Origin of the sequence: Dactylosporangium sp. NPDC051484, from assembly GCF_040689395.1 — a bacterium.
Taxonomy (GTDB): domain Bacteria; phylum Actinomycetota; class Actinomycetes; order Mycobacteriales; family Micromonosporaceae; genus Dactylosporangium.
Window position 1 is genome coordinate 56,492 of record NZ_JBFAZX010000026.1, and the last position, 49,779, is coordinate 106,270.

Annotated in this window: 48 protein-coding genes, 1 tRNA gene and 1 pseudogene (1 of these 50 running past the window's edge); 25 read left to right on the forward strand and 25 right to left on the reverse strand. The window is 70.7% G+C overall.

What is annotated here, in order from left to right:
• Positions 1 to 1,245 carry the 5' portion of a proteasome ATPase gene (arc, locus tag AB0367_RS30465; protein ID WP_366229916.1) on the reverse strand. It extends 522 nt beyond the left edge of the window, so only the first 1,245 of its 1,767 coding nucleotides appear in the window; its start codon is at positions 1,243 to 1,245; the stop codon falls past the left edge of the window.
• Between the two features lie 209 nt (positions 1,246 to 1,454).
• On the opposite strand from arc, the gene AB0367_RS30470 reads away from it, so the two are divergent.
• A complete protein-coding gene (locus tag AB0367_RS30470) occupies positions 1,455 to 1,742 on the forward strand; it encodes a ferredoxin (RefSeq protein ID WP_366229962.1) in 288 nt (95 codons plus the stop codon).
• A 1-nt stretch (position 1,743) separates the two neighbouring features.
• Here AB0367_RS30470 and AB0367_RS30475 read toward each other — a convergent pair whose 3' ends face one another.
• From AB0367_RS30475 to AB0367_RS30485, 3 genes are read right to left on the reverse strand one after another with little or no spacing between them, the layout of a single operon-like run.
• The gene (locus tag AB0367_RS30475) at positions 1,744 to 2,313 is read right to left on the reverse strand and encodes a hypothetical protein (protein WP_366229917.1); all 570 of its coding nucleotides are present in this window, start codon (positions 2,311 to 2,313) and stop codon (positions 1,744 to 1,746) included.
• Positions 2,291 to 3,241 carry a tRNA (adenine-N1)-methyltransferase gene (locus tag AB0367_RS30480; protein ID WP_366229918.1) on the reverse strand — a complete coding sequence of 317 codons (951 nt, stop codon included), beginning with the start codon at positions 3,239 to 3,241 and terminating at the stop codon, positions 2,291 to 2,293. The genes AB0367_RS30475 and AB0367_RS30480 overlap by 23 nt, the downstream gene beginning before the upstream one ends.
• Positions 3,238 to 4,446, reverse strand: coding sequence for a site-2 protease family protein (locus tag AB0367_RS30485; protein ID WP_366229919.1), 1,209 nt, complete (start codon positions 4,444 to 4,446; stop codon positions 3,238 to 3,240). Before AB0367_RS30485 ends, AB0367_RS30480 begins: the two co-directional genes overlap by 4 nt.
• A 70-nt stretch (positions 4,447 to 4,516) precedes the next feature.
• Here AB0367_RS30485 and AB0367_RS30490 point away from each other — a divergent pair, with 70 nt between their 5' ends.
• The 9 genes from AB0367_RS30490 to AB0367_RS30530 all read left to right on the forward strand — a co-directional run bounded on the left by AB0367_RS30490 (position 4,517) and on the right by AB0367_RS30530 (position 16,151).
• Positions 4,517 to 5,374, forward strand: a complete 858-nt coding sequence (locus tag AB0367_RS30490) for a RecB family exonuclease (protein WP_366229920.1) — start codon at positions 4,517 to 4,519, stop codon at positions 5,372 to 5,374.
• A 533-nt stretch (positions 5,375 to 5,907) separates the two neighbouring features.
• Positions 5,908 to 6,603 (forward strand): hypothetical protein, encoded by a 696-nt coding sequence (locus AB0367_RS30495; RefSeq protein WP_366229921.1) that lies wholly within the window; start codon positions 5,908 to 5,910, stop codon positions 6,601 to 6,603.
• Positions 6,600 to 6,956: a transcriptional regulator gene (locus AB0367_RS30500; protein WP_366229922.1), complete on the forward strand. Its 357-nt coding sequence runs from the start codon at positions 6,600 to 6,602 to the stop codon at positions 6,954 to 6,956. Before AB0367_RS30495 ends, AB0367_RS30500 begins: the two co-directional genes overlap by 4 nt.
• A gap of 334 nt (positions 6,957 to 7,290) precedes the next feature.
• Positions 7,291 to 8,499 carry a sensor histidine kinase gene (locus tag AB0367_RS30505; protein ID WP_366229923.1) on the forward strand — a complete coding sequence of 403 codons (1,209 nt, stop codon included), beginning with the start codon at positions 7,291 to 7,293 and terminating at the stop codon, positions 8,497 to 8,499.
• Entirely contained in the window at positions 8,496 to 9,170 is a 675-nt protein-coding gene (locus AB0367_RS30510) for a response regulator transcription factor (RefSeq protein ID WP_366229924.1), read from the forward strand. The genes AB0367_RS30505 and AB0367_RS30510 overlap by 4 nt, the downstream gene beginning before the upstream one ends.
• A gap of 92 nt (positions 9,171 to 9,262) precedes the next feature.
• Positions 9,263 to 10,042, forward strand: coding sequence for an ABC transporter ATP-binding protein (locus tag AB0367_RS30515; RefSeq protein WP_366229925.1), 780 nt, complete (start codon positions 9,263 to 9,265; stop codon positions 10,040 to 10,042).
• A 5-nt stretch (positions 10,043 to 10,047) separates the two neighbouring features.
• A complete protein-coding gene (locus AB0367_RS30520; protein WP_366229926.1) occupies positions 10,048 to 12,600 on the forward strand; it encodes an FtsX-like permease family protein in 2,553 nt (850 codons plus the stop codon).
• Between the two features lie 227 nt (positions 12,601 to 12,827).
• Complete coding sequence (locus AB0367_RS30525) at positions 12,828 to 13,595, forward strand: ABC transporter ATP-binding protein (RefSeq protein ID WP_366229927.1); 768 nt, start codon at positions 12,828 to 12,830, stop codon at positions 13,593 to 13,595.
• Positions 13,596 to 13,601: 6 nt separating this feature from the next.
• Positions 13,602 to 16,151, forward strand: coding sequence for an FtsX-like permease family protein (locus AB0367_RS30530; RefSeq protein ID WP_366229928.1), 2,550 nt, complete (start codon positions 13,602 to 13,604; stop codon positions 16,149 to 16,151).
• 69 nt (positions 16,152 to 16,220) lie between these two features.
• Here AB0367_RS30530 and AB0367_RS30535 read toward each other — a convergent pair whose 3' ends face one another.
• Entirely contained in the window at positions 16,221 to 16,868 is a 648-nt protein-coding gene (locus AB0367_RS30535; protein WP_366229963.1) for an HAD family phosphatase, read from the reverse strand.
• Positions 16,869 to 16,966: 98 nt separating this feature from the next.
• The gene (locus AB0367_RS30540) at positions 16,967 to 17,947 is read right to left on the reverse strand and encodes a 2-dehydropantoate 2-reductase N-terminal domain-containing protein (protein ID WP_366229929.1); all 981 of its coding nucleotides are present in this window, start codon (positions 17,945 to 17,947) and stop codon (positions 16,967 to 16,969) included.
• Positions 17,948 to 18,098: 151 nt separating this feature from the next.
• On the opposite strand from AB0367_RS30540, the gene AB0367_RS30545 reads away from it, so the two are divergent.
• Positions 18,099 to 18,485: a hypothetical protein gene (locus tag AB0367_RS30545; RefSeq protein WP_366229930.1), complete on the forward strand. Its 387-nt coding sequence runs from the start codon at positions 18,099 to 18,101 to the stop codon at positions 18,483 to 18,485.
• Positions 18,486 to 18,737: 252 nt separating this feature from the next.
• On the opposite strand, the gene AB0367_RS30550 is transcribed toward AB0367_RS30545, so the two are convergent.
• Both AB0367_RS30550 and AB0367_RS30555 read right to left on the reverse strand, forming a co-directional pair.
• Positions 18,738 to 19,700, reverse strand: a complete 963-nt coding sequence (locus AB0367_RS30550; protein ID WP_366229931.1) for a M56 family metallopeptidase — start codon at positions 19,698 to 19,700, stop codon at positions 18,738 to 18,740.
• Positions 19,697 to 20,068, reverse strand: a complete 372-nt coding sequence (locus tag AB0367_RS30555; RefSeq protein WP_366229932.1) for a BlaI/MecI/CopY family transcriptional regulator — start codon at positions 20,066 to 20,068, stop codon at positions 19,697 to 19,699. The genes AB0367_RS30550 and AB0367_RS30555 overlap by 4 nt, the downstream gene beginning before the upstream one ends.
• Positions 20,069 to 20,193: 125 nt before the next feature.
• On the opposite strand from AB0367_RS30555, the gene AB0367_RS30560 reads away from it, so the two are divergent.
• Complete coding sequence (locus tag AB0367_RS30560) at positions 20,194 to 21,408, forward strand: pyridoxal phosphate-dependent aminotransferase (RefSeq protein ID WP_366229933.1); 1,215 nt, start codon at positions 20,194 to 20,196, stop codon at positions 21,406 to 21,408.
• 102 nt (positions 21,409 to 21,510) lie between these two features.
• Here the strand turns inward: AB0367_RS30560 and AB0367_RS30565 are convergent, their stop codons facing one another.
• Complete coding sequence (locus tag AB0367_RS30565) at positions 21,511 to 22,062, reverse strand: hypothetical protein (RefSeq protein WP_366229934.1); 552 nt, start codon at positions 22,060 to 22,062, stop codon at positions 21,511 to 21,513.
• Positions 22,055 to 22,591 (reverse strand): SigE family RNA polymerase sigma factor, encoded by a 537-nt coding sequence (locus tag AB0367_RS30570; RefSeq protein ID WP_366229935.1) that lies wholly within the window; start codon positions 22,589 to 22,591, stop codon positions 22,055 to 22,057. The genes AB0367_RS30565 and AB0367_RS30570 overlap by 8 nt, the downstream gene beginning before the upstream one ends.
• Before the next feature lie 212 nt (positions 22,592 to 22,803).
• Between AB0367_RS30570 and AB0367_RS30575 the strand changes: the two genes are divergently transcribed.
• Positions 22,804 to 23,004, forward strand: a complete 201-nt coding sequence (locus AB0367_RS30575) for a hypothetical protein (protein WP_366229936.1) — start codon at positions 22,804 to 22,806, stop codon at positions 23,002 to 23,004.
• A 67-nt stretch (positions 23,005 to 23,071) separates the two neighbouring features.
• On the opposite strand, the gene metH is transcribed toward AB0367_RS30575, so the two are convergent.
• Complete coding sequence (gene metH, locus AB0367_RS30580; RefSeq protein WP_366229937.1) at positions 23,072 to 26,593, reverse strand: methionine synthase; 3,522 nt, start codon at positions 26,591 to 26,593, stop codon at positions 23,072 to 23,074.
• Between the two features lie 10 nt (positions 26,594 to 26,603).
• A complete protein-coding gene (locus AB0367_RS30585; protein ID WP_366229938.1) occupies positions 26,604 to 28,256 on the reverse strand; it encodes a hypothetical protein in 1,653 nt (550 codons plus the stop codon).
• A gap of 147 nt (positions 28,257 to 28,403) precedes the next feature.
• Between AB0367_RS30585 and AB0367_RS30590 the strand changes: the two genes are divergently transcribed.
• Positions 28,404 to 29,285: a PAC2 family protein gene (locus tag AB0367_RS30590; RefSeq protein ID WP_366229939.1), complete on the forward strand. Its 882-nt coding sequence runs from the start codon at positions 28,404 to 28,406 to the stop codon at positions 29,283 to 29,285.
• 284 nt (positions 29,286 to 29,569) lie between these two features.
• On the opposite strand, the gene AB0367_RS30595 is transcribed toward AB0367_RS30590, so the two are convergent.
• Positions 29,570 to 29,911 (reverse strand): hypothetical protein, encoded by a 342-nt coding sequence (locus tag AB0367_RS30595; RefSeq protein ID WP_366229940.1) that lies wholly within the window; start codon positions 29,909 to 29,911, stop codon positions 29,570 to 29,572.
• Between the two features lie 265 nt (positions 29,912 to 30,176).
• Between AB0367_RS30595 and AB0367_RS30600 the strand changes: the two genes are divergently transcribed.
• Positions 30,177 to 30,971, forward strand: coding sequence for a GntR family transcriptional regulator (locus AB0367_RS30600; protein WP_366229941.1), 795 nt, complete (start codon positions 30,177 to 30,179; stop codon positions 30,969 to 30,971).
• On the opposite strand, the gene AB0367_RS30605 is transcribed toward AB0367_RS30600, so the two are convergent.
• A complete protein-coding gene (locus AB0367_RS30605; protein ID WP_366229942.1) occupies positions 30,968 to 31,429 on the reverse strand; it encodes an ester cyclase in 462 nt (153 codons plus the stop codon). The genes AB0367_RS30600 and AB0367_RS30605 overlap by 4 nt on opposite strands.
• Before the next feature lie 90 nt (positions 31,430 to 31,519).
• Here AB0367_RS30605 and AB0367_RS30610 point away from each other — a divergent pair, with 90 nt between their 5' ends.
• Together AB0367_RS30610 and AB0367_RS30615 are read left to right on the forward strand one after the other, a co-directional pair.
• Entirely contained in the window at positions 31,520 to 32,635 is a 1,116-nt protein-coding gene (locus tag AB0367_RS30610; RefSeq protein WP_366229943.1) for a LuxR C-terminal-related transcriptional regulator, read from the forward strand.
• A 58-nt stretch (positions 32,636 to 32,693) separates the two neighbouring features.
• Positions 32,694 to 33,191 (forward strand): GNAT family N-acetyltransferase, encoded by a 498-nt coding sequence (locus tag AB0367_RS30615; RefSeq protein ID WP_366229944.1) that lies wholly within the window; start codon positions 32,694 to 32,696, stop codon positions 33,189 to 33,191.
• Positions 33,192 to 33,360: 169 nt separating this feature from the next.
• Here AB0367_RS30615 and mshC read toward each other — a convergent pair whose 3' ends face one another.
• Positions 33,361 to 34,611 carry a cysteine--1-D-myo-inosityl 2-amino-2-deoxy-alpha-D-glucopyranoside ligase gene (mshC, locus tag AB0367_RS30620; protein WP_366229945.1) on the reverse strand — a complete coding sequence of 417 codons (1,251 nt, stop codon included), beginning with the start codon at positions 34,609 to 34,611 and terminating at the stop codon, positions 33,361 to 33,363.
• Positions 34,612 to 34,820: 209 nt separating this feature from the next.
• Between mshC and AB0367_RS30625 the strand changes: the two genes are divergently transcribed.
• A complete protein-coding gene (locus AB0367_RS30625) occupies positions 34,821 to 35,195 on the forward strand; it encodes a VOC family protein (RefSeq protein WP_366229946.1) in 375 nt (124 codons plus the stop codon).
• Here AB0367_RS30625 and AB0367_RS30630 read toward each other — a convergent pair.
• From AB0367_RS30630 to AB0367_RS30645, 4 genes are all read right to left on the reverse strand, one after another.
• Positions 35,192 to 35,995 carry an SCO1664 family protein gene (locus tag AB0367_RS30630; protein ID WP_366229947.1) on the reverse strand — a complete coding sequence of 268 codons (804 nt, stop codon included), beginning with the start codon at positions 35,993 to 35,995 and terminating at the stop codon, positions 35,192 to 35,194. The two genes, AB0367_RS30625 and AB0367_RS30630, sit on opposite strands and share 4 nt — an antisense overlap.
• A 6-nt stretch (positions 35,996 to 36,001) precedes the next feature.
• Positions 36,002 to 36,565, reverse strand: a complete 564-nt coding sequence (locus AB0367_RS30635; protein WP_366229948.1) for a DUF3090 domain-containing protein — start codon at positions 36,563 to 36,565, stop codon at positions 36,002 to 36,004.
• Positions 36,566 to 36,757: 192 nt separating this feature from the next.
• Entirely contained in the window at positions 36,758 to 37,462 is a 705-nt protein-coding gene (locus tag AB0367_RS30640) for an MSMEG_4193 family putative phosphomutase (protein WP_366229949.1), read from the reverse strand.
• Positions 37,463 to 37,464: 2 nt separating this feature from the next.
• Positions 37,465 to 38,508, reverse strand: a complete 1,044-nt coding sequence (locus AB0367_RS30645) for an LLM class F420-dependent oxidoreductase (protein ID WP_366229950.1) — start codon at positions 38,506 to 38,508, stop codon at positions 37,465 to 37,467.
• 105 nt (positions 38,509 to 38,613) lie between these two features.
• Between AB0367_RS30645 and AB0367_RS30650 the strand changes: the two genes are divergently transcribed.
• Genes AB0367_RS30650 through AB0367_RS30660 form a run of 3 tightly spaced genes read left to right on the forward strand, consistent with a single transcriptional unit; the run spans position 38,614 to position 40,841 of the window.
• A complete protein-coding gene (locus AB0367_RS30650) occupies positions 38,614 to 39,585 on the forward strand; it encodes an aldo/keto reductase (RefSeq protein WP_366229951.1) in 972 nt (323 codons plus the stop codon).
• Between the two features lie 26 nt (positions 39,586 to 39,611).
• Positions 39,612 to 40,637 (forward strand): hypothetical protein, encoded by a 1,026-nt coding sequence (locus AB0367_RS30655; RefSeq protein WP_366229952.1) that lies wholly within the window; start codon positions 39,612 to 39,614, stop codon positions 40,635 to 40,637.
• Positions 40,638 to 40,649: 12 nt separating this feature from the next.
• The gene (locus AB0367_RS30660; protein WP_344616882.1) at positions 40,650 to 40,841 is read left to right on the forward strand and encodes a DUF5703 family protein; all 192 of its coding nucleotides are present in this window, start codon (positions 40,650 to 40,652) and stop codon (positions 40,839 to 40,841) included.
• 566 nt (positions 40,842 to 41,407) lie between these two features.
• Here AB0367_RS30660 and AB0367_RS30665 read toward each other — a convergent pair.
• Together AB0367_RS30665 and AB0367_RS30670 are read right to left on the reverse strand one after the other, a co-directional pair.
• On the reverse strand, positions 41,408 to 42,124 hold the full coding sequence (locus AB0367_RS30665) for a hypothetical protein (protein ID WP_366229953.1): 717 nt from the start codon (positions 42,122 to 42,124) through the stop codon (positions 41,408 to 41,410).
• A 39-nt stretch (positions 42,125 to 42,163) separates the two neighbouring features.
• Positions 42,164 to 43,465 carry a M20/M25/M40 family metallo-hydrolase gene (locus AB0367_RS30670; protein ID WP_366229954.1) on the reverse strand — a complete coding sequence of 434 codons (1,302 nt, stop codon included), beginning with the start codon at positions 43,463 to 43,465 and terminating at the stop codon, positions 42,164 to 42,166.
• Positions 43,466 to 43,734: 269 nt separating this feature from the next.
• Between AB0367_RS30670 and AB0367_RS30675 the strand changes: the two genes are divergently transcribed.
• On the forward strand, positions 43,735 to 44,331 hold the full coding sequence (locus tag AB0367_RS30675; protein ID WP_366229955.1) for a hemerythrin domain-containing protein: 597 nt from the start codon (positions 43,735 to 43,737) through the stop codon (positions 44,329 to 44,331).
• Between the two features lie 280 nt (positions 44,332 to 44,611).
• A tRNA-Leu gene (locus AB0367_RS30680) sits at positions 44,612 to 44,695 on the forward strand.
• A 39-nt stretch (positions 44,696 to 44,734) separates the two neighbouring features.
• On the opposite strand, the gene AB0367_RS30685 is transcribed toward AB0367_RS30680, so the two are convergent.
• The 3 genes from AB0367_RS30685 to AB0367_RS30695 form a co-directional block, all read right to left on the reverse strand.
• The gene (locus AB0367_RS30685; protein WP_366229956.1) at positions 44,735 to 46,132 is read right to left on the reverse strand and encodes a recombinase family protein; all 1,398 of its coding nucleotides are present in this window, start codon (positions 46,130 to 46,132) and stop codon (positions 44,735 to 44,737) included.
• A gap of 212 nt (positions 46,133 to 46,344) precedes the next feature.
• Complete coding sequence (locus AB0367_RS30690; RefSeq protein WP_366229957.1) at positions 46,345 to 46,617, reverse strand: hypothetical protein; 273 nt, start codon at positions 46,615 to 46,617, stop codon at positions 46,345 to 46,347.
• A gap of 230 nt (positions 46,618 to 46,847) precedes the next feature.
• Positions 46,848 to 47,210, reverse strand: coding sequence for a hypothetical protein (locus AB0367_RS30695; RefSeq protein WP_366229958.1), 363 nt, complete (start codon positions 47,208 to 47,210; stop codon positions 46,848 to 46,850).
• Between the two features lie 118 nt (positions 47,211 to 47,328).
• Here AB0367_RS30695 and AB0367_RS30700 point away from each other — a divergent pair, with 118 nt between their 5' ends.
• The gene (locus AB0367_RS30700; protein WP_366229959.1) at positions 47,329 to 48,165 is read left to right on the forward strand and encodes a hypothetical protein; all 837 of its coding nucleotides are present in this window, start codon (positions 47,329 to 47,331) and stop codon (positions 48,163 to 48,165) included.
• Between the two features lie 367 nt (positions 48,166 to 48,532).
• A complete protein-coding gene (locus AB0367_RS30705) occupies positions 48,533 to 49,333 on the forward strand; it encodes a hypothetical protein (protein ID WP_366229960.1) in 801 nt (266 codons plus the stop codon).
• Positions 49,334 to 49,422: 89 nt separating this feature from the next.
• On the opposite strand, the pseudogene AB0367_RS30710 reads toward AB0367_RS30705, so the two are convergent.
• Positions 49,423 to 49,695: pseudogene (locus AB0367_RS30710) on the reverse strand (TIGR02391 family protein); the annotation flags it as partial.
• Positions 49,696 to 49,779 lie beyond the last annotated feature (84 nt).

Genomic DNA, 49,779 nt, shown 5'->3' on the forward strand with positions numbered 1-49,779 from the left:
GATCTTGATCTTCACGTCGAGCCGGCCCGGGCGCAGGATCGCCGGGTCGATCATGTCTTCCCGGTTGGACGCGCCTATGACGATGACGTTCTCCAGCCCCTCCACGCCGTCAATCTCGCTGAGCAGCTGCGGGACGATCGTGTTCTCCACGTCGGAGGAGACGCCGGAGCCGCGGGTGCGGAACACGGAGTCCATCTCGTCGAAGAACACGATGACCGGCGTGCCCTCGCTGGCCTTCTCACGGGCCCGCTGGAAGATCAGCCGGATGTGCCGCTCGGTCTCGCCGACATACTTGTTGAGCAGCTCCGGACCCTTGATGTTGAGGAAGTAGCTGGTCCGCTTCTCCTCACCACGCGCCTCGGCGATCTTCTTCGCCAGCGAGTTGGCCACCGCCTTGGCGATGAGGGTCTTGCCACACCCGGGCGGGCCATAGAGCAATACGCCCTTGGGCGGGCGCAGCTTGTGCTCTCGGAACAGGTCGGCGTGCAGGAAGGGCAGCTCCACGGCGTCGCGGATCTGCTCGATCTGCGGAGACAGGCCACCGATGTCGGCGTAGTCGACGTCGGGCACCTCCTCCAGGACCAGCTCCTCGACCTCGCTCTTCGGGATGCGCTCATACGCATACGCCGAGCGCGGCTCGATCATGAGCGAGTCGCCGGCGCGCAGCGGCGCGTCGGCGAGCGTGTGCGCCAGGTGGACGATCCGTTCCTCGTCGGCGTGCGAGATGACGAGAGCGCGGTCGCCGCCCTCGAGGACCTCCTTCAACATGACGACCTCGCCGGCCCGCTCGAACCCGAGCGCGTCGACGATGTTGAGGGCGTCGTTGAGCAGGACCTCCTGGCCTCGGCGCAGCTCCTCGGTCTCGATCGCCGGGGAGACTGCCACACGCAGCTTGCGCCCTCCTGTGAAGACGTCGACAGTGCCGTCGTCGTGGAGGGCGAGGAAGACGCCGTAACCGCTTGGCGGCTGCGCCAGGCGGTCCACCTCTTCCTTCAGCGTCACGATCTGGGCCCGGGCCTCCTTGAGGGTGGCCACGAGCCGCTCATTGTTTTCGGTCAGCCGGGCAATCTGCGCCTGCGCTGCGGCAAGCCGCTCCTCGAGCTGTCGCACGTGTCGCGGAGTCTCCGTCAGCTTGCGCCGCACCAGGGCGAGTTCCTCCTGAAGAAACGCGACCTGCGTGGAGAGATCGTGGGCGTCCTTCTCCCATCGTGCGGCGCGCGTCTCCGCGTCGTCGCTGCGTGCCACGTCCCACCTCCCCGGGGGCTTTGAACGTTGTGCTCTAACACTAACTGCTCTTCGCCGGTTCGGGCCCCCTCGAACACGCGCGCCATAGGGTGTTTACAAATCCGGGACACCTCCAGCACCCGGTCCGGCACCCCTTCCGGGCCCCTGCGGCGTGTGTCACGGCCCGCTGCACGGTTCGCGGGACGTCGGGTAGCGTCATGGCTGTGAGCGTGGAGACTTCCGAGGACACCCTGCAGGTGTGGGTCGACCAGGACCTGTGCACCGGCGACGGCCTGTGCGTGCAATACGCGCCGGAGGTTTTCGAGTTCGACCTCGACGGTCTGGCTTACGTCAAGGGCCCGGACGGCGAGCTGCGGCTGGCGCCCGGCAGCCGGGTCGATGTGCCCGCCAACCTGCGGCTCGAGGTCATCGACGCGGCCAAGGAGTGCCCCGGCGACTGCATCCACGTGCACCGCCGGTCCGACGACGCGCCAGTCGCCGGCCCCAACGCCGGGTGACCTACAGCATCGGCTTGCCGACCAGTGAGCTGACCAGGCGCGCGAACTCCTCCAGCCGGGCGATCTGACCCGCACCGCCGTCGTCGAGCGTCTTGCCGAAGCGCAGCGCGTCGTGGCGGATCACCGAGCCGGCCTCCTCGGCCGCCACGTTGGCCTCGTCGAGCGACGTGAGCAGCAGATACACGTCCACGCTGTCGACCCGGTGGGTGCCGTTGGGGTTGCGGCTGATCCGCCGCCGGCAGCCGACCTCGGTCACCGCGGACAGGGCCACCACCCGCAGTGACGAGGTCATCGAGCCCGGCGGTGCCTCCTCCGGCGGGATGTCCTCGCCGTGCCAGAGGATCAGCCGGTTGCCGTCGCAGACCACGACCTCCTGCCACACGCCGTTGACCTCGTTGACGAACCGTTCGAGGGTGAAGCCCAGAACGCTCTGACCTCGCAGTACACCGGCCATGGCATCCAACGCGATGTCCGGATCGCGCAGGTATGCCCGGGCCGCCGCCTCGAGGTCCGGATACGGCGACCAGTCGGGAAAGACTGCGGGTAGGTCACTGAAGCTCGGTCGGCTCATGCCCTTCGGCCTCCTCCTCTGCCCGGGCGGCCGCGGCGGCCGCCAACCGCCGAGCCGCATACGCCTCGGCACCCTTGCTCGGCTTGCGCCGGCGCGGCGGTGCGGTCACCCCCGGAGCGAGCTTCCGGGCGCTGACCAGGAACGCCGTGTGCGCGATCATGCGGTGATCGGGCCGCACGGCCAGGCCCTCCACATGCCAGTCGCGCACGAGACTCTCCCACGCTCGAGGCTCGGTGTAGCCACCATCCTCGCGCAAGGCCTCCACCAACTCCGACAACTGGGGCGTTGTCGCCACATATCCGATGAACACCCCGCCGGGGATCAGCGCCCGCGAGACGAGCGGCAGGATCTCCCACGGCGTGAGCATGTCGAGGATTATCCGATCAAAACCGGCGTCCTCACAGCCGGCCACGTCCCCGACCCGCAGCGTCCAGCCCGGCACCGGGCCGCCGAGGAACGCCTCCACGTTGCGCCGGGCGACCTCGGCGAAGTCCTCCCGCATCTCGTAGGAGGTCACGGTCCCCTCGGAGCCGACGGCGCGCAGCAGCGAGCAGGTCAGCGCGCCCGAGCCGGCGCCGGCCTCCAGCACCCGGGCGCCGGGGAAGATGTCGCCCATCGCCACGATCTGGGCCGCGTCCTTGGGGTAGATCACCTGGGCGCCGCGCGGCATGGACAGCACGTAGTCGGACAGCAGCGGGCGCAGTGCCAGGTAGGCGGTGCCGCCGGTGGAGGTGACCACGCTGCCGTCGGGCGCGCCGATGAGCTCGTCGTGGGCGAGCCGCCCGCGGTGGGTGTGGAACTCCTTGCCCGCCTCCAGCACGATGGTGTGCATCCGCCCCTTCGGGTCGGTGAGCTGGACCCGGTCGCCGGGGCGGAAGGGGCCCCTCCGGATGGCGGACGGGGTTTGGACGGGGCTTTCCACGCTCACGTGCTGTTCCTCCGGACGGTCGGCCTGCGCGGCCGCCGGGTCGGGGCCACCAGGGAGACGAGATCGGCGCCGCGCAGGACGCCGTGCACATCCTCCCCGGTGACCACGAGGTAGTCGCCGCCCGGGTCGTCGTTGATCGCCATCAGCAGGTCGGGGCCGCGAAGGTCGCCGGCGAGCACGTGATCGCGGTCGATGCGGCGGGTCACGTCGCCGATCGGCACCCAGGGCCGCCGCTCGGCCGGCACCGCGCGTGCCGAGGCACCGTGCACGAACCCGACCAGGCTACCCCCGCCGTCGACCACGGCCACGACGGGCGCGCGCTCGGCGGCCATCGACGCGATGCGGTCGGCCTCCGACAGCGGTGTGTCGGCGGTCACCGCGACGACCGGCCGGGCCAGCTCGCGGGCGCTGAACGGGGGCAGGCTGGCGGTCGCCTTGGCGTGCCGGATCGCCTGCCCGGCCCCGACCCACATGGTGAGGGCGACGAGCAGGGTGAAGAGGATGCCGAAATACCCGTGCACGAGCCGGAAGTGCCACAGCAGCAGCGCGACCCCGGCGGTCGCCAGCGCCAGCACCCGCCCGGCCCACCCGGCGACCTGCCGCCCGACGTTGGCGTCGCCGCTGAGCTGCCACACCAGCGCCTGTAGCGCCCGCCCGCCGTCCAGCGGCAGCCCCGGCAGCGCGTTGAACAGCGCGACCACGATGTTGGACAGCGCCAGCTGGAACGCGAACGTGGCGGCGATGCCGCCGGGCGGCAGCACCACCGCGGCGCCGGCCGCGACCAGCCCGATCGCCAGCGACACCACCGGACCCGCCAGGGACACGTACAGCTCCACGCCCGGGCGCGGCGCCTCGCGCTCCATCTCGGTGTACCCACCGAGCATCTCCAGCGTGATGCCGCGCACACCGATGCCGCTGCGCCGGCTCGTCACGGCGTGCCCGAGCTCGTGCAGCAGCACCGAGATCAGCAGGCACACGACGAACCCGAACCCGACCGCCAGCCCCGTGGTGAACGAAAGCCCCAACCGGCTCGCCATGTATTGGCCATACGTGAGCGTGATGAGCCCCGCCAGCAGCAGCCACGACGGCGCCAGGTAGATCGGGACGCCGGCCAGCCGGCCCAGCGGGATGCCCGCGCCGCGCTCCCGGGGCTGCGGGCGGGCAGCCGGCGAGGCCGGCGCGGATGCCGTGCGGTGTTCGTCCATCGCACCAGATGCTACGGGCTCGCGGGTTCGAAACACGTTTTCGTCATACCCCCCGTCTAACCTCTTGGGCATGACGGTGCCCGTTACCTCCGCCCTGCCAACCCTGTCGCCGTCGCGCGCCGCGGACTTCAAGACCTGCCCCCTGCTCTACCGCTTCCGCAGCATCGACCGCCTGCCCGAGCGCCCGACCGCCGACCAGGCCCGCGGCACCCTGGTCCACGCCGTGCTCGAGGCGCTCTTCGACGCCCCGGCCGGCGAGCGCACCCCGCAGCACGCCGCCGACCTCGTCGCGCCGCAGTGGCAGCGCCTGGTCGAGCAGGAGCCGGAGCTGGCGGACATCTTCGCCGGCACCCCCCTCACCCCCGACGAGTTCCTGTCCGGCGCCGGCGACCTGCTGTCGGGCTACTTCGCCGTCGAGGACCCCAATCGCCTGGAGCCCTCCGACCGCGAGGCGTATGTCGAGGCCGAGGTCGACGGCCGCCTGGTCATCCGCGGCATCATCGACCGCCTGGACGTCTCCCCCGCCGGCGACCTGCGCGTGGTCGACTACAAGACCGGCGGCGCCCCCCGCGAGGCCTTCGAGGCCCGGGCGATGTTCCAGCTCAAGTTCTACGCTCTGGTCCTGTGGCGCACCCGCGGCGTCGTGCCGAGGGTCCTGCGCCTCATGTATCTGCGCGACCGGGAGGTCTGCGACTTCGCCCCCGACGCCGACGACCTGGCCCGCTTCGAGCGCACCCTGCTCGCCCTGTGGCAGGCCATCGACCTGGCCACCCAGACCCGCGACTTCCGACCCAAGCCGAGCCGCCTGTGCGGCTGGTGCGCCCACCAGGCCCTCTGCCCGGCGTATGACGGCACGCCCCCACCCTTCCCGCAGACCGCCCCGGCCCCGAGCGAGGACCCGGCGGAGCTGGTCGTGGAGCGCGACTGACGGCCCGCATCGCATGCCGTTCCTCCCGTGAGCGCCTGGTCTGGGTCGGTCGCCGCGCAGCCTCATCGAGCCAGACCGGGCGAAACGGCCGGGCCTGGCGGCCCTCCCTGCCATGCCCGCGGTGCCAAGAACCCGCGGCGGCCCCCACCGAGGCCTGCGGCCGCAGCGACCGGGCAGCCACAGAAAATCCGACATATCACGCTTTAGCATGATCATCAGCTGGACCTTCGGCGCTGGCCGCGCCTGCGACGTGCGTCGACCGGGCCGACGCACGTCGCAGGCGGACCTTGCCAGGCTCGGTCGGCACAACATCTCCGCGATCATGCGGCACCCATCGGCCGAGCGCCCGGTTCGTCATGATCACGGAGTGAAACCGCACAAGAACCAGCACGTTCACTCCGGGAGCACGGAAAACCCGCCGAGGCCCGGGCGCAGCCGACATGCTCGACGCCCTCCGTGCTTTGCCGCAACCGGCCACGCGCCAACCAGTATCGCCACTAGCGCCAATTGGTTTGTTGTGGAAACCTGTCTGTATGACTCCCGATGCGGTTCCCGCCGGCGGCGATCCACGCCGGCTGCTGGCTGAGGCGCGCGAGCTCGCGCGCCGGGTCCGTCTTGCCCAGCGGGTGACGTGGCTGCCCCTGCTGGTGCTGGCCCTGGTGACGTTCGGAGCGGTCCCGGTGTACAGCTTCGGCCACCGGGTCGTCAGCGACTGCCGGGCGTTGAGCGACGGTGAGGTGTGCAAGGTCTGGTTCCAGGCCGTGTCGTTCTACTGGTGGGCGGCGCTGGTGCTGGCGTACGTGGTGATCGCCGGCGGATACCTGCGGGTGGCCCGGGCTCGGGGACTGGGCGCCCGGATGCTGCCGTACGTGCTCACCGGCGTCGCGCTCGTCGTCGTGTCCGCTGCCGTCACGGCGGCTTTGCGCCTCCTCGACCCACTGCCGTACCCCGGCGGCCCGTCCGCCTTCGTCGTGTTCCTGTTGCACCTGCTCGATCCGACCGGCGCCATCGGGTTGGCCCTGCTGGTGCTGGCCTGGCTGGAGCGGCGCGTCGCGCTGCTGCTGTTCGCCCTCGGATACCTGGCGGTGGTGCTGCCGCCGCCGATCGCCGCCGGGTGGGGCACCAGCTCCTGGTGGGGACCCTCGACACAGATGGAGATCAGCGGCGGCCTGTTGCTGCTGGGCAGCGCCGGATTCGCGCTGGCGCAACGACTGCGGCGGACCCGGTGAGCGGACCGCTCGACGGCCCGGCGCCGGACGAGACCGAATCCCCGCATCCGGTCACCGGGCTCGACGACGTGGTGCACCAGCGGGTCCGGCTCGGCATCCTCACCATCGCGCACGAGGCCCGCCGGGTGGAGTTCGGCTACCTGCGCACCCAGCTGGGACTGACCGCCGGCAACCTCTCCCAGCACCTCAGCGTCCTGGAGACAGCCGGCCTCATCGAGGTCGAGAAGGGCTACGCCGGCAAACGCGGCCGGACGTGGATCACCCTCACCGCGGCGGGCAACGCGGCGCTCGCCGAAGAGATCGCGCGACTCAAGCAGCTCATCGCCCGCGTCGAGACGACGAACGCGCAGTAGCGAGACGCTCCCCACCCGGCTCTGGCGGCGACCAGCGGCTCCACGCTGCCGGCCGGGCTGAGCGGTGCGCCCGACCCGCAGCGCATCGGCATGTTCGGCACCTCGAAAGGCGGGACCGCGACCATGTGTAAGAAGTGGCTGCCATGACAGCCACTTCGTACACACAACCTGCGTTCCCAGAGATGCCAGCGACGGGCCGCATGGCGCGGGCGGACGCGACACCCGGGTCCGCTGGAGGGTCCTCCTTGCGGAGTCCGGACTCATCCCTGAGGAGGAGAGCGGCTCGGACGCGGCGACGAATGGGGCGCTCCACGCAGCCGATACCGTCGACAGCGTGCGCAGGATCAGGGAGTTGCTCGGCCGGCGGGGACACCCGCTCGCTCAGGACATCGCGTTCGCGATCCTGTTGATGCTGCTCAGCGCCGGGCTCGAGAGCCTGGCGCGCGCCGCGGTCGGGGTCAGCGACCTGCCGACGCAGCTGGTGTACGAGTCGCTGGGGCTGGCGGCGGTCGCGATCCGGCGGCGGTGGCTCTGGGTCGCCGTGCTCTGGACCGGGGTGCACGCCGTCGTGCCGTTCGTGACCGGGCTACGGGTCGTCGAGGGCGGGCTCGGGATCATCGTGCTGACGTACACGGCGGCGGTGTACCTGCCGGTGCGGCGCGGCTTCGCGGCCGCGGCGGTGATGTGGGTGCCGGGGATGGCGCTGGCCCTCGTGCTGGGGCGGCCCGGCGCCACCGCCTTCTACCCCGACGTGAGGGTCTTCGTGGTGTTCAACGCGATGAGCGCGCTGGTGTGCTTCACCGTGGGGCGCACCGTGGCGACGCGCCGGGCGTACATCGCGGCGCTGGAGGATCGGGCCCGCACCGCCGAGACCAGCCAGCGGGCGCAGACGGAGAAGGCCGTGGCCGAGGAGCGCCGGCGCATCGCGCGCGAGCTGCACGACGTGGTCGCGCACCACGTGAGCGTGATGGGCGTGCTGGCGACCGGGTCGCGGCGGATGCTGGCCCGGGACCCGGCCGCGGCCGACGAGGCGCTCGCCACGATCGAGGAGACCGGGCGCACGGCGCTGCGGGAGATGCGGCGGCTGCTCAGCGTGCTGCGGACCGAGGCGGAGCCGGCCGGGGAACTGGCGCCGCAGCCGGGGCTGGCGGGCATCGAGGGGCTGGTGGAGCAGATCCGCGAGGCCGGCCTGCCCGCGGTGCTACGGGTCGACGGCGAGCCGGGGCCGCTGGATCCCGGCGTGTCGCTGACGCTGTACCGCATCGTGCAGGAGGCCCTCACCAACGCGCTCAAGCACGCCGGGGCGGCGAAGGTCGAGGTGCGGCTGACGTTTCGGACCACGGACGTGACGGTCGAGATCTGCGACACCGGGCGCGGGCCGCAGCTGGGCACCGCGGCCGTCGGGCACGGGCTGCTGGGCATGCGCGAGCGCGTGATGCTCTACGGCGGGACCCTGCGCACCGGCCCGCGCCCCGGGGGCGGATACCGTGTGCACGCGAGGATCCCCATCGAGGTGCCGGCAGAGAGGCAGTTGACGAGTTGACCCAGGCGCGTCCCATCCGGCTGCTGCTCGTCGACGATCAGCCCCTGCTGCGCACCGGGTTTCGCATGGTGCTCGGCGGCGAGCCCGACCTCGACATCGTGGCCGAGGCCGGCGACGGGGTCGAGGCCGTGGAACTGGCCCGCCGGCTGCTGCCCGACGTGGTGCTCATGGACATCCGGATGCCGCGCATGGACGGCGTCGCGGCCACCCGCGCGATCGTCGACGCGAAGCTGCCCGTGCGGGTGCTCATCCTGACCACGTTCGACCTGGACGAGTACGTCGTCGGGGCGCTGCGGGCCGGGGCCAGCGGGTTCCTGGCCAAGGACGTGCCCGCCGATGACCTGGTCATCGCGATCCGGACCGTGGCGGCGGGCGAGGCGGTCGTCGCGCCGCGGATTCTCAAGCGGCTGCTGGACAAGTTCGCCGACTCGCTGCCCGATCCCGACGCGGCGCCGCCGCGGGACCTGCGCGTGCTGACCGACCGCGAGCGCGAGGTGCTGGTGCAGCTGGCCAAGGGCCTGTCCAACGCCGAGATCGCCCGGGCGCTGTCGGTGAGCGAGACCACCGTCAAGACCCACGTCGGTCACGTGCTGACGAAGCTGGGGCTGCGCGACCGGGTCCAGGCCGTCGTCCTCGCGTACGAGACAGGACTGGTCCGCCCCGGCTCCTGACTTCGTTCTCGGGGACGAGGGACAGGGTGACAGGCGCCCTTAGCGTGAAGTGGACAAGACGAGAGCTACCACTGCACGAGGGGGAACTGAGCGTGACCACGACTGTCACGACGGGGGACGGGGTCGCCGCCCGCGCGGTCGACGTGTGGAAGGTGTACGGCAGCGGCGAGGCTCAGGTCATCGCGCTGCACGGGGTGAGTGTCGAGCTCGAGCGGGGCCACTTCACAGCGATCATGGGGCCGTCCGGGTCCGGTAAGTCGACGCTGATGCACACGCTCGCGGGTCTGGACTCCGTCACCCGCGGGGAGATCTTCGTCGGCGACACCCGGCTGACCGGGATGTCCGACGGGGCGCTGACGAACCTGCGGCGGACCAAGGTCGGGTTCATCTTCCAGCAGTTCAACCTGCTGCCGACGCTGACGGCGGAAGAGAACATCCTGCTGCCGCTGTCGATCGCGGGTCGCAAGGCCGATCCCGCGTGGTACGACACCGTCATCAAGACGGTCGGGCTCAGCGACCGGCTCGGGCACCGGCCCAGCCAGCTCTCCGGTGGCCAGCAGCAGCGCGTCGCGTGCGCGCGGGCACTGGTGTCACGGCCGGAGGTCATCTTCGCCGACGAGCCGACCGGCAACCTCGACTCGCGCTCGGGCGCGGAGGTGCTGTCGTTCCTGCGCAACTCGGTCCGCGAGTTCGGGCAGACGATCGTGATGGTGACGCACGACCCGAACGCGGCCTCGTATGCCGACCGGGTGATCTTCCTCGCCGACGGGCGCATCGTGGACGAACTGCGCGAACCGACCGCCGAAGCGGTGCTCGACAAGCTCAAGAACCTCGACAAGGTGCCCGGCGACCTGGCCGGCGAGGTGGCCTGACCGCCATGCTGAGGGCAACCCTGAAGAGCCTCCTGGCGCGCAAGCTGCGGCTGACGCTGTCGACCCTGGCGGTCGTGCTGTCGGTCATGTTCGTGTCCGGCTCGCTCGTGCTCACCGACACGCTCGGGCGCACGTTCGACAACCTGTTCGCCAACATCTACACGTACACCGACGTGCAGATCTCGGCGAAATCCCAGCTCCAGCAGCAGGGCGGCGGCCCCAGCAACAACACGCCGTTCCCGGACTCGACCGTGGACCGGGTCGCGAAGATCGACGGCGTGGCGAAGGCCACCGGCGAGGTGTTCCTCAACGGGGCGATGCCGGTCGGGCGTAACAACAAGATCGTGATCAACCAGTCCGGGCAGCAGTTCGGCGCGAACTGGGTCGGCGAGAACCAGCTCGTCAAGCTCGCCGAGGGCCGGGCGCCGTCGGGCGACGACGAGGTCGTCATCAACAAGGGCCTGTCGAAGTCGGCGAACTACAAGCTCGGCGACTCGATGGACGTCATCACCCGCGACCAGCAGCGGGGCACGTACAAGATCGTCGGACTGATGCAGTACACCGGCGGGCGCGACTCGATGGCCGGCGAGAGCACGATCTTCTTCACCACCGCCAAGGCGCAGGCGTCGATGCTCGGCGCCGAGAACGCGTTCAACGCCATCGACGTCAGGGCCGCCCCGGGGGTCAGCGACGAGCAGCTGCGCGACACCATCAAGGCGCAGCTGGGCGACGGCTTCGTGGTGCAGACCGGCAAGGACCTGTCCGAAGAGTCCAGCCAGGCCATCAAGAGCGTGCTGAAGTACTTCAACTACGTGCTGCTGGGCTTCGGCGCCGTGGCCCTGCTCGTCGGCGTGTTCCTGATCCTCAACACGTTCTCGATCATCGTGGCCCAGCGCACGAAGGAGCTGGCGCTGCTGCGGGCGATGGGCGCCGCGCGGGGCCAGGTCCTCCGCTCGGTACTGCTGGAGGCCGTGATCATCGGCGTGGTGGGCTCGGTGTTCGGCTTCCTGGTCGGCCTCGGCCTCGGCGCCGCCGGCGCGTTCCTGTTCGTCGGCCTCGCCGACGGCGCCCAGGTCGCCAGCCTCGGGTTCCCGGTCTCGGCGATCGTCGCGTCGTTCGTGATCGGCATCGGCGTCACGATGGTCGCGGCGCTCATGCCGGCGATCAAGGCGTCCCGCGTCGCGCCCATCGCCGCGATGCGCGAGTCGGCCACGCCCGACCGGCCGCTGACCCGCCTGACGGTGACCGGCGCGGTCATCACCGCGGCCGCGATCGGCGCGCTGGTCTGGGGCCTGGCCGGGGCCGGCGACGCGACCCTGTCGCTGGTCTTCGGCGGGGTGCTCGGCATCCTCATCGGCGTGGCGCTGCTGACGCCGATCGTGAGCCGGCCGCTGGTCGCCGGGCTCGGGTCGCTGTTCTCCTGGACGGTGCCGGGCAAGCTGGGCCGGCGCAACTCCGCGCGCAACCCGCGCCGCACGGCGATCACCGCCGGCGCGGTGATGATCGGCATCGCGATCGTCACGGCGATCAGCACGATCTTCACCTCGCTGTCCACGGCGCTCGGCGACACGGTCGCCAAGGACCTGCAGGCCGATCTCGTCGTGCTCGGCCAGCAGACCAGCGAGATCCCGCCCGTGGTGACCCCGCAGGAGCTGGAGCGCATCACCGCGCTGCCGGAGGCGAAGACGGTGGCCGCGGTCACCGCCGACGCCGTGGAGATCGACGGCAAGCCGAACTACGTGCTGTCGTACCTCGATCCGGCGGCGGGCGTGTCGGTGCTCAAGCTGAAGGCCGACCAGGGCCGCATCGACCGGCTGGAGCAGGGCGAGTTCATCGTGGACAAGAAGACCGCCGAGGAGCGCAAGCTCAAGCTCGGCGACGCCATCAGCGTCACGTTCGCCAAGGGCCCGCAGAAGACGCTGAAGCTCGTCGGCATCACCGCCGAGTCGGCGACCGGCGGCGGCATCGTCATCAACTACGCCGACGCGCGGGCGGGCTTCGCCTTCCCGCAGCCGTGGCAGGTGTTCGTCGCCGTGAAGGATGGCGCGTCCGTGACCACGATGAAGGCCACGGTCAACGACATCCTCAAGGACAACCCGCAGGTCCAGGCGTACACGAAGGACGAGTACGTCAAATCCAGCCAGCAGAGCTTCGACATCGCGCTCGTCATCGTGCAGGTGCTGCTGCTGATCGCCCTGGCCATCTCGGTCCTCGGCGTCATCAACACCCTGCTGCTGTCGGTCATCGAGCGCACCCGCGAGCTGGGCATGCTCCGCGCGGTGGGGCTGCGCCGCGGCCAGACCTGGCTCATGGTCACCACGGAGTCGGTCGTCATCACCGTCTTCGGCACCGTGCTGGGCCTGGCGGTCGGCGTGGGGCTGGGCGCGGCGATCGTGACGGCGCTCAAGGACGTCCTGGGCTTCGGCGCGGTCACCTTGCCGTGGGGCCTGATGATCGCCTACTTCCTCGCCTCGATGGTCGTCGGCGGCGTGGCCGGGCTCATCCCGTCCATCCGCGCCGTGCGGCTCAACGTGCTGGGCGCCATCTCCTACGAGTGATACCCGTCGCTGCGCGGCGGTCACGGGCCGCGGTCGCCTCCGGGCGGCCGCGGTCCTGTTCGGGCTGGGTGTTCGAGCAGGCGGTGCCGGCCGGGTCGGGGTTGACCCTGAGAGCGGCTCAGGGACGCTCCCCCAGCCCAATATCCGTGGGCGGCTACCCCCACGGGCGGACGTTTTCCGGCCTTCGGGCCCTGACGATGAGTGCACACCATTCACCAGGGGGAATCATGACTGTATCGGTTGCGACGCGCACCGAGGTGGCCGCGCGGGCGGTCGACGTGTGGAAGGTCTACGGCTCGGGCGAGGCGCAGGTCAACGCGCTGGCCGGGGTGTCGGTGGAGCTGGAGAAGGGTCGCTTCACGGCGATCATGGGCCCGTCCGGCTCGGGCAAGTCGACGCTGATGCACTGCCTCGCGGGGCTGGACGCCGTGACCCGGGGCCAGGTCTACGTCGGCGACACGAAGATCACCGACCTGTCGGACCGGGGGCTGACGAACCTGCGCCGCGCCAAGGTCGGGTTCATCTTCCAGCAGTTCAACCTGCTGCCGACGCTGACCGCCGAGGAGAACATCCTGCTCCCGCTGTCGATCGGCGGGCGCAAGGCGGATCCCGCGTGGTACAACAAGGTCATCGACACGGTCGGCCTGCGCGACCGGCTCGGGCACCGGCCCAGCCAGCTCTCCGGCGGCCAGCAGCAGCGCGTCGCGTGCGCCCGGGCCCTTGTGTCCCGGCCCGAGGTCATCTTCGCCGACGAGCCGACCGGCAACCTCGACTCGCGCTCGGGCGCCGAGGTGCTGTCGTTCCTGCGCAACTCGGTGCGCGACTTCGGCCAGACGATCGTCATGGTCACCCACGACCCGAACGCGGCCTCGTACGCCGACCGAGTGGTGTTCCTCGCCGACGGCCACATCGTCGACGAGCTCTACGCGCCGACCGCCGACGCGGTGCTGGACCGCCTGAAGCGCCTGGACACGCACGCGGACAAGGCGGTCTGAGTTCCGATGCTGAAGGCAACGCTCAAGAGCCTGCTGTCGCGCAAGCTGCGGCTGGTCCTGTCCGGGCTGGCGGTCGTGCTCGGCGTCATGTTCGTGTCGGGCGCGTTCGTGCTCACCGACACCATGGGCCGCTCGTTCGACAGCCTGTTCTCCTCCGTGTACGCGGGCACCGACGTCGCGGTGACGCACCAGCCGAAGGTCGCCGGCGGCGAGATCGACGGCCCGCAGCACACCACCAACATCCCCGCCGACGTCGTCGACAAGGTCAAGGCGGTGCCCGGCGTGGCGAGCGTGTCCGCGCAGGCGGCCGCGGACGGCGCCCGGGTCATCGGCAAGGACGGCAAGGTCGTCACCACGTTCGGCCCGCCACGGCTGGGCCAGAACTGGACCGGCACCAGCGACCTGCTGCAGCTGCGCGAGGGGCGCGGGCCGAACGCCGACGACGAGATCGCGGTCAACGTGACCACGGCCAAGAACGCCGGGCTCAAGGTCGGCGACGAGGTCGGGGTGCTCACCCTGCAGCCGAAGCGCACGTTCAAGCTGGTCGGCATCTTCGGGTACAGCGGCGACCGGGACTCCCTCGGCGGCGCCCTGGAGGTCGCGTTCACCACGCCGGTCGCCCAGGAGCTGATGCTCGGCGAGAAGAACGTGTACAGCAGCATCAGCGTCAACACGACCCCGGGCGTGACGCACGACGAGGTGCGCGACCGCATCGCCACGGCGCTCGGCGCGGACTACAAGGTGCAGACCAACGCGCAGCTGCAGGCGGCCACGACCCAGGACTTCAAGAAGGGCCTCGGCTTCTTCAACAACATCCTCATCGGCTTCGCGGGCGTGGCGCTGTTCGTCGGCACGTTCCTCATCCTCAACACGTTCTCGATCATCGTGGCCCAGCGGACCCGGGAGCTGGCGCTGATGCGGGCGCTCGGCGGCAGCCGCGGCCAGACGCTCGGCTCGGTGCTCATCGAGGCCGTCGCCATCGGCCTGCTCGCCTCCGTGTTCGGCCTGGCCGCCGGCATCGGCGTCGGGGCCCTGCTGGCGTGGGTCTTCGGCAACGTCTCCGGCGTGACGCTCGCCTCCGTCGGCGTGCCGGCCTCGGCCGTGATCAGCGCGTTCGTGGTGGGCCTGCTGGTGACGGTGGTGGCGGCGGTGCTGCCGGCGCTGCGCGCCAGCCGCATCCCGCCGATCGCCGCGCTGCAGGAGGTGGCCACGCCCGACCGGCCGCTGACGAAGCTCACGGTCAGCGGCGCGATCATCGGCGCGGCCGGCGGCACCCTGCTGGGCCTGGGCCTGGCCGGCAAGGGCAGCGGCAGCACCACGCTGATGCTGATCCTCGGCGGCGTGCTCGTCACGTTCGTCGGCGTCGCGCTGCTCACGCCGCTGCTGGCCCGCCCGGTGGTCGGCCTGCTCGGCCGGCTGTTCTCCTGGTCGGTCCCGGGCAAGCTGGGAAGGCTCAACTCCGGGCGCAACCCGCGCCGCACCGCGATCACCGCGGCCGCGCTGATGGTCGGCCTCGCGCTCATCACCGGCGTCAACGTCATCGTCGCCTCGGTCAAGCAGAGCCTGAACGCGCAGGCGGACACGCAGGTGACCGTCGATCTGATCATCTCCGGCGACGGGGACCAGAACGGCCCGGCGACGTTCGACCCGGCCGTGATGACCTCGACGGCGAAGAACCCGGGGGTGGCCAGCACGGCCAGCGGGTACTGGGAGTTCGGCAAGATCGGCGACGAGCGCGGTTCGGTCACGGCGGTGCCCGACGCGGTGGCGTGGGCGGACATGTTCAAGATCAAGGCCGAGCAGGGCACGCTGCGGTGGACCGGCAAGGACCAGGCGATCGTCGACCCGGTCACGGCCAAGGAGCGCCACCTCGCCGTCGGGCAGACGGTGGCCATGCAGTTCAGCCGTGGCGACGTGCACCACGTGACGATCGTGGGCCTCTACAGCAAGAACGACATCATGCGGGGCCTGGTCGTCTCCCCCGACCTCATCCCGGACTTCCGCATCCAGCAGCCGGCGTGGGGGTTCGTGAAGGTCTCCCCCGGCACGTCCGTCGACGAGGTCCAGCGGCAGGTCGACACCCTGCTCAAGGACAACCCCGAGGTGTCCGTGGCCAACCGGGCCCAGTACGTCGCGGCGCAGTCGGCGCAGTTCGACCAGCTGCTCACCATGATCCAGGTGCTGCTGGCGCTGGCGATCCTCATCGCGGTCCTCGGCATCGTCAACACCCTGGCGCTGTCGGTGCTGGAGCGCACCCGGGAGCTGGGCCTGCTGCGGGCGATCGGCATGCGCCGGGCGCAGACGATGCGGATGGTCACCGTCGAGGCGGTCGTCATCTCGGTCTTCGGCGCGCTGCTCGGCCTGGCCGTCGGTGCTGGCATGGGCGCGGCGGTGGTGCGGGCCCTGAAGAGCGACGGCATCACCGAGCTGGCGTTCCCGTGGTCGCAGATGGCGACGTACCTGGTGCTCGCCGCGCTCGTCGGCGTCATCGCCGCGGTGCTGCCGTCGATCCGCGCCGCGCGGGTCAACGTGCTGCGGGCCATCGCGCACGACTGATCACTGATCGGGCGTTCCGGTCGGGGGAACGGCGCCCGCGGTCCTTCGCGGACCGCGGGCGCCCGCGAGTCAGACGACGAGCTTGCGCAGGTAGTCGACATCGACGTCCAGCAACGATCCGGCCAGCGTCACGCCCTCGGGGTCGAGCTCGACCTCGCACGGCACGGCGAGCACGGCGCACCCCGCAGCCCGCGCGCTGCGGATACCGTTGGGCGAGTCCTCGATCGCCACGCAGTCGCGCGCCTCGGCCCCGACCAGCCGCGCGGCGGTCAGGTAGGGCATCGGGTGCGGCTTGGTCTGGTCCACCTCATCGCCCGCCACGACGGCGTCGAAGTTCTCGGCGCCGATGGTCAGCAGCGCCACGTCGACCAGGTGCCGATGGGTGGCGGTGACGAGCGCGAGCGGCACTCCCTCGGCGCGCAGCGCGGCGAGCAGCTCGCGGGCCCCCGGCCGCCACGGCACCCCGGCGCGCAGCAGCGCCTTGACCCGCTCCTCGAGCCACCCGACGCTGTAGTCCATGGACTCACGGGTGAACGGCAGCCCGAGGTCGGCGTGCAGAATGCGCATCGAGTCGGCCATGTTGGTGCCGATCATGCCGCGCCGCGCCTGCGCGGACAGCGGCCGGCCGTGGTGGGCGGCGAGCTCGGTGAGGCCCACCTCCCAGACCTTCTCGCTGTCCACGAGGGTCCCGTCCATGTCGAAGAGCACCGCTTGCATCCCCACGCGCTAAATCCTGCCAAGCCCGCGAGTCGTAACCGGCGCGGAGCCATCATTGCGTGCGCAAGCTCACGGACGCTTCCCGGAAATCGGACATTTCACGATGCTTGGGTGCGTGACCGTTCACGCTCGATCGCGGCGAGGAACTCGGCCGGGGTCATGCCGCCCGGGGCCGCGCGGCGGTGCGCGGCCTGCACGACCAGGCGGCGGGCCGTCTCGTTGGCCGGGACCGGCAGCCCGTGCAGCCGCCCCAGGAGCACGATCTCGCCGTTGAGGTAGTCGGCCTCGACGCTGCCGGTGCCGCGGGCCAGGCTCTGCCAGGTCGAACTGCCACCCCGATCCTGCCCGGCGACGACCCGCCACCGCAGGGTGTCCCCGCGCCGCTCGGCGTCCTCCTCGGCGGTGGCGTACGCGATACCGGCGGCCCGCAGCACCGCCTCGCCCTCGGCCCGGACCGGCGCGATCGCCTCGTCGAGCCCGTCGACCAGCCCGCACAGCGCCTCGACGGCGTTGCCGAGGTTCAGCAGCAGCTTGGCGTACTTGCGGCGCATGACGTCGTCGCTGACCTCACAGTGGAACCCGGCCCGCACGAAGGCTCCCGCGATCTCGTGACTCGTCCGGTCCGTCCCGCCCGGTATGCGCCCGATGTCCAGGATCCCCGGCACCGGCGCGCACTGGGCCACGACGACGCCCGGCGCGAGGTGCGTGGCCGGGAGCATGACGCACACGCCGTACACGTCGGCGAACAGCCGCAGCGCCGCCCGCTCGTTGGCCACCCCGTTCTGCAGGCAGACGATCGGCAGCCCACGGGGCAGCCGCTCCAGCACGTCGTGGGTGTCGTTGGTCTTGACCGCCAGCACCGCGACGTCGCCGTCGCGCCAGTCGACCTCTTCCGGCCCCGCGCAGGCCGGGAGCCGATGGACGGAGTCCCCGTCCGCCTCCCGCAGCAGCAGCCCGTCGCGCCGGATCGCCTCGAGGTGCGCACCGCGCGCGACCACCACGACGTCCACGCCGGCCCCGGCGAGCCGCCCGGCGACCACGCCACCGACCGCACCGGCCCCAATGATCACCAATCGCACCCGCCGACGTTATCCACTCCGCGGGATTCGCGCTACATACGACCTGACCTCGTAGCCGATCCCTGGCTGGCACGAATCGGGGAGGCTCATCTACGAAGGTGACTAGTAGTGTGCTCCGCATCGGAACCTGACCCCTGAGAGGACGAACGACATGAGCGAGTACGGCGAGTTCGCGACCGGGCACGAGTCGAGCGAGCTCGAGCAGCTGCACCAGGCCGCCGGCAGCGAACAGGACTTCCAGTCGCAGTTCGGCGTGTTCGCGCAGGAGCACTCGGCGTCCGAGTCCACCGACTTCGAGACGGGCCGGCACGTCGAGTTCACCGGCGCGGACGGCAGCCACTACGAGTCGACGGACTTCACCAGCTACTCCCACGACTCCACGGTGTCCGACTCGGTGTTCGCCGCACAGGGCAGCGAGTCGGCCCACAGCGCGCAGTTCTCCGAGCTCGACGCGCTGCGGGCCAAGCTGGAGTCGGGCTTCGCGCAGGGCACCCAGATCAGCGGCGGCGGGCCCGGCCTGTCGATCACCTCAAACTGACCGGGTCACTACGAGCCAACCTAGTAGTAAGATGGGTACCGCCGCGCCGGGATGGCACCTCCCCTTGGTCACAGCCCGGCGCGGCGTTTCATTGCGCGCATACGGCGTCCACCAACGTTCGCCGGGTTTGCTGCGCATCGATCTTGCACTTGTGGTGCCCGACAAACCCGGCATTCACGGAGCGTCTCGGCACCACAAGTGCAAGATCAACAAGGGTGACCCCGGTCAGCGGTGCTAGCGGGGCGTGGGCCGTCACAGCCCGGCGAACGAGGCCCAGGCGACGGTGCGCTCGACCACGGCGAGCGCCATCGGGGTGACCGGCAGCAGGCCGCAGGTGGCGGCGATCGCGGTCCGGGCCGGTGCCCCCAGCGGGGCCGGTGGGGCGAGCAGCCGGTGCAGGCGCTCCAGGGCGTCACCGCCGTGCATCGCCAGCGGGGCGTCACCCGCTCGGCCGGAAGTGGCCGGGCCGGCCATCGCGACCAGGGCGCGGGCCAGGTCGATCCGCGCGGCGCTGCGCGCGGCGGTGTCGTCGGCGCACAGCTCGACCAGGCGGTCGACCTGTTGGCGGCCCAGCCGGAAGCAGCGTGCCCACGGGAAGGCCTGGGCGAGCATCCGCATCCAGCGGGTCGCCGCGTAGTGCCGGCCGGCGTGGTGGCCGCGCTCGTGGGCCAGGACGGCGGACAGCTCCGTGGCGGCGAGCCGGTCGATCGCGGCCGTGGTGACGACGATGTCGGCGTGGCGGCCGGGCAGCAGCGGGCCCGGGACGAGGTACGCGGCCGGCTCGGGGTGCGCCACGACCGTCGCGCCGGGCAGCGGGGACGGGCCGGTGGTCAGGCGGACGAGCAGGCGCAGGCGGCTGCGGGTCGTGCGGTGCGCGGCATAGAGGCGCCCGGCGCTGTACAACATGCGGGCGCCGATGAGCAGCAGGGCGGCGAGGCCCGCGAACGCGGCGAGCCGGGCGGTGCCGTTGTGCCGGCCCAGCAGCGCGTCCAGGCACACGTGCCAGACGCCGTCGACCAGGTCGTGGGCGCAGTCCCAGTACAGCAGCAGGCTCAGGCCGGCGAGCAGCCCGGACAGCAGGATCGCCGCGGACAGGGCCAGCCACGCGGCCACGCCGAGGCGGGGCGAGCGGACCACCCAGCCGGCGGCGGCCAGCCGCGGCGCGCCGAGCAGGGCGAGCGCGGCGGCGAAGGCGACCAGCAGCAGCGGGCTCATCGTCCGGCGATCCGCCGCTCGTAGCCGGCCAGCGCCTCGCGCAGCGCGGCGGCCTCGTCCAGGGTCATCCGGCCGACGAAGCGCGTCAGCGCCTCGAGGCGGTCGCCGCTGTCGACGAGGACGTCGTGCATGGTGCGTGCCACGTACTCGTCGCGGGTCAGCGCCACCGAGTAGCGGTAGGCGCGCCCGTCGGGCTCGCGGGTGAGCCAGCCCTTGCGGTACAGCGTGTCCAGCACCGTCATCACCGTGGTGTACGCCAGGTCGCGGTGCCACGTCAGCTCCGACATCGCCTCACGCACCGTGGTCGGCCGCTCACGCCGCCACAGCAGCTCCATCAGGGCCGCTTCCAGATCGCCGAAACCCTGCACCGCGCCTCCCCGCCGTTACTGACGCGAATCGTACCGGCGGCGGGCCAGCGGGCCGGCAGCGAGAGAAGCCACATCGTGGGAAGTGGTTACCGCGCGACTGGGCGGCGGGTCGTAAGGTGCCTGACATGCAGGTGACGCAGTCCGCGAAGCTGGCCAACGTCTGTTACGACATCCGCGGACCGGTCATGGCCGCCGCGAAACGCATGGAGGCCGACGGCCACCACATTCTGAAGCTCAACATCGGCAACCCGGCACCGTTCGGGTTCGAGGCGCCGGAGGAGATCCTCCAGGACGTCATCCTCAACCTGCCGGTCGCGCACGGCTACGGCGACTCGAAGGGCCTGCTGTCGGCCCGCCGGGCCGTGGTGCAGTACTACCAGCAGAAGGAGGTCTACGGCGTCGACATCGAGGACGTGTATCTCGGCAACGGCGTCTCCGAACTCATCGTCATGTCGCTGCAGGCGCTGCTGGACAACGGCGACGAGGTGCTCATCCCCTCGCCGGACTACCCGCTGTGGACCGCGTCGGTGTCGCTGAGCGGCGGCCGGCCCGTGCACTACCTGTGCGACGAGAGCAACGAGTGGATGCCCGACGTCGAGGACATCGCCGCGAAGGTGACGCCGCGGACGAAGGCCATCGTCGTCATCAACCCCAACAACCCGACCGGGGCGGTGTACTCCCGGCAGCTGCTCGAGCGCATCGCCGAGGTCGCCCGCCGGCACGACCTGCTGATCTTCTCCGACGAGATCTACGACAAGATCCTCTTCGACGACGCCGAGCACGTCTCGACCGCCGCGGTCGCGCCCGACCTGCTGACGATCACGTTCAACGGGCTGTCCAAGGCCTACCGGGTGGCCGGCTTCCGCACCGGCTGGATGGTGCTGGCCGGCCCGAAGGCGCACGCGACGAGCTACATCGAGGGCCTCGACATACTGGCCAACATGCGACTGTGCCCCAACGTGCCGACGCAGCACGCGGTGCAGACCGCCCTCGGCGGCTACCAGAGCATCAACGACCTGATCCTGCCGGGCGGCAGGCTGCTGGAGCAGCGCGACGTGGCCTGGAAGATGCTCAACGACATCCCGGGCGTCTCGTGCGTGAAGCCGCAGGGGGCGCTGTACATGTTCCCCCGGATCGACCCCGAGGTGCACCCGATCAAGGACGACCTGCGCTTCGCGCTCGACCTGCTCAAGGCCGAGAAGGTGCTGGTCGTGCAGGGCACCGGCTTCAACTGGCACCAGCCGGACCACTTCCGGATCGTCACGCTGCCACGGGTCGCCGACCTCGAGGACGCGGTGACACGCCTCGGCCGCTTCCTGTCGACCTACGTGCAGGACTGACATCCACAGCGGGCCGCGGGGACACTCCCCGCGGCCCCCGTTCCTCCCGAGTCTCCGTCACCGTGCCGGGCGTAACCGAGCGGGCTGACGCGACGTCCGGCCTCACCGGATGTGACAGATGACTTGGACGCCGCTGAGCCCACTAGCTGGAACGGTGACGGGCGCGTCTGCTCGACAGCGGGAATACCCAGCGCTGGGCGACCTGCTGGTGACGACGCCTGATGAATTTTCAATAATGAGGCTTGGGGGAACGACGCCCAGCGGATCGCCGGTAACAATGTATTGACCTGGCGAGACCGTAATGCTGAATCGGCCATCGCTGGCCGCCTCTGCGGCGGTCACGGTGCCATCGGCCGCCTGGAACTCCACCGTGCCGGCAAGACCGCCCGACGGAGTTCCTACCGGCCCTCCGACCGTCAACAGCACTCCTGTCACGACTGCGCCGTCGCTCGGCGCGGATGGCACGGTCGGTTGCTGCTTGAACAGCACGGATCCTCCCACCGCGCTCAATGCGAGCAGCATGGCGGCACCGATGACGAAGCGGTTTCGCCGGGCTCGCTTCCGCCGCGACCGTACAAGCTCCGCGAAGGCGGGTTGATGTGTCGGTTGCTGCCGCACCGCTTCCGCCGCCAGCAGCTTCGTGATGTCAGACATGGGGGGCCTCCTCTCTCAGCAACCTGGCGAGCGCACCGCGGGCTCGGCTCAGGCGGGACTTCACGGTTCCTGGGGCCACGTTCAGCGCTTCGGCAACCTCGACGACGCTGAGACCCAGAAGGTGGTGCAGGACAACCACCTGCCGTTGCCCAACAGGCAGCCCACGCAGCGCTTGAGCCACGTCGACCCGATCCGGGTTCGGCGGAAGCTCGTGGGTTGCCGGACCATGCCGGAATAGCGCCCGCATCGCGTTACGCGCCTTCCGCCGCCGGTTTGACACCAGCCTGAACGCAACGGCACGGACCCACGCTTCAGGAGATTCAAGACGAGACACGTGTTGCCACCTGCCGAGTAGCCTGACGAAAGCCTCCTGAACGCATTCCTCTGCCTCCGCCCGGCTCCCGGCGACGAGCGCCACCACCCCGACGAGCCGGCCGTAGCAGGCCGAGTAAAGATCGGAGACAGCATTCTGCGTGCCTGCTGAACGGCTCATACTTACTTCACCCCCGACAGGGCCGACTGGTTCCATCGGCCCTCGCGCCCACGGCGGTTCTTGCACCGGTGACCACTCACAGCGGTGGCACCCTCACCGGTGCCAGGTTCTTGTGATGGACCACCGTGTCAAGTTGGAGCGCCCGCTGGACGAATGACCTTGACAAGGTGGTCCATCACTTAAGAGATGAGGTTCCCGGCGCTTCGTGCAGCGGGCATCGAGCAAGAGCGGCGCAACGACGTAACGGCATGTATGTGCTGCGGCATACGTACGCGTCGGTGCTGCGGGACGCGGGCGAGAGCATCAAGGCGCTCTCGCTGTACCTCGGTCACGCCGGCCCGGGGTTCACCCCGCGTACGTACACCCGCCTGTTGCCGGCCAGCGAGGACCGGACCCGGCGGGCGATCGACCGCGCGTTCGGTTTCACCGCTGACCCGGTTGACGCCTAGAGACGGCCTGATGACGATTTCAGGCCGTCTCCGAGGACGTTTCAGCAGCTCAGCATGCCTGCGCGCGCTACTTGGCGTTGAAGTAGGACGCGTCCGGGTGGTGGACGATGATCGCGTCCGTGGCCTGCTCCGGGACGAGCTGGAACTCCTCCGACAGGGACACGCCGATGCGGTCCGGGCGCAGCAGTTCGACCGTCTTCGCGCGGTCCTCCAGGTCGGGGCAGGCCGGGTAGCCGAAGCTGTACCGGCAGCCGCGGAAGTCGGTGCGCAGCAGGCCGTCGAGGTCCTCGGGGTCCTCGCCGGCCATGGGGCGGCCGTCGGGCAGGACAAGCTCCTCGCGGACCCGCTTGTGCCAGTACTCCGCCAGCGCCTCGGTCAGCTGTACCGACAGGCCGTGCACCTCGAGGTAGTCCCGGTAGGCGTTCTCGGCGAACAGTTTCGCGGTGTAGTCGGAGACCGGCTGGCCGACCGTGACCAGCTGCATCCCGATCACGTCGAGCTGGCCGGGCCCGGCGGCATCGCGCGGCTTGAAGAAGTCGGCGATGCACAGGCGGCGGTCGCGGCGCTGGCGCGGGAAGGAGAACCGGGCCCGCTCGCTGTGGCCGTTCTCGTCCAGCACGACCAGGTCGTTGCCCTCGGAGTAGCAGGGGAAGTAGCCGTAGACGACCGCGGCCTCGAGCACCCGGTCCGAGGCGAGGCGGTCCAGCCAGTACCGCAGCCTGGGCCGCCCCTCGGTCTCCACCAGCTCCTCATACGTCGGTCCGGTGCCGCCCCGGGCGCCGCGCAGGCCCCACTGGCCCAGGAACGTGGCCCGCTCGTCGAGCAGGGCCGCGTAGTCGCCCAGCGGGATGCCCTTGACGACCCGAGTGCCGAAGAACGGCGCGGTCGGCACAGGCACGTCGAAGTCGATGTCGGAGCGCACCGAGGCGTCGTCGAGCGACGGCAGGTCCTCGCGGACCTCGACGGTGCGGGCGCGCCGCTCGCGACGGGCGGCCAGGGCAGCCTCGCGCTCGGCGTCGATCACCGGCGCGCCGCCGCGCTTGGCGGTCATCACGCGGTCCATCAGGGCGAGGCCCTCGAAGGCGTCGCGGGCGTAGTGCACGTCGCCCTGATACAGCGCCCGCAGGTCGTCCTCGACGTAGGCGCGGGTCAGCGCGGCGCCGCCGAGCAGCACCGGCCAGCGCTGCGCCACGCCGCGGGCGTTCATCTCCTCCAGGTTCTCCTTCATGATCACCGTGGACTTGACGAGCAGGCCGGACATGCCGATCGCGTCGGCCTGGCGGGTCTCGGCGGCCTCGATGATCGCCGAGATCGGCTGCTTGATGCCGATGTTGACGACCTCGTACCCATTGTTGGACAGGATGATGTCGACGAGGTTCTTGCCGATGTCGTGGACGTCGCCCTTGACCGTGGCCAGCACGATGCGGCCCTTGCCGGCGTCATCGGCGGACTTCTCCATGTGCGGTTCGAGGTAGGCGACCGCGGCCTTCATCACCTCGGCGGACTGCAGCACGAACGGCAGCTGCATCTGGCCCGAGCCGAACAGCTCGCCGACGGTCTTCATGCCCTCCAGCAGCACGTCGTTGATGATGCTCAGCGCCGGCATGCCGGTCAGCGCCTCGTCGAGGTCGGCCTCAAGGCCCGCCCGCTCGCCGTCGATGATGCGCCGCTTGAGCCGCTCGTCCAGCGGCAGCGCGGCGAGCTCCTCCGCGCGGGAGGCACGGGCCGAGGCGACGTCGACGCCCTCGAACAGCGAGATGAACGTCTGCAGCGGGTCGTAGCCCTCGCGCCGGCGGTCGTAGACCAGGTCCAGCGCGATCTCGCGCTGCTCGTCGGGGATTCGGCTCATCGGCAGGATCTTCGAGGCGTGCACGATCGCGCTGGTCAGGCCGGCCTGCTGGCACTCGTGCAGGAAGACCGAGTTGAGCACCTGCCGGGCCGCCGGGTTGATGCCGAACGAGACGTTGGAGACGCCCAGGGTGAAGTTGATCCCCGGGTACAGCCGGGAGATCTCCCGAATCGCGTCGATCGTCTCGATGCCGTCGCGGCGGACCTCCTCCTGACCCGTCGTGATCGGGAAGGTCAGGCAGTCCACGAGGATGTCCTCGATCGCCATGCCCCACTTCGTGGTCAGGTCGTCGATGAGGCGGCTCGCGACGCGGACCTTCCACTCGGCGGTGCGCGCCTGCCCCTCCTCGTCGATGGTCAGCGCCACCACCGCCGCGCCGTGCTCCTGGACCAGCGGCATCATCCGGGCGAACCGGGAGCCGGGGCCGTCGCCGTCCTCGAAGTTGACCGAGTTGACGATGCAGCGCCCGCCGAGCATCTCCAGGCCGGCCGAGATGACCTCGGGCTCGGTCGAGTCCAGCATGATCGGCAGCGTGGAGGCGGTGGCGAAGCGCCCGGCCAGCTCCCGCATGTCCTGCGCGCCGTCGCGACCGACGTAGTCGACGTTGAGGTCGAGCATGTGCGAGCCGTCGCGGGCCTGCTGCCGGGCGATCTCCACGCAGGTCTGGTAGTCACCGGCGAGCATCGCCTCCCGGAACGCCTTCGAGCCGTTGGCGTTGGTGCGCTCGCCGACCATGAGCACACTGGCGTCCTGGTGGAAGGGCACGTGGTGGTAGATGCTGGCGATGCCGGGCTCGACCTGCGGGACGCGGGCCACCGGGGCCTGCCGGCCGAGGCGCTGCGCGACGGCGCTGATGTGGGCCGGCGTGGTGCCGCAGCAGCCGCCGACGAGCCCCGCACCGTATTCCAGGACGAAGCGCTGCAGCGCCTCCGCCAGCTCCTGCGGGGTCAGCGGATAGTAGGCCCCGTTCGCGGTCAGCTGCGGCAGTCCCGCGTTGGGCATCACGGAGACCGGCACCTTCGCATGCTGGGCGAGGTAGCGCAGGTGCTCGCTCATCTCGGCGGGACCGGTGGCGCAGTTGAGCCCGATGAGATCGATGCCCAGCGGCTCCAGCGCGGTGAGCGCCGCACCGATCTCCGAGCCCAGCAGCATCGTGCCGGTCGTCTCGACCGTGACGTGCGTGATGATCGGCACGACCCGGCCGGCTGCGGACATGGCGCGCTGGGCGCCGATGATGGCGGACTTCGTCTGCAGCAGATCCTGGCAGGTCTCGATGATCAGCGCGTCGGCGCCGCCGTCGATGAGGCCCGCGGCGTTGTCGAAGTAGGCGTCGCGCAGCATGGCGAACGGCGCGTGCCCGAGCGTCGGCAGCTTCGTGCCGGGGCCGATCGAGCCGAGCACAAACCGGGGCCGATCCGGCGTGCTGTGCGCGTCGGCCGCCTCCCGGGCCAGCCGCGCGCCGGCCTCCGACAGCTCGCGGATCCGCGACTCGATGCCATACTCGCCGAGGTTGGCCAGGTTGGCGCCGAACGTGTTCGTCTCCACGGCGTCGGAACCGGCCGCGAAGTACTGCTCGTGCACATCCCGGACGACGTCCGGGCGCGTCGCGTTGAGGACCTCGTTGCAGCCCTCATGTCCCTCGAAGTCCTCGAGGGTGAGATCGGCCGCCTGCAGCATGGTGCCCATCGCGCCGTCGGCGAGGAGCACCCGTTCAGCGAGCGTCTTCAGTAGATCCGCCATATCCCAAAGGCTATCTGGAGCCGGGGCTGGCCTCTGCCCCGGGCAGCCGCGATTCCCGCCACGTATCGGACCCGATCTCCCGCTGGCTGGGAAGCTCGCTGGTCACGTCGGCACTTTGGCCGCTCGGCGCGCCCGCCGGCACCTCCTGCGCATCGGGGACCGGCACGGCCAGGACCTCCTCGTGCGGTACCCGCCAGAACACCACGGCGGTGCAGGCGAGCCCCGCCGCCATGATCACCAACGGGGTCACCGAGCCGGTCGGCGGGTGCCATCTGCCGGCGAGGGGGTTGAACCAGCCGAGGCCCGCGCCCCGCGGCATACCGCGCTGCCAGCGCACCATCGCAAACACCAGGAGCACGAGGTGTACCGGCAGCAGGAACATCACGAACGTGCGGGCCAGGCTGCGCACGTGCGCCGCGTCCAGCAGCCGCCGCTCCAGCGTCCACGCCGCCAGCAGCGGCAGGCCGGCCAGCAGCGGCAGCATGTACCGCCCGGCGGTGATGAACCCGGTCTGGTTGGCCTGGCTGACCTGCAGGACGCCGGGCAGCGCCACGCCGCCGAGCAGGATGACCAGATACCGCCAGCGCACCGTCCAGTCGCCGAAGATCCCGCCGTAGAAGACCAGGCCGCCGACGAGCATCGCCCAGATCGCGTAGACCGGCTGCCACATCACGACGTCGAACCAGCCGGCGACGCCGATCATGCCCTCGATGTAGACCCACCAGCTGTCGATGTAGATCGACACCGCCTGGCCGAAGCGGTAGTGCCACAGCCCGGGCGGCGGCGGTACGAGCTCGCCGGTCTTCATCCCGACGATCCAGGCCACCGACAGCACGGCGGCAAGAATCACACCGCCGGTCCACAGCTTGACCCGCGGCAGCCTCCAGTACTCGCGTAGCCACTTCCGGCGCACCGGAATCGCGAGAGCGAAGAACGCGAACGCGAACCACGCCGGGCCCGCCGAACGGAGCGTGAGCAGCAGCACAGCGCTGATGCCCAGCAGTGTGACCAGCGGTTTCTTGGCGACCAGGTCGGGCGGCTCCAGCAGCAGCGGTATGCCCGCCGCGAAGAACGCGATCCCGGCCGCGATCTCCACCGAATTGGGATTCACGCCGCCGGCCAGGTGGGCCAGCATGGGAGTGGCCACCGCCAGCAGCGCCACGGCGCCGAGCCCGAAGCGCGACCAGCGCAGCAGTGACACGAACGCTGAGGCCAGCAGCGCCGCGCACAGCGCCGCACTGATCAGCCGGGCCGTGACCAGGCCGCCCCAGTTGGGCCACCAGCGCAGCGCCGGGCCCACCACCAGGTAATACAGGGGGTTGTAGCGCCCGGCGCTGGTGCTCACCTCACCGATCGGGCCGCCCTTGAGCCCCGCCGCGCAGGCCGCGGACACCTTCGGTTTCGGGCCGAAACACATCGCGTGGGCGTCCATGCCGACCGGTACCCGCTGGTAGGCGCCCATGCCCGGGCGCCCGAACGCGTCGGGCACGACGGCCGGGCGGGCGAAGATCTGTCCCGGGTCGAGCGAGGCGACCCCGGCCGCCCGAATGGTGTGCTGCACCTCGTCCGCGGGCCCGTCGAACGGCGCGGCGAAGCACCACGCGCCGAACACCAGGAAGAAGGCAGTGAAGGCCACCAGCCAGGACCTGCGCCCGTTTCGCATGCCCGGATGTTATCGAGAGATTTTATGAGCTTTTCTACCAAGCATGACAGATCACCCCATACCGGTCGCCCACCGTATCCACTGCGATCTGGTGCGTACCCGCGCGGCCCGCAAGCCATCTCGCGCCCCTCCACGTAGGCTTGGACCGTGACCGAGTTCGACGGCCTGCCCGTGCTGCGCTCCCCTGTCGCGATTGCCGCGTTCGAAGGGTGGAACGACGCTGCCGATGCGTCGACCGCCGTCGTCGAGCATCTTGAGCAGGAGTGGGGCGCCGAGACGATCGCCTCGCTCGACCCGGAGGACTTCTACGACTTCCAGGTCAACCGGCCGACGGTGCTGATGTCCGAGGGCGATACGAGGCGCATCGAGTGGCCGACGACCCGCTTCTCGGTGGCAAGCCCCCCCGACTCCGAGCGCGACATCGTGCTCATCCGCGGCATCGAGCCGAGCATGCGCTGGCGCACCTTCTGCGAGGAGGTCCTCGAGGTGTGCCACAGCCTGGAGGTCAACCGGATCGTGCTGCTGGGCGCGCTGCTCGCCGACGTGCCGTATACCCGCCCGCTGCCGGTCAGCGGGTCCGCCCCGCCCACCTCCTCGCCCGAGGCGGCGGAGCGGCTGGGCCTCATCCCGTCCCGCTACGAGGGCCCGACCGGCATCGTGGGCGTGCTGGGCGACGCGTGCGCACGCGCCGACCTCGAGGCGGTGTCATTCTGGGTGCACGTGCCGCACTACGCGAACAACCCGCCGTGCCCGAAGGCCACCCTGGCCCTACTGCACCGCGTCGAGGAGATCCTGGACCTGCCCGTCCCCACCGGCGACCTGGCCAAGCAGTCGGCGGAGTGGGAGGAGCGGCTCAAGCAGGCCGCCGAGCAGGACGCCGAGCTGGCCGAATACGTCCGCGAGCTTGAGGAGCGCTCGGGCGACGCGGGCCTGCAGCCACTGACCGGCGACGAGATCGCCCAGGAGTTCGAGAAGTACCTCCGCCGCCGCGGCGGCCAGGCCGGCCCCTCCGCAACGGGCGCCTGGTAGCCACCACGCCAAACGGGGTGCCATACACCGGGCACCGTTGGACAGCAGACCGCCGGCACAGGAGACGGCGACGGGCGCGCCAGGCGAGCAACGGCTCTCGGCGCGTCCGCGCCACAGCCGCCTGCAGGAGACCGCGCGGGTCGCGCGTAGCGCCCGCAGCAAAGCGCGCCAGGACGCAGGGCCGCGCAGCGCAGACAGGAGTGCCCGCAAAGTGCCCGCGAAGCGGGGCATGGGGGTCCGGGGTGGGAGCCCCCCGGCAGCGCCCGCGCGAAGCGCGCGCCAAGCTAAGAGCGACCGCACATGGGCTGGTAGCGGCAGCCCGCGAGCAACGTTTCCATGATCATGCGCCTGGCGTCCGCGATGCGCGGGGCTCTCCATGATCCACGGGTGCCGTGCCGGCAGTCCTGGATGGCAGAAAAATTGTGGGTGACGGTGGCCGGTGGTGTTGACGTCGCCAATTCCGCCGCATCGCCGCCCGCCGCGGCGGCAAACGCGCCATGACCGCCGCCGCACACACCCTCCTCCACGCCGCCTGGCACGTCCTGACCACCAACACCCCCTACCACGACCTCGGCAGCGACTACTTTTCGACTCATCACGGAGTGAACGTGCTGCTTCTTGTGCATTTTCACTCCGTGATCATGGCGCACATGCTGGCTGGTCGACGCAGATCGCAGGCGCGGCCAGCGCCGCCCGAACTCGGCTCGCGATGCCGAGCGCCCAATTGACGGTCGCTAAGGCCCTGCACCGCAGGGGGCAGCGCAGCGAAGGCAAAGTGCCCGCGAAGCGGGCATGGGGGCTCCGGGGTGGGAACCCCCCGGCAGCGCCCGCGCGAAGCGCGCGCCAGACTGGTAATTGCGTAGACCTTCCTAGGAGACTAGGTTTCGTTGTATGACGATCAATCCGGGGGCTGCCGAGTTTCCGCACCGGCAGATCGGGGCCCAGCTGCGGGCGCAGATCCAGCGTGGGGATTGGGCGCCCGGGGAGCGGCTGCCCTCCATCCCCGCGCTCGCGGCGCAGTTCGGGGTGGCCAAGCAGACCGTGCAGCGCACCATCGACCAACTGCGCATCGAGGGACTGCTCATCACGCGGCCGGGGTCGGGGACGTTCGTGCGCGGAACCAAGCGGCGGATGAACCGGCTCTCCCGCGGGCGATACGGCGCGCAGCGCGGATACCACGCGGAGCTCGCCGCGCGGTACCGGCAGCATCTGATGATCGTCGCGCAGATGCCGGCGCCGGCCGACGTGGCCGAGGCGTTCGGGCTGGACGCCGGGGCGCCGCTGCTCGTGCGGCGGCACCTCGTGCGTACCGGTGACGCCCCGGTCGAGGTCGGGGCGTCCTGGTTCCGGCCCAACGACGTGCGCGGCACGTCGATCGAGCGTCCGGATGTGTTCGACCGGCCGCTGTACCAGGAGGTCGAGGAGGAGCTCGGGCGCCGCTACACCAGCGCCCGCGATCAGGTCAGCGCCCGGCTGCCCACCCGCGAGGAGGCGGAACTGCTGCAGATCCGCCCCGACACGCCGGTGCTGGTGCTGCTCCACGTCGCCTACGACGAAGACCACAAGCCGATCGAGGTCGCCCAGGCGGCGTGGCCGGGTCCGATGACCGCCCTGACCGAGGAGTACCGCATTCCGGCCCCGCGCCCCGGCCTCCCCGACGACGAACCGGGCCTGACCCTCGGTTAGCCCGCCGGCGGCTCGTCGATCAGGCCCAGTTGCTGCAGGTGGCTGACGTCGTCGCGCACGCCCCAGTGGTCGGTGACGCGGCCATCGGCGTCGAAGCGCATCCAGTGCATCTGACGGAACCGGAAGGTGCGGCCCGTCGGCGCGTTGCCCAGGAACGGGCCCAGGTGGGTGCCGGAGTACCAGTTGCGCATCACCACCACGTCGCCCGCGCCGGTCAGCTCCTCGATCTCGGTGCGGCAGTCAGGGAACGCGGTGCGCAGCATGCTGACCAGCCCTACGATCGCCCCGGTGCCGTTGCGTAGCGCTTCGGGCGCCGTGTGGTTGACCAGGGCGGGGGTGAAGTGCTCGTCGATGAGGTCGGTCCGGCCCCGGTCGATGATCTCCTCGTAGATGCGGCGCATGTTGCGCTTGTTGCGCTCGACGGTATCGGTGTCCCGCGTCATCGGTGCAGTCGTCATGGCGGCAACGGTAGGGACGCGGCCGAATCTCGGGCCATCCCCGGAATTCGGGGGGACGCCGCCGCGGCCGGGACGGCTACATTCGATCTCATGCGGACGACTGCCTTGGACAGGACACGGCGGGCCGTGCTGCGCCTGTCGCACCTGGGGCTCGACCTGAGGGCATACCGCACGCAGCTCGACGCCGTCCTGCGCGCCGAGATCGGCTGGGACCTGGCCGCCTGGTCGACCACCGACCCGGCGACCCTGCTGTTCACCAGTTGCGTGCTCGTCGGCCGCGACGAGGACCACGCGCTGGAGCAGCGGCTGTTCGACCTGGAGTTCGGCGAGCCGGACGTGAACACGTTCGCGGCGCTCTTCGCCGACGGCACCGTCGCGGCCAGCCTGCACGAGACGACCGGCGGCGACCTGACGCGCTCGCCGCGCTGGCGGCAGCTGCTGTCCGGCCTCGGCGTGACCGACGAGCTCCGGGCCGTCTTCACCGACCGGAACGAGTGCTGGGGCACGTTCGTCGGATACCGGCTGGGCGGCGCTCCGTTCACCCGCGCCGACACGCAGTTGCTCGCCGCGCTCGGGCCGATCGCCGGCGACGGGCTGCGCCGCTGCCTGCTGCAGGCCGCGGCGGGTGCCGCGCCGGGGCTGCCCGAGCCGCCGGGTGTCCTCGTCGTCGACACCGCCGGCGCCGTCATCTCCACCAGCGCCGCCGCCGAGCGCTGGCTGGCGGAGATGGACAGCCCGGGGGCGCTGCCCAGCGCGGTGCGTTCCGTGGCCGCCATGGCCCGGGCGGCCGGATCGGGTGACGGGGGCGTCACGCCCGCACAGGGTCGCCTGCCCCGCCGCGGCGGTAGCTGGCTGCTGCTGCACGCGTCCGTGCTCAGCGGAGACGCCGGACACGTCGCCGTCGTCATCGAACCGGCCCGCCAGACGCACCTCGCCGACGTGCTGGTGCGGGCCTACGCGCTCACCGGCCGGGAACGGGAGGTCACCGAGCTGGTGCTGCACGGGCGCTCCAACGCCCAGATCGCGCGGGCGCTGGGCATCGGCGTGCACACCGTCGGCGACCACCTGAAGTCGATCATGTCCAAGCTGGCCGTCTCCAGCCGCGCCGACCTGGTCGCCGAGCTGTTCGGACGCCACTACCTGCCGGCCCGCCTCAGCGGGTCGCTGCCCAGCCCGTACGGCTGGTACCTGCCCGCGCAGGCCTGACTCATTGTTGTGCGCCTGGCGCCCCAGGGGGCCCCGCGCGGGTCCGTAGGCTCGCGGGATGGCGTTGCAGATCACGGTCACCGATAGTCCGCAGCGCGTGGATGCTGCCGCGCGGATCTGGGCCGAGACCACGGCCGCGCGGGACGGTGATGAGGACGTGGCGCCGCTTGAGTTGGCTCGTCCGCTGATTCAGGCCGTACTGGACAGTTCACCGCGATCGATGCTCCTCGTGGCTGACGAGGATGGACAGACGATCGGATTCGCGGCGATGCAGCCGTGGGGGCGGGCCCGCGAGGATGCGGCGATCGCGGAGGTCCGGTATGTCGGAGTCAGCCCGCGTGTCTGGGGTACAGGTGCCGGACGGCAGCTGATGGCGGCGGTTCGGGATGCGCTCGCGAAGGCAGGGTACGAGCAGGCGGTACTGACCGTGTACATCGACAACACGCGGGCCGTGCGGCTGTACGAAGGCCTCGGCTGGCGTGTCCAGGGAGCGCCGGCACCGCATCCGCGTAGCGGCAGGCTCGAGCAGCAGTACGTCCTCGACGTGGTGCGCTAGTGCTACCCGATGCCAACCCGGGAACGTTGACCGGCGTGTCACCCGACCCCGGCAAACGTTCCGGCGCTGGGCATCCGGAGCGCCTGCCGCGGACGACTCCGCCGCCGGCCACCGTCCGACGGGTGGCCGGCAGCGAAGAGCCGGTGGGTGCCGAAGGGCTGCTGTCCCGCTAGAGCCTGACGCCGAGCAGGGCGTCGACCGCGTTGGCCATCAGGGCCGGGGCCTCGCGGTCGTCGCCCGCGTCGGCGAGCGTCGCATCGACCCAGGCGTCGACGGCGGCGAGCGCGCCGGGGGCGTCGAGGTCGTCGTTCAGGCGCTCGCGCAGCTGGGCGACGAGCTCGGCGCCCGACGGGCCGATGGCCGCCCGGGCCGCGTCCCGCCAGCGCGACAGCCGCTGCTGGCCGGCCTTGAGCCCGTCGTCGGTCCACTGCCGGTCGTTGCGGTAGTGGTCGGCGAGCAGGGCGAGGCGCACCGCCATCGGGTCGATGCCGTCGGCGCGCAGCCGCGACACGAAGACCAGGTTGCCCCTGCTCTTGGACATCTTCTCGCCGTCGAGGCCGATCATGCCGGCGTGCGCGTAGTGCGTCGCGAACGGGGTCCTGCCCGACAGCGCCTCGGCGTGCGCGGCGGAACACTCGTGGTGCGGGAAGAGCAGGTCGTTGCCGCCGCCCTGCACGTCGATGGTGTCGCCGAGCAGGCTCTGCGCGATGACCGCGCACTCGATGTGCCAGCCGGGCCGGCCGGGGCCGAGGTCGCCGCCGTCCCAGGCGGGCTCGCCCTCGCGCAGGCCGCGCCACAGCAGCGGGTCGAGCGGGTCACGCTTGCCGGGCCGCTGCGGGTCGCCGCCGCGCTCGGCGGCCAGGCGCAGCATCTCGGTGCGGGACAGATTGGACTCGCCGCCGAAGCCCGGCGCGGTGGCGATGGAGAAGTACACATCGCCGGTGCCGTCCTCGAGCGTATACGCGTGCTCGGAGGCCAGCAGCGCCGACACCTTGCGAGCGATCTGCGGGATCGACTCGACCGCCCCGACGTAACGCTTCGGCGGGATGATCCGCAGCGCCTCCATGTCCTCGCGGAACAGCGCCGTCTCACGCATCGCGAGCACCACCCAGTCCTCGCCGTCGCGGGCGGCCCGCTCCAGCAGCGGGTCGTCGACGTCGGTGACGTTCTGCACGTAGTCGACCTCGTGGCCGGCGTCGCGCCAGACCCGGTTGGCCAGGTCGAACGCGATCATCGTGGCGGCGTGGCCGAGGTGGGTGGCGTCGTAGGGGGTGATGCCGCAGACATACATGGTTGCGGGCCGCCCGGCGAGCTCGACCGGTGCGATCTCACGCCGGGCCGAGTCGAAGAGGTTGAGCGGCGCGACGCCGGCTCCGGGGCGGGGCAGCGTGGGCAACGCCGGTGCGGTCCAGGACTCCATGACCAACAGCCTATCCGTGAGCGCCGCCCGCGAGGGATGTGACGATCCCCGCCCTCCCGCGCACGGACTGGCTACAGTGCCAAGGGGTTTGATCGTTCGCCACGTCATCGAACTGCCGGTGCCGGCCGAGGTGGACGCGCGGACCGGGCACCGACACCACTCGCCATCCATAAATTTTGATCTATCAGCACAAAGGGGAGCATGCGGAAATGTCGGAACTGACCATCGAAAATGTCACCATCGACTGCAGTGGCGACGCCTCCGTGCTGGCCGGGTTCTACGCGCGACTGCTGCGGCGCGAGGTGGACCCGGAGGCGTCGGAGTACTTCGCCACGGTCGGCCGCGCGAGCGGTGCCGTCCCGGTGCTGATGTTCATCCAGGTGCCCGACCGCACGCCGGGCAAGAACAGCGTCCACCTCGACCTGCACACCGACGACTTCGCCGGCGAGGTCGGCCGGGCCGTGGCGCTGGGCGCGAAGCGGCTCGACGACCACGACGAGCACGGCGTCGTGTGGACGACCCTCGCCGACCCGGAGGGCAACCTGTTCGACATCGCCGGCAACGGGCCCGAGATCAGCGACTAGATCGGCGGCCAGGGGATCGCGTGGCGGTCCTCGTCGGGCTCCGGGAAGCGCCGCGAGCGCAGCAGCGCACCGGTGCGCACCGAGACCATCGCCACCTCGGCCGGGGTCAGGTGCTCCGACAGCGACTCGGCGAGGCCGGCGGAATACTGCGCGCGCAGCTTCTCCAGCACCTCGAGGCCCTCGTCCGGGATCGGCTCGCCGGCCCAGCCCCAGATGATCGTGCGCAGCTTGTCCTCGGCGTGGAAGCAGATGCCGTGATCGACGCCGTGGACGTGCCCGTCCACGGTGTCGATCACGTGCCCGCCCTTGCGGTCGGCGTTGTTCACGACCGCGTCGAAGAGGGCGAGCCGGGCCAGCCGCGGGTCGTCGGCGTGGGCGAGGACGAACGGGCGGCCCCGCTCGTCGCGGGCGGACATGATGCGCCGCCAGTGCTTCGGCACCCGTCCGGCGGGGACGAACCCGAGCAGCGGCTCGTCGCTCTGCAGCTCGTCGTCGATCCACAGCTGGCACATGCCGTGGCCGAGAGGGCCGTCGCGCAGCACGGTCGGCGGGACGATCCCCCAGCCGGTCGCCTGCGACAGCAGCCATGCGGCGTATTCCCGGCCGGCGAGGGTGCCGTCGGGGAAGTCCCACAGCGGCCGCTCGCCGCTGACCGGCTTGTAGACGCACCGTGCCACCGTGTCACCGAGGGTGATCACGCAGCGCAGCGTGGCGTTGGAGGCGTCCATGAGCCGGCCCTCCAGCTCCACCGCACCGTGGCGCAGCAGTTCCAGCGCCTCGTCCTCGGGCAGGGCCGGCACGCCGGGCTACCGGCGGTAGCCGTTGTGCCGCGGGCAGAGGTGCCCGCGGGCGTCGAGCGGCTGCCCGCACAGCGGGCACGGCGGGCGACCGGACGCGACGACCCGTTTGGCCCGCTCGATGAACGCGCGGGTGGCCGCCGGGGTCAGCCGGACCCGCAGCCGGTCCCGGTCGGCGGTGACGAGCTCGTCGTCCTCGTCCTCCTCGGGCTCCTCGACCTCTTCCTCACCGACCGCGATCGCCTCGATCACGACCGTCGCGGTGTCGACGTCGAACTGCAGGCCGAGGGTGCCGACCCGGAACTCCTCGTCGAGCGGCATGTCGAGGGGCTCGTTGTCGGCGGTCTCGGCGACCGTCGACGCGGCGAGGTCGACGCCGAAGCGGCGATGCGCCTCCTGCAGCAGCTCCTCGAGCTTCTCGGCCAGAAGGGAGACCTGGATCTTCTCCAGGGCGACGCTGATCAGCCGGCCGCCGCCGCGCGCCTGCAAGAAGAAGGTCCGCTCCCCCGGTGCGCCCACGGTGCCGGCGACAAACCGCTCCGGCGGCTCGAATGCGTACACGTGGTGGCTCATGCTGTCACCTCCGCCTGGTCCGGCTCGTTGAGGCTGCGCGCTGACCGACCCGGACGAGGCGCCGCCTCGCTCCGGCTGCAGCATGAGCTGAACCCGCGCTCATGATGAGCGGCCTCTCCGCTGCGCTCCGAACCGCTCATGCCCAAAACTCTATCCACTCTCGGTGGCGTCCGCCGCAGCCGGGCTACATGATCACACGGAACCGCCCGAACCGCCCCCTACCGCGGCGTCGGATGACATTTCCTCCTCTGGCCGCTGCGGGGGCTGGAACCCCGAAAGGTCACCGCCGGTGTCGTTGAGGCGCAGGACGAATGAGCGCAGCGGGGTGTACCGGATCACGGTCACCGACGCCGGCTCGACCGCGATGCGCTGAAACAGGTCCAGGTGCATGCCGAGGGCATCGGCGACGACCGCCTTGATGATGTCGCCGTGGCTGCACGCCAGCCACACCGCCTCCGGCCCGTGCGACCGCGTGATCTTGGCATCCCAGCCGCGGACGGCGGCGATCGCGCGGGCCGACATCTGCGCCATCGACTCGCCGCCGTCACCCGGGAACACGGCCGCGGACGGGTGCGCCTGCACCGTCGCCCACAGCGGCTCCTTGGCCAGTTCCTTGAGCGGGCGGCCGGTCCAGTCACCGTACCGGCACTCGATGATCGCGTCGTCCTCGATCACGTCGGCGACGTCGGGCAGGGCGAGGGCCAGGGTCTCCCGGCAGCGCGGCAGCGGGCTGCTGACCACGGCGGCGAGGGGCAGCTTGGCGGCGGCGAGGCGCTCGCCGACGGCGACGGCCTGCGCCCGGCCGACCTCGTCCAGCGGCACGGGCTGGTGCCCGGCGAGGATGCCGGTGGCGTTGGTTTCGGTACGGCCGTGGCGCAGCAGCAGGAGGGTGGTCACCTCTACAGGCCCGCCTTCGACCAGGCGTCGGCGAGCTGGCGCAGGGTCGCGATCGAGTACTCGGCGTCGCCGAAGACGAGGGTGGAGATCTCCGTCACGCCGGCCTCCTTGTAGGCGTGCAGCCGCTCGGCGACCCGCTCGACGGGACCGAGCAGCGAGGTGCGGTCGATGAACTCCAGCGGCACGGCTGCCGCCGCGTCCCGGTGGCGCTTGGCCAGGTAGAGATCCTGCACCTCGCGCGCCGCCTCGCCGTAGCCCATCCGGGTCGCCAGAGCATTGTAGAAGTTCTGCTCGCGTGAGCCCATGCCGCCGACGTAGAGGGCGGCGTAGTTCCGCACCAGCTCGGCGCACATCTCGACGTCGTCGCCGAACACCACCGGTACACTCGCGGCCACCTCGAAACCGTCGAGCGTCCGGCCGGCCTTGGCCCGGCCCGCGGCGATCGGCCTGAGCGACTCCTCGCCGAACTCGGGCGAGAAGAACACCGACAGCCAGCCGTCGGCGATCTCGCCGGCGAGCTCGAGGTTCTTCGGGCCGACCGCGGCGAGGTACACCGGGACGTGGTCGCGCACCGGGTGCAGGATCAGCTTCAGCGCCTTGCCGGGGCCGTCGGGCAGGGGCAGCCGGTAGTGCTCACCGTGGTACTCGACGGCCTTGCGGGTCAGGGCCAGGTTGACGACGTCGACGTACTCCCGGGTGCGTGCCAGCGGCTTGGCGAACCGGACCCCGTGCCAGCCCTCGGACACCTGCGGCCCCGACACGCCGAGGCCGAGCCGAAACCGGCCGCCCGACAGCTTGTCGATCGTGGCCGCGGTCATCGCCGCCATGGCCGGCGTGCGGGCCGGAATCTGGAACACGGCGGAGCCCAGCTCGATCCGCTCGGTCTGCCCGGCGAGCCATGCGAGCATCGACGGAGCGTCGGACCCATACGCCTCCGCCACCCATACGCAGGCAAAACCGAGGCGGTCGGCCTCCTGAACGGTGGCCAGGTGACCGGCCGGGTCGTTCCATGCCGAGAGGTAACCGAGGTTCAACGCAAGCCGCACAACTGCCTCCCAAGCTCCCCCGCGCGACCCTGCACGGGCGGCACCAGGGTAACCCCGGGGCACGCCTACCGTACGAAGTCGCCTTCCGGCCGTATCGTTCCATGCATGCAGCAGCGACCGCTCGGCCGTAGCGGGCTGGCGGTATCCCGGCTGGCCCTCGGCACGATGACCTGGGGCCGTGACACCGACGCCGACGACGCGGCCGCCCAGCTCAAGACATTCCGTGACGCCGGCGGCACACTGCTGGACACCGCGGACGTCTACGCCGACGGCGAGGCCGAGTCCGTCATCGGCGCCCTGGTGGGCCGCCTGGTACCGCGGGAGGAGCTGGTCATCGCCACGAAGGCGGGCCTGCGCCCCGGCATGACCCGCCGCCGCGACGGCTCCCGCGGCCACCTCCTGCGTGCCCTGGACACCTCCCTGCAGCGACTCGGGACCGACCACGTCGACCTGTGGCAGGTGCACGGGTACGACCCCGACACGCCGCTGGAGGAGACCCTCTCCGCGATCGACACCGCCGTCAGCAGCGGCCGGGCCCGCTATGCCGGCGTGTCGAACTTCTCCGGCTGGCAGACCGCCCGCGCCGCCACCTGGCAGGCGGCCTGGCCGGGCCGGGCGCCGGTGGTGTCGACGCAGGTGGAGTACTCCCTGCTGGAGCGGGGCATCGAGCGCGAGGTGATACCGGCCTGCTCGGCGCTCGGCATCGGCATCCTGCCCTGGTCGCCGCTCGGGCGGGGGGTGCTCACCGGCAAGTACCGCACCGGCGTGCCCGCCGACTCCCGTGCCGCGTCGCCGCACTTCGAGCGGTTCGTGGCGCCCTACCTCGACGACCGGTGCACCGGCATCGCCGAGGCGGTCGCCACCGCCGCCGGCGGGCTCGGCGTGTCGCCGCTGGAGGTGGCCCTCGCGTGGGTGCGCGACCGCCCCGGTGTGGTGGCCCCGGTGCTCGGCGCCCGCACCGTCGGGCAGTTGCTCGGCGCGCTGCAGACCGAGGAGATCGTGCTGCCGCGCGAGATCCGGGCCGCGCTCGACGACGTGTCGGCGCCCACCTCCGGCTATCCGGAGCGGCAGACGTAAAGCGGCAGACATAACCTGGACGGATCATGTTGCGCCGACTGCTCCCCCTGGCCGGCGTGCTGCTGCTCACCGCGTGTGGCGGCGACACGCCCGCCGGCCGCCCAGATGCCACCGTCCCGACCCCGACGTGGGCCCCGCAGGCCGCCGCGCCGTCCACGGGCTCGACCGCGGCCGTGCCTGCCAAGCCCGCGGGCGTGGCGCTCGGCGCGGGCGGAGCACGCGTGGCGGTCATCTCCGAGAGATCCGCGCTCGTCCTGCACGAGCCCGCCACCGGCGTCGCGGAGATCCCGGCCGCCGAGCCACCCCGCGGCGTGGTCGCCGTGGCCGGCGGCGGCTTCCGCGCGGTGGCCGGCACGGCCGTGCTCGACCTGCCGCCCGGCGCCACCGCGCCGGCGTCCTGGCCGCTGCCCGCGCCGGGCGGCGCGATCGCGGTGCCGGGCACCTCACGGACCTCGGGCACGCCGGGCAGCTCGGACTGGACCGCGGTGGCCCTCCCCGACCGCGGCGACGTGACCATCCTCTCGCCCGCCGGGACCGAGCTTCGGACCATCCACACCGGCGGCCGCCCGTCGGCGCTGGCCGCCGACGACGAGCGCATCGCGGTCCTGGACGCCGGGCAGTCCTCGCTGACCGTGTACGACGCGGCCACCGGTGCCCGTCAGGAGGTGCTGCGAGCCGGCGACGGCGCCGTGGCGGTCGCCGCCGTCAGCAGCCCGGGCGGCAGGAGCCGGTTCGCCGTGATCGACGCCCGGGACGGCGAGCTGCTGGTCTTCGACACCGGACCGCTGCTGCTCCGGCAGCGCTACCCGGTGCCGGGCGGCGCGTGGGCGCTCGCCTACGACCCCGGCCGGGGGATACTGTGGGTGACCGTCACGCAGCGCAACGAGGTCGTCGGGTTCGATCTAAGCGGCGGTACCCCCCGCGAGGTGGCCCGGCACGCCACCGTGCGGCTGCCGGTCGCGGTCGCCGTCGACCCGTCCACCGGCGCGCTGGCCGTCGCCGGGTCGGACGCCACCGGCACGGAAGGGCTGGTGCACCGGATACCGGCGTAGCAGTATCGGGTCATGGACTACGAATATGTGCCGCTGCGGTTGCCGTCGAATGTCGACCGGATGACCGCTAACGCACAGCTGACGATCCAGGCCGAGTACGGTGGCTGGGAGCTCGCCCGGGTGCGGCTCTACCCCGACGGGAGCCGCCAGGTGATGCTCCGCCGCCGCGTCACGAGCGAGACGCTGCCCGGCCTCAGCACGTAGCCTTCAACCGGCCCCAGTCCGCGCCGCACCGGCCGGCCTCCTCAGCCTTGTATGCGTCAGGCCGGTTGCGCGAAGCTCGCCTCGACCTCGACCTCGACCTCGACCGCCTCCGTCACGCTCAGCGTCGCCGCGCTGGCCAGCGCTGACCGCGGCTATCGCCGGGCTGATCCCGGCCGGGGCTCCGTCGCCGTTACCGTCGCTGTCGCCGTCGCGGGGCTGGTCGCCGCCGCGCGGGGCGGGCCGACCTGCTGCTGCGTCGAGTGCCGGACGGTCCTCGAACCGCTCGGTCGGCGCCCGCCTCGCCTTCAGCCGCGTGCCGACCGCCGCCACCGGCGCTGCCTTGGCCGTCGCGCCGCACGCGACGCTCCCCGACTTGCCCTGCCGGCCGACCTTGCGTTGATCGAGCTTGTACCTCGCGCCCGGCACGTCCGGTGCACCCGGCACGTCCGGTGCACCCGGCACGTCCGATGCGCCCGGCGCAGCCGGTATGCCTGGCGTATCCGGCACATCCCGCGCGGGTGGCGGCCGGCCCGGGACCGTGGTGGCCCGGGCCGGCCGCACCCGGGTCAGCGGCGTTCCGCGGCCTTGCCCCGGCCAGAGCCGCCGGCGGCGTCCGCTTCGTCCGCTTCCTCGGCCAGCTCTTCGTCCGCCTCGACGAACGCGTGCTCGTCGAGGCGGTCGACGACACGGTCGCCCCCCGACAGGGCGAACGGGCCAGTGCCGTCGTTGTCCTCGTAGGTTTCCGGGTCCAGCGGGGTCTCGACCTCGGCGACGATGACCACGCCGTCGAGGGACTCCAGCTCCGGGATGTCCAGGGCGCCGAGCGAGCCGTCGCCGGCCTGCATCAGCTCCAGGACGGCCTCGCCGACCGTCTCGACCGGGGCGCCGTCGCTGTCGCCCGAGTTGGTGCGGCGCGCGGCCTCGGCGAGGCGGAGCAGGGCGGCGACGCTCGGTACACGATAGTCGCGGCGCTGGCGGACGGAGATGACCTGCGGGTGCGGGTCCTCCGCCTCGGCGCCGTCGACGCCGCCGATGCCGACGCCGAACTGGCGGTCGGCCTCCTCCGGGTCGATCGCGTCGACGTCCCACGGGGTGACCTCGCCGAACTCGTCGAGCAGGAACTCGTCGTAGCTGTTGGAGGCGTTGTTGAGCTCTACGTAGGCGCGCCACACCTCGTCGTCGTCGGCCCGCCCATTGGCGGCCTTGACCGCGGCAAGGTGCTCGCGGGCCGCCGCGATCACGCGCTCGAGCGCGGCGTCAAGCTCCGCGTGCCGGTCGGTCATGATGGGACTCCCCCTGAAATCGATGAAGCGCTGGCTAGGTCAGGACTGCTGCAGGAACCGGTCGAGAACTCGCACGCCGAACTGTAGTCCCTCCACGGGAATGCGCTCGTCAATGCCATGGAACAACGCGGCGAAGTTCAGATCGGCCGGCAGGCGTACGGGCGCGAAGCCGAAGCAGCGGATGCCGAGCTTCGCGAACTGCTTGGCGTCGGTGCCGCCGCTGAGCATGTAGGGGACGGTCACGGCACCTGGGTCCTCCGCCCGCAGCGCCGCCGACATGGCCTCGACCAGCGCCCCGTCGAACGTGGTCTCGAGGGCCGGCTGGCGGTGAATGTACTCCAGCTCGATGTCCGGCCCGACGATGCGGCGCAGCTCCTCCTCGAACGCCTCGGACTGCCCCGGCAGGGTGCGGCAGTCGATGGTCGCCGAGGCGCGGCCGGGAATGACGTTGTCCTTGTACCCGGCGGACAGCCGGGTCGGGTTGGCGGTGTTGCGCAGCGTGGCTCCGATGATCATCGCGATCGGACCGATCTTGCCGACGGCGGCCTCGGGGTCATCGAGGTCGAGCTCGATGCCGAGCATCTGCGTGACCTCCTCGAGGAACGCGTGCACCGTCGGGGTGAGCACAATCGGGAACTTGTGCTGGCCCACCCGCGCGACCGCCTCGGCCAGCGCGGTGACCGCGTTGTCGTCGTTGATCATCGAGCCGTGGCCCGGGCGGCCCTTGGCGTGCAGGCGCAGCCAGTCGATGCCCTTCTGCGCGGTCTCGACGAGATAGAGCCGCTGGTCGCCGCCGATGCTCATGGAGAAGCCGCCGACCTCGCCGATCGCCTCGGTGACGCCCTCGAAGCAGTCCGGGTGCCGGTCCACCAGGTATTGAGCGCCGTAGGTGCTGCCGGCCTCCTCGTCGGCGAGGAAAGCCAGCACGACGTCGCGCGGGGGCTTGCGGCCTTCGCGCTTCATCTGCCGCACCAACGCCAGGACCATCGCGTCGAAGTCCTTCATGTCGACGGCCCCGCGCCCCCACAGGTAACCGTCCTTGAGCTCGCCGCCGAACGGGTGCACCGACCACTCTGACGCGTCGGCCGGCACCACGTCGAGGTGGCCGTGGATCAGCAGCGCGTCGTGCGACGGATCGGTGCCCTCGAACCGGGCGACGACGCTGGCACGCCCCGGCTCGCTCTCGTAGATCTCGGGCTGGAATCCGACCTCGGCGAGCTTCTCCGCCACGTATTCGGCGGCGACCCGCTCCCCGGCGCTGGTGGCGAGGTCGCCGGTGTTGGTGGTGTCGATGCGCAGCAGATCCCGGCAGATTTCGATGACCTCGTCGGTGGCGTCCATGGTGAAGTCATATCAGGCGGCACCGGCAGTTTCCCGCGTGGTCCAAAGATGGCTACGCGACGTCACCTCGGCAACTCTCAGCGTAACCAGCTATATCCGATCGAGGCGAGAACCGCCTGACCGGAGGCGTTCGGGTGGCGAGCCTCTGCCAGATAACGGACATGACGGCTCTTTCCGTCGAAACGGCGCGTCAGCGGGCAACCTACCGTTTCAAGCGGGGGCCCGCCGGGTAACCGTGCGTCACCACAAGCGATCGAGGAGGGTCAACGGTGAGTTCCGCCCCGCTCCCGCCACTGCCGCCCGTACCCGGCGTGACCGACGACGAGCTCCAACCGGCCGGGCGCAGCATGATCGAGGTGCTCGAGGAGGACCACGATCGCCTCGTCCGGCTCTGCTCCCGCGCGGCGACGGAGCCGGCCGCGTCGGACGTCCTGGTGGCGACCCTGGCGCGGCACCTGGCGGCCGAGCAGCAATACCTTTATCCAGCAGTCCGTTCGGTACTGCCGGAAGGCCCGGCCATCGCCGAACGCGAGCTCGCCGCCAACGCGGACCTGCTCGTGGCACTGCGACGGTCGCACTCGACCACCGATGGCGCAGCCCTGCAGTCGATCACGGAGCGAATCCGTCAGCACACGCACCGCGCTGCGACCGAGGTCTTCCCTGCCCTGCGCGGGCGCTTCTCCAACGGCGAACTCGTCCGGCTCGGCAACCGGGTCGAGATCGCCCGGTCCGCCGCCCCGACCAGGCCACATCCAGGCACTCCGTCCACCCCGCCCCTGGACAAGATCGTCGACCCGGCCCTGGGTGTCGTGGACAAGGTGATGGACGTTCTCTCGTGCCGTACAACATGGGAAGAAGACCTCTGAGCAGCTGACACTTGCGGGCACCATCCCATTGTCGCGGCATTGCCGATTCGGCCCGGGTGGCGTCAGCATTCTCGACGCCCGAGGCCCGACACGCCCGGGCCTGGTGTCGCGGGTGGCCGACTCCCCCTCCGGCCACCCGCGGCACCAGGCCCCTGGACGCCCTCACGCCGGGACCGCCACGTGTCGGACGCCCCGATTAGCCAAGATCGCGCCAGACCGTGTAACGTATCGCAGGGCCGTTCGAGCGGGGCAGAAAACACCGCATAGAATGGTTCAGCCGGTCGAAGTGGCGGAATGGCAGACGCGCTAGCTTGAGGTGCTAGTGCCCGTATAGGGCGTGGGGGTTCAAGTCCCCCCTTCGACACGTTAACCCCTGCGCCGAGACATTTCCGGCGCAGGCGGGTCAATTCGGAAATTCCGCCTCGATGCGGCAGGCAGTCTCCGTGCAGGTCACCACCAGCCGATGCTCGCGCAGGTGACACACGATTTGCTGCACCGCCTGGTCGGCCACCGCCGATCCGCCGCTGTCGCGCAGCAACCCGCGAATGACCGTGATCATCCGGTCCTCCCGGACGTAGACGTTCCGCGACCGGTCCGGGCCCCGCGGCGTCGCGCTGGAATGGCCGTGCTGGCAGCGGTAGGCCGGTCGACCGTGCGACCAGCACGACTCCAACCGCCGACCACACAACCCACACCGCAACAGACCCACCAACCGGTACCGCCGCCGGCCGCCACCGCGCGGCGCCGGCAGCGCGCTGACCTGCTGGACCGCGATGAAGTCGGCCTCGGACACCAGCGCCGGATGCGCAACCTGTTTGGAGATCACCCACTCGCTGGTACTGGCCCAGCGCTGCGTCTTGAACGGTCCAGGCAAATGCGCCGGCGTGTGGTGTGCCGGCTGCCGGTTCCACACTTGCCGACCGGTGTACTTGACGTTCGACAGGAGCGCCCGGACCGTGTTCAACGCCCACCCGCAGCCATTGCGATGGCGGTTGCGGCCCGGGTCGACCTGTGACGGGCACGGCACGCCCCTCGCGTTCAGCGTCGCGACGATCCGCGACACGCTGCACCCACGCAACCGCTCCGCGAAGATCCACCGCACGATCGGCGCCGTCACCGGATCCGGGTCGTACCGCTGCAACCGCCGCCCCCACTTCGCATGCATTGGATTCGGATGCGGACCCGCGTCCACCAGCCGGTAACCGTACAACGGCCGGCCACCGAGGAACCGACCCTCATCCCGGGCCTGCGCCCGCATCGCCGCCAGAGCCCGAGAACGCGCCCGCAACACCTCCCGCTTCGACTGCGCCCCGAGCAGCATCAGCAACGCCTGATGCGAAGGCTCGGCCAGATCGATCCGGCCGTGCGCCTCCGGCAGCCACAACTGCACACCATGCGCTTCCAACAGCGGGATCAGCGACAGCACCTGATCCCCGTAGAACGCCCGCTCGTACTCCCCCACCACCACCGCATCGAAGCCACGCTCAGGATCAGCCAACGCCGCCAGCAGCATCGCTGCGTGCGGACGGTCACTCCACGGCAACCGCCGGCTGCGGTCCACGTCGAAGAACTCCACCACGATCCGGCCATGACCGTCAGTGAGGTCCTCGGCCACGTCCCGCTGCCACCGCCGCGACGAAACGGGCTCCTGGAAGTCAGCCGTCGACACCCGACCGTAAAACGCGAACCGCAACCCGCCGACCACATCCGGCCGCCGACGACGCGGCCGCCCCGCCAGCCGTGCTTGACTCATCCAGTAGGTCAGCAGGTCGGGTTCGTCATGTTCCGAGAGGGTGGGCACCACGCGCTCCGATCGCCAGCAAGGACAACCGCCACGACCCATTGGTGCCTGGTCAGGGTGCAGCGCGACGGACAACCTGTGCGACACGTGGGCAGTGAGGACCGGCCCGCGACCGCACCCTGCTGGCCCGGCCGGATGCTGCCCGCGTCGCCGTCGTCGCGGTGATGTCGTTGTGCGGCCAGCAGTTGATCAGCGATCGATCCGAGCCGCCGTCAATCCGGCAGGACGAGCTTCTCCCCGACGGACACATACTGGGCACTCTCGCTCGCAAACGGCTCGCGGTACCAGTTCGCCCACCGGTCGCGCAGGCACGGGCCAGCCATCTGGGCCATCAAGTCCAGCTCAGCGGGCCAGACATAACGAAACGGGATCGAACGGAAGCCGCAGCGACCGTTGACGACCTCGACGTAGTTCGAGCTCATGGACTGGGTCACGACGTCGTACAGGTCGTAGGCCCACCGCGTTTCGCTCACCTGGAACGGCACGGCATCCTGTCCGGGCGGGCCTTCGCAGGTCCGGCATCATGACCTCAGTGACGAATCGGCCGCCGGGCTGCAAAAGCGCCGCGACGTTACGGAAGCAGGCCACCTGCACGCCGCCTGCATCGCCAGGTCCATGATCGTGTTGAAGACCAGGTACGCCACGGAGAAGGCCCCCTCCACCTGCGTATCGCGGCAGATGAGTGCGGCCGGGCGGTGCGACGCCGTCATTCGGGCTACGTGCCCGCGGAATTTTCCAGAATCAGGACTGTCATATCCAGCAGACGCTGGTAGTAGGACGCCTCGTAGCCGTCCAGGGCTGGAATCGCGCGGTTGAGCCTCTGCTCGCAATCCGCGAGAACGTCCCACCGCCAGTCGTCGATGCCACCCCCGTTACTCAGCCACGTGTGGACGCAACCCGAGACGTTGGAATCAAGCGACACCATCTCCACACCATTTGCATCGTCTACATACAGCCGGCGCGGAAAGGCGGCCTGTCTGTGTTCCTCGTAGAGCTCGGTCAGCAGCTCTGGCGGGACCTCCGGCTCGCGCAACTCGGGTCTCAGTTCCACACGATCATCTTCCACCTCGGTGGGCACTGTCTGGCGGTCGGCCACTCACGACCCGCGCTGCGGATCGGATCACGATTGCCTGCATATCAAACATGAGCGAGCACCTCATCACGCCGTCATGTCCATGACCCGTTAGTCTCGCGTGATGATCGCCGCGCCGCGCCGGGTTCCGTCCGGCGTCGATCGGGACGTTTTGATGCGATGCTATGGCTATCGCTTCACGCGGGCAGGAACGGTCAAAGGAAACGATCCGTCCGACGCGCCCGCCGACCTCGCTGCGGCTCACGGCGCCGGGTGGCCGGTGCGTGAACCCGAACGGTGGAGCGCAGGTGAGATCGTAGAGCGGGCCGTCGAAGCGGCAACCGCGCTCGATGAAGGTGCGGTGCTCGCAGCGTTCGTCGCCGGGCTGGGCAGTGCCCCGCGCGGACGCCAGACGATCATCTCCTACGGCTGGGCGCGTTTCCTCGGGGCTGCGGCGCGGCACGCGGGCGGCGTACCCGATTGCGGACTTGATCCGGCCGCGGATGTCGATGTGACCCAGGTGTTGCTGCGGCTGTCGCTCGGCTGGGCGTGGAACGAGATTCCCGCCGGCTACCTGCCGGACCTGGAGGCTGCGGCAAGCGAAGGACTGCCCGAGCCGGACGCGGAGGACCGCGTACGGCTGCGCGCCCTGCTCGACCTCATCCGCTCATCGCCGGCGGGAACCACCCCGAGCGAACTGGAGAAACAGCTCGCCCGGGCGATGCTCGTGCCCGGCACCGACAAGTACCAGCGGTACGGCATCCTGATCGGACTTTCGGAGTTCGGGATACTCCCCAGCCCGGTCCTGCCGTCGATGTGGGACCAGTTCATCCCTACCGCCGAGCGGCACGCAGCGTATCGCCTCCTACGAGGCGCGCCGCGGTCAGACATCACGGTCCCGCTCGCGGGATGGAGAGGCGGCATCGACGAGCACCGCGCCGCACGCATGCTGGCGGTATGAGCGACAAGCGTGCGGATGCGCATCCTCAACTCGGCATGATCAGATGCGCTGTCATCGGCAGATGTTCGCGCTCCGTTGCCCGATGCGACCGTGATCGCCGTTACGCACAGTGATTCAATCCCGTGGCTGATGATTGCCGGACCGCTATTCCTGATCGACATCTTGCGACGATTCCCGCCGCCGACAGAGCTGCCGGTCACGGTGGGCGCCCCGGGCCGTGGGTGGAGCCGGGTCGTGCTGGCCGTGTGCCCACGAGTAGCGCGTCACAGCACCCGCGGGGTGCCCGGGGCACCGAGCTGTGACCGTAGTACGCCCCGGCAAGGCTGCCGTACCCTGACCGGCGACTACCATCCAGGGGAGCATCATTTTGCGCGCATTGCACCGTATCGCGGTTCCGTTCGTCGCTGCGGCGACCTTGCTGGCCGGCTGCGGCGAGTCTTCTCCGTCGTCCAACGCGAGCGGGACACCGGCGACCACGGACGCAGCGGCACCCGCCGCATCGGCCTCGGCCAAGCCGACGGCCGGGTCCGCCGAGTTGTTCGAGGCGGCGATCGCCGACCTCGCCACCAAGCCATACGCGTTCCTGACCAAGGCCAAGAGCGGCCCGCAGGTCAAAGGGTCAGTCGACCCTACGGCCGGCAACATCGCCCAGGTCGCCGACATCCCGGCCGCCAAGCTCAAGGCCAGCGTCACGGTCGTCGGCAAGGACTACTACGCCAAGCTCGACGGCGTCCAGATCCCGGGCGCAGCGAACAAGTGGATTCATTTCGAACCGGGGAAACTGCAGTCGCTCAACAAGCTGCTCATCAACACTGCGCAGGACCCGACCGGCCTGACGCTCATCGCGAAGGCCATCATCACCGCAAAGAAGGACGGCACGAAGATCACCGGCACGTTCGACGCGACAAAGGTCGGCGACGGCGTCGGCGGCATCGGCGCCGACTCGGTCGCCGCGCTCGGCGACAAAGCCAAAGCGATTCCATTCACCGCCACCCTCGACGCCCAGGGCAAGCTCACCGCGCTGTCGTTCACGGTGCCGGAGCACGGTGAAGAAAAGGCCGACACCATGACGACGACCTACTCAGCCGTCGGCACCGCCGTGAAAATCGCCAAGCCGACCCCGGTCGTCGAGGCCAACGAGCAGATCTACGCCGGACTCAACGGCTGACATGCCGAGGCCATGGTGGCCGCCGAATCGCGATACGCGGCGGCCACCATCGTCATCTGGCGTCTCTCCCTTGATCGGTAGATCCGCCGTTATTTGTACAGTCCCACCGGAGTCACGCGCGCTCCGTCAAGGCGTCGATGTACGAGCGAGAGGACGGTGAAGAGGTCCAAGGCGTCGGTCTCGGTCAGTACCCAGGTTGGTGCCGCCCGAGTGGTGTGGGCGGGCGGGTTGCGGAACATGCCGTGGATGCCTTTGAGGAGGTTGCAGAAGCCACTCTGCTCGCTCGTGTCGGTTTCATGGCGAAGTGCGTTGAGCCGCAGGAGAGGTGGGTTGCCGCCCAGCGCGGCCTCGGCTAGTGTCGCGTGATCCTGGTTGTGTTATGTCGGGTTGTCGTTGATCCTGGTGTGATGCTGACCGATGCCCAGACCGCGGAGTTGCGGGCGGTG

Excerpts from the sequence above, each read along its gene's own strand:
- AB0367_RS30560 (WP_366229933.1), top strand. The coding sequence starts at position 20,194 with ATGCAGGTGACGCAGTCCGCGAAGCTGGCCAACGTCTGTTACGACATC.
- metH (WP_366229937.1), bottom strand. The coding sequence starts at position 26,593 with ATGGCGGATCTACTGAAGACGCTCGCTGAACGGGTGCTCCTCGCCGAC.
- AB0367_RS30535 (WP_366229963.1), bottom strand. The coding sequence starts at position 16,868 with ATGCAAGCGGTGCTCTTCGACATGGACGGGACCCTCGTGGACAGCGAG.
- AB0367_RS30485 (WP_366229919.1), bottom strand. The coding sequence starts at position 4,446 with ATGGACGAACACCGCACGGCATCCGCGCCGGCCTCGCCGGCTGCCCGC.
- AB0367_RS30490 (WP_366229920.1), top strand. The coding sequence starts at position 4,517 with ATGACGGTGCCCGTTACCTCCGCCCTGCCAACCCTGTCGCCGTCGCGC.
- AB0367_RS30550 (WP_366229931.1), bottom strand. The coding sequence starts at position 19,700 with ATGAGCCCGCTGCTGCTGGTCGCCTTCGCCGCCGCGCTCGCCCTGCTC.
- AB0367_RS30600 (WP_366229941.1), top strand. The coding sequence starts at position 30,177 with ATGACGATCAATCCGGGGGCTGCCGAGTTTCCGCACCGGCAGATCGGG.
- AB0367_RS30570 (WP_366229935.1), bottom strand. The coding sequence starts at position 22,591 with ATGGAACCAGTCGGCCCTGTCGGGGGTGAAGTAAGTATGAGCCGTTCA.
- AB0367_RS30655 (WP_366229952.1), top strand. The coding sequence starts at position 39,612 with ATGTTGCGCCGACTGCTCCCCCTGGCCGGCGTGCTGCTGCTCACCGCG.
- AB0367_RS30605 (WP_366229942.1), bottom strand. The coding sequence starts at position 31,429 with ATGACGACTGCACCGATGACGCGGGACACCGATACCGTCGAGCGCAAC.
- AB0367_RS30615 (WP_366229944.1), top strand. The coding sequence starts at position 32,694 with ATGGCGTTGCAGATCACGGTCACCGATAGTCCGCAGCGCGTGGATGCT.
- AB0367_RS30650 (WP_366229951.1), top strand. The coding sequence starts at position 38,614 with ATGCAGCAGCGACCGCTCGGCCGTAGCGGGCTGGCGGTATCCCGGCTG.
- AB0367_RS30575 (WP_366229936.1), top strand. The coding sequence starts at position 22,804 with ATGTATGTGCTGCGGCATACGTACGCGTCGGTGCTGCGGGACGCGGGC.
- AB0367_RS30635 (WP_366229948.1), bottom strand. The coding sequence starts at position 36,565 with ATGAGCCACCACGTGTACGCATTCGAGCCGCCGGAGCGGTTTGTCGCC.
- AB0367_RS30670 (WP_366229954.1), bottom strand. The coding sequence starts at position 43,465 with ATGGACGCCACCGACGAGGTCATCGAAATCTGCCGGGATCTGCTGCGC.
- AB0367_RS30545 (WP_366229930.1), top strand. The coding sequence starts at position 18,099 with ATGAGCGAGTACGGCGAGTTCGCGACCGGGCACGAGTCGAGCGAGCTC.
- AB0367_RS30610 (WP_366229943.1), top strand. The coding sequence starts at position 31,520 with ATGCGGACGACTGCCTTGGACAGGACACGGCGGGCCGTGCTGCGCCTG.
- AB0367_RS30665 (WP_366229953.1), bottom strand. The coding sequence starts at position 42,124 with ATGACCGACCGGCACGCGGAGCTTGACGCCGCGCTCGAGCGCGTGATC.
- AB0367_RS30585 (WP_366229938.1), bottom strand. The coding sequence starts at position 28,256 with ATGCGAAACGGGCGCAGGTCCTGGCTGGTGGCCTTCACTGCCTTCTTC.
- AB0367_RS30530 (WP_366229928.1), top strand. The coding sequence starts at position 13,602 with ATGCTGAAGGCAACGCTCAAGAGCCTGCTGTCGCGCAAGCTGCGGCTG.
- AB0367_RS30525 (WP_366229927.1), top strand. The coding sequence starts at position 12,828 with ATGACTGTATCGGTTGCGACGCGCACCGAGGTGGCCGCGCGGGCGGTC.
- AB0367_RS30595 (WP_366229940.1), bottom strand. The coding sequence starts at position 29,911 with ATGCACAAGAAGCAGCACGTTCACTCCGTGATGAGTCGAAAAGTAGTC.
- AB0367_RS30565 (WP_366229934.1), bottom strand. The coding sequence starts at position 22,062 with ATGTCTGACATCACGAAGCTGCTGGCGGCGGAAGCGGTGCGGCAGCAA.
- AB0367_RS30520 (WP_366229926.1), top strand. The coding sequence starts at position 10,048 with ATGCTGAGGGCAACCCTGAAGAGCCTCCTGGCGCGCAAGCTGCGGCTG.
- AB0367_RS30475 (WP_366229917.1), bottom strand. The coding sequence starts at position 2,313 with ATGAGCCGACCGAGCTTCAGTGACCTACCCGCAGTCTTTCCCGACTGG.
- AB0367_RS30495 (WP_366229921.1), top strand. The coding sequence starts at position 5,908 with ATGACTCCCGATGCGGTTCCCGCCGGCGGCGATCCACGCCGGCTGCTG.
- AB0367_RS30700 (WP_366229959.1), top strand. The coding sequence starts at position 47,329 with ATGATCGCCGCGCCGCGCCGGGTTCCGTCCGGCGTCGATCGGGACGTT.
- AB0367_RS30625 (WP_366229946.1), top strand. The coding sequence starts at position 34,821 with ATGTCGGAACTGACCATCGAAAATGTCACCATCGACTGCAGTGGCGAC.
- AB0367_RS30660 (WP_344616882.1), top strand. The coding sequence starts at position 40,650 with ATGGACTACGAATATGTGCCGCTGCGGTTGCCGTCGAATGTCGACCGG.
- mshC (WP_366229945.1), bottom strand. The coding sequence starts at position 34,611 with ATGGAGTCCTGGACCGCACCGGCGTTGCCCACGCTGCCCCGCCCCGGA.